This is a genomic window from Acidocella aminolytica 101 = DSM 11237, from assembly GCF_900129125.1.
GTDB classification, from domain to species: domain Bacteria; phylum Pseudomonadota; class Alphaproteobacteria; order Acetobacterales; family Acetobacteraceae; genus Acidocella; species Acidocella aminolytica.
The window spans coordinates 1-55,917 of the sequence record NZ_FQVJ01000008.1 but is presented as its reverse complement, the minus strand read 5'-3'; the positions used below and the strand labels follow the sequence as shown (position 1 = coordinate 55,917).

General features: G+C 61.5%; 57 protein-coding genes (1 of these 57 only partly in view). 23 read left to right on the top strand and 34 right to left on the bottom strand.

All coding sequences use genetic code 11. From position 1 onward, the window contains the following. Positions 1–179, top strand: partial view of a ribbon-helix-helix domain-containing protein gene (locus BUB54_RS06140; RefSeq protein WP_048877252.1) — the 3' portion only. It extends 91 nt beyond the left edge of the window; the window shows 179 of its 270 coding nt (coding positions 92–270); its start codon lies beyond the left edge, outside the window; the stop codon is at positions 177–179. On the opposite strand, the gene BUB54_RS06135 is transcribed toward BUB54_RS06140, so the two are convergent. Together BUB54_RS06135 and BUB54_RS06130 are read right to left on the bottom strand one after the other, a co-directional pair. Then, positions 160–579, bottom strand: a complete 420-nt coding sequence (locus BUB54_RS06135) for a type II toxin-antitoxin system VapC family toxin (protein WP_048877251.1) — start codon at positions 577–579, stop codon at positions 160–162. The two genes, BUB54_RS06140 and BUB54_RS06135, sit on opposite strands and share 20 nt — an antisense overlap. After that, entirely contained in the window at positions 579–824 is a 246-nt protein-coding gene (locus BUB54_RS06130; protein ID WP_048877283.1) for a FitA-like ribbon-helix-helix domain-containing protein, read from the bottom strand. Before BUB54_RS06130 ends, BUB54_RS06135 begins: the two co-directional genes overlap by 1 nt. 635 nt (positions 825–1,459) lie before the next feature. Here BUB54_RS06130 and BUB54_RS06125 point away from each other — a divergent pair. Continuing rightward, positions 1,460–2,062 (top strand): hypothetical protein, encoded by a 603-nt coding sequence (locus BUB54_RS06125; RefSeq protein WP_139284812.1) that lies wholly within the window; start codon positions 1,460–1,462, stop codon positions 2,060–2,062. Positions 2,063–2,383: 321 nt separating this feature from the next. Here BUB54_RS06125 and halB read toward each other — a convergent pair whose 3' ends face one another. Together halB and BUB54_RS06115 are read right to left on the bottom strand one after the other, a co-directional pair. After that, the gene (halB, locus tag BUB54_RS06120; protein WP_048877249.1) at positions 2,384–3,067 is read right to left on the bottom strand and encodes an anti-phage Hailong system nucleotidyltransferase HalB; all 684 of its coding nucleotides are present in this window, start codon (positions 3,065–3,067) and stop codon (positions 2,384–2,386) included. After that, the gene (locus tag BUB54_RS06115; RefSeq protein WP_048877248.1) at positions 3,064–4,005 is read right to left on the bottom strand and encodes a helix-turn-helix transcriptional regulator; all 942 of its coding nucleotides are present in this window, start codon (positions 4,003–4,005) and stop codon (positions 3,064–3,066) included. The genes halB and BUB54_RS06115 overlap by 4 nt, the downstream gene beginning before the upstream one ends. A gap of 141 nt (positions 4,006–4,146) precedes the next feature. Between BUB54_RS06115 and BUB54_RS06110 the strand changes: the two genes are divergently transcribed. The 3 genes from BUB54_RS06110 to BUB54_RS06100 are packed head-to-tail and all read left to right on the top strand — an operon-like array spanning position 4,147 to position 7,080. Further along, positions 4,147–5,400 carry a nucleotidyltransferase domain-containing protein gene (locus tag BUB54_RS06110; RefSeq protein WP_048877247.1) on the top strand — a complete coding sequence of 418 codons (1,254 nt, stop codon included), beginning with the start codon at positions 4,147–4,149 and terminating at the stop codon, positions 5,398–5,400. Further along, entirely contained in the window at positions 5,388–6,023 is a 636-nt protein-coding gene (locus BUB54_RS06105; RefSeq protein ID WP_048877246.1) for a hypothetical protein, read from the top strand. Before BUB54_RS06110 ends, BUB54_RS06105 begins: the two co-directional genes overlap by 13 nt. Positions 6,024–6,045: 22 nt before the next feature. Continuing rightward, positions 6,046–7,080, top strand: coding sequence for a CBASS cGAMP-activated phospholipase (locus BUB54_RS06100; RefSeq protein WP_048877245.1), 1,035 nt, complete (start codon positions 6,046–6,048; stop codon positions 7,078–7,080). A gap of 247 nt (positions 7,081–7,327) precedes the next feature. Here the strand turns inward: BUB54_RS06100 and BUB54_RS06095 are convergent, their stop codons facing one another. Together BUB54_RS06095 and BUB54_RS06090 are read right to left on the bottom strand one after the other, a co-directional pair. Further along, on the bottom strand, positions 7,328–8,002 hold the full coding sequence (locus BUB54_RS06095; protein WP_048877244.1) for an RES family NAD+ phosphorylase: 675 nt from the start codon (positions 8,000–8,002) through the stop codon (positions 7,328–7,330). Further along, positions 8,002–8,721 (bottom strand): hypothetical protein, encoded by a 720-nt coding sequence (locus BUB54_RS06090; protein WP_082075551.1) that lies wholly within the window; start codon positions 8,719–8,721, stop codon positions 8,002–8,004. Before BUB54_RS06090 ends, BUB54_RS06095 begins: the two co-directional genes overlap by 1 nt. Before the next feature lie 1,143 nt (positions 8,722–9,864). On the opposite strand from BUB54_RS06090, the gene BUB54_RS06080 reads away from it, so the two are divergent. Continuing rightward, the gene (locus BUB54_RS06080; RefSeq protein ID WP_048877281.1) at positions 9,865–10,488 is read left to right on the top strand and encodes a CPBP family intramembrane glutamic endopeptidase; all 624 of its coding nucleotides are present in this window, start codon (positions 9,865–9,867) and stop codon (positions 10,486–10,488) included. On the opposite strand, the gene hpnK is transcribed toward BUB54_RS06080, so the two are convergent. The 4 genes from hpnK to BUB54_RS06060 are packed head-to-tail and all read right to left on the bottom strand — an operon-like array spanning position 10,485 to position 12,761. Beyond that, positions 10,485–11,264 carry a hopanoid biosynthesis-associated protein HpnK gene (gene hpnK, locus BUB54_RS06075; RefSeq protein WP_048877242.1) on the bottom strand — a complete coding sequence of 260 codons (780 nt, stop codon included), beginning with the start codon at positions 11,262–11,264 and terminating at the stop codon, positions 10,485–10,487. The two genes, BUB54_RS06080 and hpnK, sit on opposite strands and share 4 nt — an antisense overlap. Positions 11,265–11,267: 3 nt before the next feature. Continuing rightward, positions 11,268–11,729: a DUF1178 family protein gene (locus tag BUB54_RS06070; RefSeq protein ID WP_048877241.1), complete on the bottom strand. Its 462-nt coding sequence runs from the start codon at positions 11,727–11,729 to the stop codon at positions 11,268–11,270. Next, positions 11,726–11,983: a glutaredoxin 3 gene (gene grxC, locus BUB54_RS06065; protein ID WP_048877240.1), complete on the bottom strand. Its 258-nt coding sequence runs from the start codon at positions 11,981–11,983 to the stop codon at positions 11,726–11,728. The genes BUB54_RS06070 and grxC overlap by 4 nt, the downstream gene beginning before the upstream one ends. 43 nt (positions 11,984–12,026) lie before the next feature. Beyond that, entirely contained in the window at positions 12,027–12,761 is a 735-nt protein-coding gene (locus tag BUB54_RS06060) for a ComF family protein (RefSeq protein WP_048877239.1), read from the bottom strand. Between BUB54_RS06060 and BUB54_RS06055 the strand changes: the two genes are divergently transcribed. After that, positions 12,762–13,538: a class I SAM-dependent DNA methyltransferase gene (locus tag BUB54_RS06055; RefSeq protein ID WP_048877238.1), complete on the top strand. Its 777-nt coding sequence runs from the start codon at positions 12,762–12,764 to the stop codon at positions 13,536–13,538. On the opposite strand, the gene BUB54_RS21775 is transcribed toward BUB54_RS06055, so the two are convergent. From BUB54_RS21775 to BUB54_RS06035, 5 genes are all read right to left on the bottom strand, one after another. After that, positions 13,533–13,709 carry a JAB domain-containing protein gene (locus BUB54_RS21775; RefSeq protein WP_342351558.1) on the bottom strand — a complete coding sequence of 59 codons (177 nt, stop codon included), beginning with the start codon at positions 13,707–13,709 and terminating at the stop codon, positions 13,533–13,535. The two genes, BUB54_RS06055 and BUB54_RS21775, sit on opposite strands and share 6 nt — an antisense overlap. Beyond that, positions 13,687–14,274: a JAB domain-containing protein gene (locus tag BUB54_RS21770; protein WP_264797898.1), complete on the bottom strand. Its 588-nt coding sequence runs from the start codon at positions 14,272–14,274 to the stop codon at positions 13,687–13,689. The genes BUB54_RS21775 and BUB54_RS21770 overlap by 23 nt, the downstream gene beginning before the upstream one ends. Before the next feature lie 86 nt (positions 14,275–14,360). After that, complete coding sequence (locus BUB54_RS06045) at positions 14,361–17,420, bottom strand: efflux RND transporter permease subunit (RefSeq protein WP_048877237.1); 3,060 nt, start codon at positions 17,418–17,420, stop codon at positions 14,361–14,363. A gap of 7 nt (positions 17,421–17,427) precedes the next feature. Further along, positions 17,428–18,573: an efflux RND transporter periplasmic adaptor subunit gene (locus BUB54_RS06040; protein WP_048877236.1), complete on the bottom strand. Its 1,146-nt coding sequence runs from the start codon at positions 18,571–18,573 to the stop codon at positions 17,428–17,430. A gap of 13 nt (positions 18,574–18,586) precedes the next feature. After that, entirely contained in the window at positions 18,587–20,083 is a 1,497-nt protein-coding gene (locus tag BUB54_RS06035; protein WP_048877235.1) for an efflux transporter outer membrane subunit, read from the bottom strand. 106 nt (positions 20,084–20,189) lie between these two features. On the opposite strand from BUB54_RS06035, the gene BUB54_RS06030 reads away from it, so the two are divergent. After that, positions 20,190–20,858 carry a TetR/AcrR family transcriptional regulator gene (locus tag BUB54_RS06030; RefSeq protein ID WP_082075549.1) on the top strand — a complete coding sequence of 223 codons (669 nt, stop codon included), beginning with the start codon at positions 20,190–20,192 and terminating at the stop codon, positions 20,856–20,858. Here the strand turns inward: BUB54_RS06030 and moaA are convergent. The 7 genes from moaA to BUB54_RS05995 form a co-directional block, all read right to left on the bottom strand. Continuing rightward, entirely contained in the window at positions 20,809–21,780 is a 972-nt protein-coding gene (gene moaA / locus BUB54_RS06025) for a GTP 3',8-cyclase MoaA (RefSeq protein ID WP_048877233.1), read from the bottom strand. The two genes, BUB54_RS06030 and moaA, sit on opposite strands and share 50 nt — an antisense overlap. 68 nt (positions 21,781–21,848) lie before the next feature. Continuing rightward, entirely contained in the window at positions 21,849–22,025 is a 177-nt protein-coding gene (locus BUB54_RS21410; RefSeq protein WP_241869280.1) for a DUF3553 domain-containing protein, read from the bottom strand. Beyond that, positions 22,012–22,659: an RluA family pseudouridine synthase gene (locus tag BUB54_RS06015; RefSeq protein WP_241869279.1), complete on the bottom strand. Its 648-nt coding sequence runs from the start codon at positions 22,657–22,659 to the stop codon at positions 22,012–22,014. The genes BUB54_RS21410 and BUB54_RS06015 overlap by 14 nt, the downstream gene beginning before the upstream one ends. Beyond that, the gene (locus tag BUB54_RS06010; RefSeq protein WP_175556472.1) at positions 22,652–23,248 is read right to left on the bottom strand and encodes a GNAT family N-acetyltransferase; all 597 of its coding nucleotides are present in this window, start codon (positions 23,246–23,248) and stop codon (positions 22,652–22,654) included. Before BUB54_RS06010 ends, BUB54_RS06015 begins: the two co-directional genes overlap by 8 nt. 77 nt (positions 23,249–23,325) lie before the next feature. Next, the gene (gene rpoD, locus BUB54_RS06005; RefSeq protein ID WP_048877232.1) at positions 23,326–25,242 is read right to left on the bottom strand and encodes an RNA polymerase sigma factor RpoD; all 1,917 of its coding nucleotides are present in this window, start codon (positions 25,240–25,242) and stop codon (positions 23,326–23,328) included. 79 nt (positions 25,243–25,321) lie between these two features. Further along, the gene (dnaG, locus tag BUB54_RS06000; RefSeq protein ID WP_048877231.1) at positions 25,322–27,136 is read right to left on the bottom strand and encodes a DNA primase; all 1,815 of its coding nucleotides are present in this window, start codon (positions 27,134–27,136) and stop codon (positions 25,322–25,324) included. Next, complete coding sequence (locus tag BUB54_RS05995; protein ID WP_175556471.1) at positions 27,137–27,595, bottom strand: GatB/YqeY domain-containing protein; 459 nt, start codon at positions 27,593–27,595, stop codon at positions 27,137–27,139. 84 nt (positions 27,596–27,679) lie between these two features. On the opposite strand from BUB54_RS05995, the gene carA reads away from it, so the two are divergent. From carA to BUB54_RS05975, 4 genes are all read left to right on the top strand, one after another. Next, positions 27,680–29,008, top strand: a complete 1,329-nt coding sequence (gene carA / locus BUB54_RS05990; protein WP_048877230.1) for a glutamine-hydrolyzing carbamoyl-phosphate synthase small subunit — start codon at positions 27,680–27,682, stop codon at positions 29,006–29,008. A gap of 85 nt (positions 29,009–29,093) precedes the next feature. Beyond that, positions 29,094–32,336: a carbamoyl-phosphate synthase large subunit gene (gene carB, locus BUB54_RS05985; RefSeq protein ID WP_048877229.1), complete on the top strand. Its 3,243-nt coding sequence runs from the start codon at positions 29,094–29,096 to the stop codon at positions 32,334–32,336. 89 nt (positions 32,337–32,425) lie between these two features. After that, a complete protein-coding gene (greA, locus tag BUB54_RS05980) occupies positions 32,426–32,899 on the top strand; it encodes a transcription elongation factor GreA (RefSeq protein ID WP_048877228.1) in 474 nt (157 codons plus the stop codon). A gap of 1 nt (position 32,900) precedes the next feature. Then, complete coding sequence (locus BUB54_RS05975; protein ID WP_048877227.1) at positions 32,901–34,097, top strand: threonine ammonia-lyase; 1,197 nt, start codon at positions 32,901–32,903, stop codon at positions 34,095–34,097. A 53-nt stretch (positions 34,098–34,150) separates the two neighbouring features. On the opposite strand, the gene BUB54_RS05970 is transcribed toward BUB54_RS05975, so the two are convergent. Further along, positions 34,151–35,197 (bottom strand): aldo/keto reductase, encoded by a 1,047-nt coding sequence (locus BUB54_RS05970; protein WP_048877226.1) that lies wholly within the window; start codon positions 35,195–35,197, stop codon positions 34,151–34,153. A 426-nt stretch (positions 35,198–35,623) separates the two neighbouring features. On the opposite strand from BUB54_RS05970, the gene BUB54_RS05965 reads away from it, so the two are divergent. Beyond that, positions 35,624–36,325, top strand: coding sequence for a phytanoyl-CoA dioxygenase family protein (locus tag BUB54_RS05965; protein ID WP_048877225.1), 702 nt, complete (start codon positions 35,624–35,626; stop codon positions 36,323–36,325). Here the strand turns inward: BUB54_RS05965 and BUB54_RS05960 are convergent. Together BUB54_RS05960 and cysS are read right to left on the bottom strand one after the other, a co-directional pair. After that, positions 36,322–37,089 (bottom strand): RNA methyltransferase, encoded by a 768-nt coding sequence (locus BUB54_RS05960; RefSeq protein ID WP_048877224.1) that lies wholly within the window; start codon positions 37,087–37,089, stop codon positions 36,322–36,324. The two genes, BUB54_RS05965 and BUB54_RS05960, sit on opposite strands and share 4 nt — an antisense overlap. A 1-nt stretch (position 37,090) precedes the next feature. Then, on the bottom strand, positions 37,091–38,440 hold the full coding sequence (cysS, locus tag BUB54_RS05955; RefSeq protein ID WP_048877223.1) for a cysteine--tRNA ligase: 1,350 nt from the start codon (positions 38,438–38,440) through the stop codon (positions 37,091–37,093). Between the two features lie 78 nt (positions 38,441–38,518). Here cysS and BUB54_RS05950 point away from each other — a divergent pair, with 78 nt between their 5' ends. Continuing rightward, positions 38,519–39,898: a dipeptidase gene (locus BUB54_RS05950; protein WP_048877276.1), complete on the top strand. Its 1,380-nt coding sequence runs from the start codon at positions 38,519–38,521 to the stop codon at positions 39,896–39,898. 19 nt (positions 39,899–39,917) lie between these two features. Here the strand turns inward: BUB54_RS05950 and BUB54_RS19905 are convergent, their stop codons facing one another. Further along, entirely contained in the window at positions 39,918–40,154 is a 237-nt protein-coding gene (locus tag BUB54_RS19905) for a YraN family protein (protein WP_082075546.1), read from the bottom strand. Positions 40,155–40,270: 116 nt separating this feature from the next. Beyond that, a complete protein-coding gene (locus tag BUB54_RS05940) occupies positions 40,271–41,317 on the bottom strand; it encodes an AI-2E family transporter (protein WP_048877222.1) in 1,047 nt (348 codons plus the stop codon). A gap of 195 nt (positions 41,318–41,512) precedes the next feature. On the opposite strand from BUB54_RS05940, the gene BUB54_RS05935 reads away from it, so the two are divergent. Genes BUB54_RS05935 through BUB54_RS05920 form a run of 4 tightly spaced genes read left to right on the top strand, consistent with a single transcriptional unit; the run spans position 41,513 to position 45,662 of the window. Next, the gene (locus tag BUB54_RS05935; RefSeq protein WP_048877275.1) at positions 41,513–42,391 is read left to right on the top strand and encodes a helix-turn-helix domain-containing protein; all 879 of its coding nucleotides are present in this window, start codon (positions 41,513–41,515) and stop codon (positions 42,389–42,391) included. After that, positions 42,391–43,224 (top strand): 3-mercaptopyruvate sulfurtransferase, encoded by an 834-nt coding sequence (sseA, locus tag BUB54_RS05930; protein WP_048877221.1) that lies wholly within the window; start codon positions 42,391–42,393, stop codon positions 43,222–43,224. The genes BUB54_RS05935 and sseA overlap by 1 nt, the downstream gene beginning before the upstream one ends. Continuing rightward, entirely contained in the window at positions 43,225–44,406 is a 1,182-nt protein-coding gene (gene metC / locus BUB54_RS05925) for a cystathionine beta-lyase (RefSeq protein ID WP_048877220.1), read from the top strand. After that, complete coding sequence (locus BUB54_RS05920; RefSeq protein ID WP_048877219.1) at positions 44,403–45,662, top strand: MgtC/SapB family protein; 1,260 nt, start codon at positions 44,403–44,405, stop codon at positions 45,660–45,662. Before metC ends, BUB54_RS05920 begins: the two co-directional genes overlap by 4 nt. 1 nt (position 45,663) lies before the next feature. On the opposite strand, the gene BUB54_RS05915 is transcribed toward BUB54_RS05920, so the two are convergent. Next, the gene (locus tag BUB54_RS05915) at positions 45,664–45,954 is read right to left on the bottom strand and encodes an antibiotic biosynthesis monooxygenase family protein (RefSeq protein ID WP_048877218.1); all 291 of its coding nucleotides are present in this window, start codon (positions 45,952–45,954) and stop codon (positions 45,664–45,666) included. Between the two features lie 4 nt (positions 45,955–45,958). Beyond that, entirely contained in the window at positions 45,959–46,804 is an 846-nt protein-coding gene (locus BUB54_RS05910; protein WP_048877217.1) for a fumarylacetoacetate hydrolase family protein, read from the bottom strand. Positions 46,805–46,930: 126 nt separating this feature from the next. On the opposite strand from BUB54_RS05910, the gene BUB54_RS05905 reads away from it, so the two are divergent. Further along, complete coding sequence (locus tag BUB54_RS05905; protein WP_048877216.1) at positions 46,931–47,248, top strand: YciI family protein; 318 nt, start codon at positions 46,931–46,933, stop codon at positions 47,246–47,248. Between the two features lie 289 nt (positions 47,249–47,537). Here BUB54_RS05905 and parA read toward each other — a convergent pair whose 3' ends face one another. Next, on the bottom strand, positions 47,538–48,167 hold the full coding sequence (gene parA / locus BUB54_RS05900) for a ParA family partition ATPase (protein WP_048877215.1): 630 nt from the start codon (positions 48,165–48,167) through the stop codon (positions 47,538–47,540). A 27-nt stretch (positions 48,168–48,194) separates the two neighbouring features. Between parA and BUB54_RS05895 the strand changes: the two genes are divergently transcribed. The 3 genes from BUB54_RS05895 to BUB54_RS05885 all read left to right on the top strand — a co-directional run bounded on the left by BUB54_RS05895 (position 48,195) and on the right by BUB54_RS05885 (position 52,535). Next, the gene (locus BUB54_RS05895; protein ID WP_052948263.1) at positions 48,195–49,541 is read left to right on the top strand and encodes an NAD(P)H-hydrate dehydratase; all 1,347 of its coding nucleotides are present in this window, start codon (positions 48,195–48,197) and stop codon (positions 49,539–49,541) included. A 110-nt stretch (positions 49,542–49,651) separates the two neighbouring features. Continuing rightward, the gene (locus BUB54_RS05890) at positions 49,652–50,104 is read left to right on the top strand and encodes an RcnB family protein (protein ID WP_158320057.1); all 453 of its coding nucleotides are present in this window, start codon (positions 49,652–49,654) and stop codon (positions 50,102–50,104) included. Positions 50,105–50,177: 73 nt separating this feature from the next. After that, the gene (locus BUB54_RS05885) at positions 50,178–52,535 is read left to right on the top strand and encodes a hypothetical protein (protein ID WP_048877213.1); all 2,358 of its coding nucleotides are present in this window, start codon (positions 50,178–50,180) and stop codon (positions 52,533–52,535) included. Here the strand turns inward: BUB54_RS05885 and BUB54_RS05880 are convergent. From BUB54_RS05880 to BUB54_RS05865, 4 genes are all read right to left on the bottom strand, one after another. Then, the gene (locus BUB54_RS05880) at positions 52,532–53,926 is read right to left on the bottom strand and encodes an MFS transporter (protein WP_048877212.1); all 1,395 of its coding nucleotides are present in this window, start codon (positions 53,924–53,926) and stop codon (positions 52,532–52,534) included. The two genes, BUB54_RS05885 and BUB54_RS05880, sit on opposite strands and share 4 nt — an antisense overlap. Positions 53,927–54,001: 75 nt before the next feature. Then, complete coding sequence (locus BUB54_RS05875) at positions 54,002–54,511, bottom strand: demethoxyubiquinone hydroxylase family protein (protein WP_048877211.1); 510 nt, start codon at positions 54,509–54,511, stop codon at positions 54,002–54,004. After that, entirely contained in the window at positions 54,508–54,975 is a 468-nt protein-coding gene (locus tag BUB54_RS05870) for a disulfide bond formation protein B (protein WP_048877273.1), read from the bottom strand. Before BUB54_RS05870 ends, BUB54_RS05875 begins: the two co-directional genes overlap by 4 nt. 38 nt (positions 54,976–55,013) lie before the next feature. Continuing rightward, positions 55,014–55,568 (bottom strand): DsbA family protein, encoded by a 555-nt coding sequence (locus BUB54_RS05865; RefSeq protein ID WP_048877210.1) that lies wholly within the window; start codon positions 55,566–55,568, stop codon positions 55,014–55,016. Between the two features lie 103 nt (positions 55,569–55,671). Between BUB54_RS05865 and BUB54_RS05860 the strand changes: the two genes are divergently transcribed. Further along, on the top strand, positions 55,672–55,917 hold a 246-nt coding region (locus tag BUB54_RS05860; protein ID WP_073211364.1), incomplete at its 3' end, for a transposase.

Sequence of the window (55,917 nt, the reverse complement as noted above, 5' to 3'; positions counted from 1 at the left end):
ATAAGGGGGATTTGTCCAAATTTATCGAGGATGCCGTCAAATGGCGCATCCTGGACCGAACCATGGCTGAGGTGCAGGACAAATTTTCTGATCTGGCGCCGGATGCGCTGAACAACCTGCTCGACGAAGCCGTTGCCGCTGCGCGTGGCCCCCGTCACCCTATTCTGTCCAGGGATTGATAACCTCGACCTCACAGCCCTCAAAATCGCTCACATTGCGGGTGGCAAGCTCTGCGCCGCGCGACTGGGCGATAGCCACGATCTGTGCATCGAATTGGGAAATCGGCTTCCCTTCTTGCCGGCGGCCGGCGGCGATGGCCGCGTATGCGACCGCCGCCGCGCTGTCAAAGGGCAGAATGCGTCCGGTGAAATCCTCGGCAAGCATCGCATCGACGGCCGCCATAAGGTCTGCCCGTCTCCGCCCCTCAGGGAGCAGCGTGGCGCCGTAACGCAACTCAGCCTCCGTGACGGCGGAAATGAACAAGCTGGCTGCGGGCTGTGCGGCAAGCCAGGACATGACGGCCGGTGCGGGCGCCGGGCGCATCAGTTCCGAGACGACGTTGGTGTCGAGGAGGATCATCAATCAAATACCGGCGGTTCACGCATCGGTTCACGCGGTGCCAGAGGCAGATCAACACCTCCCAGGGCGGCAAATCGGCCGCGAATGGCCTGGGCCAGATTGGCCGCGGGCTGGGGTTGCCGGTTGAGGGCAGAGCGCAAGATGTCCCGTGCCTCATCCTCCATCGACCGGCCGTGCACAGCCGCCTGAATACGCAAACGCGATTTCAGCCCCTCATCGAAGTTACGAATGGTGATACTCGCCACGGCCGTCGCCTCCAAAACGCAGCAATGATGACAATGCCATCATTGATAGCAAGAATTGGCGAAAATTTCTACCCCTTCTTGTGAATGGGAGGCGCGCAATCCATCCGGGCGCGGAGATTGAATGGCTTAATCTCCGCACAACCGGCACGGCATGGATTACCCGTCCGTGATGGGGGCGCCCGCTATTTAAGAGCGCTTACCGTAGCTCAGCCGCTATTTAAGCCAATCACCAATTGATTAAATAACGCAGCGCCAGCCATGGCGACGCGCGACCTCGCCGATCTCGTCGACAAAAACGCCCTGGTTCGCGTTGGCGAACGGCGGCATGCCCTTTACGCCTTGCCTACTCCACTCGTCCCGGTTGCATCGGTTGTGATCAACACAAATGGGGATGTCGCAAGACAACCATCGGCAGAATCGGGCCGTTAACTGCCTGTCTGGTCTGGAGTGGAAAATAAGATAAGCTGCCATTGGCGGCAGATGGTCGTGTCGGAGGACGACGGCTCTATTAAGCTGCAGGGATGTGGCAAGGCAAATCCCACGATCGTTATTTCACGTCGAAATAAGTCTGTAATAGTCAAAAGGCCGAAAGCAGGTATTATTTTGCCAGAAAACAAGCGCTCTGGGGTGCAGGCATGAACAATCCACCAGTTAACCGTCCCTGGGTTGGGAAGCGATACGACGAAGGTGTGAGTGGCCGAAAAATTGCGATCTGTGGTTACTCGCACTGGAGCAATCCTGACGAGGACATGGATAGTGAGGCCAGAGAATTTGAAGTGGAGAGAACCTGCCGAACCATAGAAACAGTTATTTCTGGAGAAGAAAGCTTTTCATTTTTTAGTCGGATCAAAGATTATTTTGGCTTTGAGCAGCACGTCGATTTTTGGCCGCGAGTTATTTTCTTCAACTTCGTTCCATCGAGCATTGGATTAGACGAAGAACGGTATAAAAAGGCGTCTAGCGAGCAAGAGGCACATGGTCGTCAGCGAGTGATCGACATACTGAATGAATACCGCCCCAATGACTTGGTTATTTTTACCAAAAAGGGCTGGAATGCCTTTCCTCCTACTCTGGAGGACGCGACCGAAATATACCCAAACCAGTGGCAAACCTATGAACTGTCGGATGGAACACTGGTCCGCGTTTTCCCCCTACGGCACCCACAGTTCGCAAATAAGTTAGAAATGACCCAGGCCATTGAAAAGATATTCTCATTTTCGGGGCAAAAAGAAGGTTGAAGGACAGAATCATACCTCGAAGCCCGAATAAGCGAGCGTAGGATGGGGGCGACTTAGCTGCACCCATATTACGAATTGTCGTTTTTGCTCCAGGAGACTCCAAAAGCTCCCATTCCACGCTTCCCCTCGTCGCCATTGGCGTTGAATAGCCCAAGAGCAGAACGGGCCGGGAACGGAATGTCGCGTTATGGGTAACAACCACTGACGAGCGGACATTGCTTCCGAAGGTGGCAATCTCGGCCATCGATCCGTCCAAGACATTCGGTGATTGAATGGGTGTGTAAATCTGACGAGCGCGTGGGCCGTCAAATCACCACATATTCAAGCATAATCGGAGTTTGCAAGGAGGTTTTTTAGAGTACTCTGCGCAACGTAATTATTAGTCATCGCAAACGCCTGATTGTAGTCATCTGGGGCTTCTGCCATGGGGACGGGATCAAGCTTTCCCCAACGCTCCAGGAAGTGGCGCAGGCAGCGTAGTGTGTCTGGTTCAGGAGGACGACTAGCCGACTTCTGCCTGATCAGGCCCTCGACCGCGATGTCCTGAGAGAACGCTGCCAGCGCTGCCGGAGAGAAGACCGGGCGTCGCTGTTCAGCGGCGCGCCCAATTAGAATAGTCCGCACGCACCACGCGATCCTGCGATTCACCAAGCCTTCATTTGGAAGGACATCACCGAAGCGGCTCAGCAAGTAACCGAGATCGGACGCTTGAGCGACGTCTCGGTCGTAGGAATCGCGCAATCGAAATGCCGCCTGTAAGCGGATGAATTCACCCGCGGGGTCGTAGATCGGCTTCGCCTCTGAGACCAAGTGGAAGACAAAGAGGTCGCCGTCAGCAGCTTGGCTGAGCAGCTTGTCCATCGGATAAAGTGACAACGACAGCTTGCTGACGGCGTGGTGCCTGGGCTGCGGCTCGCCGGTGACGAACAGAAGGTCGACATCTGACCCCGCATTATAATCTCCACGAGCACGGCTTCCGAACAGAATGACCGCCGAGATGGTCATGGCCGCGCCAACGGGCTGGGCTGGGTGGTCACGCGCGGACCGCGCGCTAGCGCCTCTTTCGACATCTGCCGGGCAGCCGCCCGCGCTTGCTCGACTTCAGTGCGGTTGTTGAGAATCAGTTGCTGCTTCTCCGGTGCGAGCTTGCCTTCCTCCACGTCGAGGTTGAACTCGCTCATGAGATAGAAGCTGAGGCTCAGCCGCGTCGGCACTTTTCGTTCGCCGTTGGTCATCTCGTATTCGCCAGCGACCGCCTTCTGGCGCTCCTCAGTGAGCGCTGGGTTCGGCACCAGGATAAGGTTGATGGTGTGGGCCCACTCGAAATCTAACTTTGGGTCGACGGGGCACGGCCTGGGGTCGAACACCCTCTGGATTCGATTTAGGCTGTAGTCTCTGAAATCGTTGTGCTCACGCGACCAGGAGCGGGCATACCAGCGGCCCTTGCTATGGGCTAGCGCATGGGGCGCGATCGTGCGGGCGGGCGCGGCTGAACCGGTCATCGAGTGGTACTCGACCTTAAGCTCCAACCGATTACGAATGGCGTCGAGCACCGCCAAAAGATGGCCTGGGTCAGTTTTCCGCGAACTCAGCCCGACGACTTCGGCGGGGGGCAGGGCGTCAAACCAGCTGTCCTCCTTGCGCATCCAGTCGCTCTCGATCGCGGCCAGCTGAAGCAGGAACCGATCGGTCGACTGCCCGATGAACCGGGGTTTGAAGTTAGCGGTCCGGACATAGGCCTTCAGGGCGGCGTCGTAGGATAGATTGTCCGGCGCCATGGACTCGTACTGCGCGATGTCGGCAGAAGCCTGCTGGCTCGAGATCCCGAACCCGTCGGCTAGCGCCTTCCGGTTGAAGCGCCCCTCCCAGAATAGCCTAAAGTCGATGAACTCCAGCCGGCGCCTTACCCCCCAGCGCAGGTGCTGCTCATTGTCGTCTGCCATCGATTCATCCAGTTAATAGACGCAACGCGTCTAGTTTATTGACGGAACCACCACAATCCCCTATGGTTTATCGACGTGTTCGGGGCGGCCGTCAAACGGCGCCGGCAGCAATCCCGAAATGCCGGCCTGAAGGACCCCTCCATGAACGCACTCACCCGCGATAGTTCCAATCACATTCTCGACGAAGGCGACGTTCTGCTGGCCGATGTCGCCGTCCGTATCCAGCTGCCGCCTTCGAGCTACGCTATCGCCGAAGGACGCTACAACACGCTGGCGAACTGGATCGAGCGCGACGGAAGCCCCCTGCAGGGGCTTGTCGGGCTGGTCTATGGCCAGGGCGGCGTGGCCACCGGCTCCGTCGTGGCAAACCGCGCATCGAACGACGAGTACGACGTCGACGCGATAATCGGCCTGAGTATCCAGCCCAACTCCGACCCGCAGCTGGTGCTCGACACGCTCTACGACAGCGTCCGCGGCGAGCCAGGATCTCGGTACTACAACGTCACCACGCGCTGCACCCGCTGCGTGCAAGTCGCCTACGCCGACAGCATGCACGTCGACCTCACCCCCGCCGTCCTACTGCAGGGCCGTCCGGACCGGGAGAGCATTATCTTCCACCACCGGGCCGAGACGCCGCACATCGCCGGGCGGCACATCATCGCCAACCCCTATGGCTTTGCCGATTGGTTCAAGGCCAATACGCCGCCGGAGCCCCTCTTCGGCCAGGTCTTCGGGGGGTACATCGTGATGGACCGTGCGCTAGAGAAGGCGCAGACAGAGCCGCTGCCCGACCAGCTCAAGCCGCACGAAACCTCGCGCGCCCTGCTGAGCCTCCAGCTGACCAAGCGCTTCCGCAACTTACGCTACAATGACCGCGACCACCGCTGCCCGCCCAGCGTCCTGCTATGCCGTCTGATCGCCGAGCATAAGGTGTTCAAGTCCGGCTTCGCGGTCGCTCTCTTGTCCCACGTCACCTACATCCGCGACGAGTTCAGGGCCGCGCAGCAAGCCAAACAGCTGTACTACGCGGTCAACCCAGTGTGCCCTACCGACGTCCTGACCGACCGCTGGCCTGGGTCGCTGGCTGACCAGGGCCTCTGGTGCCGCGACCTGAACCACTACGTCGACCAGTTGACGGTCTACGTCCACGGCTCGCCGACGCTGGCCCAACGTCAGGCGATCTTGGCGGATCTGTTCGGCGAGCAAGCCGCGCGGTCGGCGGTGCGGGACTTCGCGGACCGCATGGGCAAGGACAAGGAGGCCGGTCGCAGCCGGTACACGCCGGGGACTGGCCGCCTGGTAGTGCCGGCCGCGCCGGCCCTGCTGGCGCCGACCCGCGGCCGGACCGAGCCGCGCACCAACTACTTCGGCGGAGACGCCTGGTGGCGGACCTAAGCAACGCCCAGCAGGACGCGCTGATCCGGGCGAGATGGCCCGGCTTCAGGACCGTAATGGCCGGGAAACGGCTGGCAATCTGGCGGGGGGCGATCCAAGGGCTGTCCCACCGCTATGAGGTGAAGGTCGTCTATGCCCGGAACCGGCGCGGTGATCCCTTCCGCTATAACTACGCCTGGTTCCCCGAGGTGACCGTGCTCGACCCGCCGCTATGCGCGCGGGCCGATGACCCGCTCGATCCTATCCCCCACGTCTACAACGACCCAACCAGCGGTCAGCCGATCCTGTGCCTCTTCGACCCGCGAGACCACGGTTGGTCGCGCGATCAGGCTATCGCCGACACCATCCTGGTCTGGACCGCCAGCTGGTTGCGCTTCTACGAGGCCTGGCACGCGACGGGGGTGTGGACCGGCGGTAGCGCGCCGCATGGCCCCCAGGCCTTGCCTCAGTCAGACCGAGCCGACGACAATATCCTGCCGCCCTCGGGGACGCCATCTCGCAGGCGGCAGGTGCTGTTCACCACTGCCTCCGAGGAAGCGCTGCGGCTCGGACTGGCGGACCCCGATCTCGGCGCTTGGTCGCGACCGGCCAGGGCGTCATCACAACTCGCCGAGGCCGCATGAAGACGCCCACTGGAGAACCCGCGTGAACTATATCCCCCCCCGACGCTCGGACGGCACGATCCAGCAAGCACGGGTCAAGCAGCCCTGGCCTGAAGGGCGACCTTTTCGCATTCTGTCCATCGACGGGGGCGGGATCAAGGGCGTGTTCCCGGCGGCATACCTGGCTGAAATCGAGCGCCGTTTCCTTCAAGGTCGCTCGATCGCCGACCACTTCGATATGATCGCCGGCACCTCCACTGGCGGCATCATCGCCCTGGCGCTTGCACATGGGATGACGGCGCAGCAGGCGTTGCAGATCTACACCGAACGCGGCGAGAAGATATTTCCGACCCTCAAAGGATGGCGCAAGTGGCTCCGGCTCGCGCGGTGGTGGTCCAAGCCCAAACACAACCAGGAAGTCTTGAGGGCGGAGCTTCTGGCTGTGTTCGGCGACAAGGTCCTGGACGACGCGGCGAAGCGGTTGGTCATCCCGAGCTTCGAGGGCCTGCACGGTGAGCCCTTCATCTACAAGACCCCGCACCACCCCGACTACCAGAAGGACCGACACAAGAAGTTCGCCCACGTCGCCCTGCACACCACGGCGGCACCGTCCTACTACCCGGCGGTCGACGACGACGGCTACGTCATGCTCGACGGCGGCATCTGGGCGAACAACCCAGTCATGAATGCGCTCGTGGATGCGCTTGCCTGCTACGACGTCCCCCGCGAGAACATACGAATCCTCACTCTCGGCACGGGCGAGGCGACCTTCACCGTCGACAAGCACGCGCAGGTTGGCGGGGCGGGCCAGTGGGCGTTTATGCGGGCGTTCAAAGCGGCTGGCCGAGCCCAGTCCAAAAACGCACTCGGCCAAGCCTTCCTGATGGTCGGCAAGAACAACGTGTTGCGCATCGATCCTCCGGAGTCCGCTACCCCCATCGCGCTCGACGACACAGCCCGCGCCCTTCAGGAACTGCCGCTGGTCGCCCGGAGCCTAGTGGAAGGCTCTGGGCATCATGTGCAGGCGATGTTCCTGGGCGACAGCGCCGCCGCATTTATACGTTGCCCCCTGGCCTGACGGCGAGCGTTGGCTACCGCTCGGGACCTCAGAAGGGGCGGAGCCAGCAGCTACCTCGCCGTGCGGCAAACGTCCATTTTTTGGGGCGTTCCCGCGGTCTACTCAGAGTGCGAAGCGGTCACCAGCGATGCGCTGTGGCAATGTCGGCTTCGGCGAGCGTGGCTAACACGGCGAAGTGCCCTGGTTGGGCGTTCAGCTTAGCGATGAGTCAGTCAGCCGGCTGTGGCTATTGCCGCTGCCGCAATGATCAAACATCATCGTAGTCAATCGACAAGCTTTGAGCGAGTTCACGTATCTCGTCATGGCAGGGGGCGTCTGCGACCGACCGAGTGTCAACTGGCTTCAGGATGTCGGCTCCGACACGGTCACCAAACAGCAGGATCGCAAAGTCGGGACCGAACTGGACCGAGCTATAATAGACACCGTGCGCACTTGGACAGTTGGCATGGATGCGCTCCGCCCAGGCACGAGTCACTGGATAGGTGCTTCGTGGCCCGGCTAGGAGGGCATTGTGGTTGACACCGATCTTGCGCTGCCCGGCGTTGGTGAGATCGACAAGGTTCAGGGCCGCCGTAGTTACGACGACGCTATGCTGATAAGCCTTGAAGTCGGTGGGATATACGATGTGAAAGGTCGGTAGGCTGGTTTTCGGGTCGGTGAGCGGCACATCGGGGCAGCGCAAGATGATCTCGCAAGTGGCGCAGGCGAAGCTTTTTGCCGCATAGATAGTTGGGATGATCGCTCCCCCGGCATCGCTAATCGGCGAGAAGCGCGCGTCGCCAGCAGCTGTGGGATTGAACTGCGTTGCCTGATAGGCATCAGGATGAATGCGATGCAGTTCAGTGTCCTTAGGGAGCGTAATATAGCCTTCCCTCCCGACCCGCATCATGGACGGGTCGGGAATTGTCAGACTGAAGTGCATCAACCATGCTCTGCGGGTACGATCGCCCGCTGGAATGCGGCAATCACCCCCGCCTCCTCTTCACCAAGCCGCTCGGCAGGTGAGGCCCCGAAATCGAGATGTGGCCGCGTCAGCCAGTGCAACAGGCGAAAATCGCTCCATATGTCGGGCTTCAACGCGATCAGTTTTGCCATGGCGGGGAAGATGCGACGTCCCTCAATGTCGAACTGGAACAGCGGATACGCGGCACGGCCTTCGACCGTAAAGCGCAGGATTTCTCGCTTCTCCTCCTTACGTTTCATCGTGGCGGAGGGATTGCTCCCCGATAGACCCAGCAACTCGCATGCCTGGGTCTGGTCGACCATCGACGTGCCCGCGAGGATCTTCTCCTGAAGCCGCGCGCGGTTGAGTGCGGTCTGCAGCGCCGAGTCAGCACCTTTCGCCAGACTTTCGCGAAGCATGATGCGATAGGCGTCAACCAGCTTGTCAATCTCGCTGGAGAAGCGCTGGCTGAACACAGCGACGAAAGCCGCTTTCATGACCTCTTGCACGGCGTCGGGCATCTTGCCACGGATTTTTTTAGTTCCGACGGGCGCTCTGCTCGGTGCAGCTGCGGCTTCAACAATTGTACGCCACTTATCCACGTCAACAGGGTTGGCCTCGATGCTAACGTTTATATAGACTGAGTCGGCCGTCTGGGCGGCTGCAGCGATGTCGTCAGACGTGTAGAACGTGTGCATGCCATGCGGGCCACGAGGTTTCCGGCCAGTTTCCATCGGGGTTAAAGGTGTCGCAAGCATTGCGGTATCCTAGTTTTGATACGTACCTTTTAGCATATAGCGGATATAATGCCGAATTGCTAGTCTGGTTAATGGCTAAATTTAGGCTAATTGCGAGAGGCGCTGAATGACCAACCAGGGAGCTCAGTCGCCTCTAGATCGCAAAGCCTTATGGCCATTGGAGTGTCTGCTTCTGGGCGGGCTTTTGTAGCCTCTCAAAGTCCGGAAAGGGCGCAGAGCCGCCGAGGACTCTAGCGCAGAACGAGGCGCCAAGATGCGCCAAATCAATCCTTCAGCGCCCAAGCCCTCAGCGCGACTCGCCCCTGAAAGCCTGGCGCGCCCAAATCCTCGAAAACGATGGCTATTTCCTCTTTGGCGACACCCAAAACTGAAAATTCACAGCAAAAACAAGGCCTTGCCGAATCGGTCAAATGATGCCGAAAGCGTACAGAAGCCGTCAAAACTTACACATTATCTTACACACAAAAACAAATAAGGATATTTTTACGAATTATATCAACAAGTTATTTTATGACGCACCGGACTTAAAAAATATTGCTCGGCATTAGTGGCGGAATACGTGTACTCGCTGCGGTACGTCAACGAGGCCGGCAAGGGGGGCTACAATTATGTCGGGGAACGCAAGGCGCCGTACCGCTTCACCGACCTAGCGTTTCTGAACGCGGATTTTGGACCCATTCAGGAGATTGCCCGGCGCGTTGACCGCGACGCGAAAGCCTCGCATCGTCACATGCAGGCGCTACTGATTGCCGGCGCGTGGTCTTTCCCTATGATGCGGTGCACGTCGACTTTACCTTGTGAAAGGTGGCCTGATGAGCAAGAAATCTACCAGACGGCTTTCACAGATCATTCACAGGTTCATTTCGTTCAAAAACAATCACGGAAACAACAATGCCTTGCAAAGCTTCCAGTCCTCAAAAGCAGGATCGGCTTCTCCGGAAGAAAGGGGGTTCGATACGGACGGTGCGCCTAATGGCCAAGCAAGCCACCCAATTTTTTTCACAGATCGTTCACAGATTATTTTTGTTAAAAATAATCCAGCAAAAACAATGCGTTACAAAACTTCCAGTTCTCCAAGCGCTAATGCGCTCCGAAAAACCCGGCTCCGGCCGGGTTTTTTTATGGGCGGAATATCTGGCCCTGTTCGGGCTGGGGCCGCTGCTTATTCTTTTTCTTCGCCAACCGGGCATTTTGTTTCTGGTGTTGTGGGGCGGCGGGCTCGCCTGCTGGGCCGCCAGCCGTGCCGCCCCGCGCGGGGCCGCAACCGGAATCGGGCGCATCCTCAGCCGCTTCATGCTGTTCGGCACGATTCTCACTCTTACAGTCTGGGGGGTGACACCTGATCTCTTTCTTGCCTTACCGCTGCACCGCCCACGCCTATGGGCGCTGATCATGCTGCTTTACCCGCTGCTTTCCGTCTGGCCGCAGGAGATTATCTTCCGCCGCTTCCTGTTCCAGCGCTATGAACGCTTATTCGGAACCCGAATAACCAGCGCCTCGGCCATCGCGTTCGGCTATGCCCATATCATCTTCCTCAACCCCGTCGCCGTGCTACTGACTCTGGCGGGCGGGTGGCTGTTCGCCAGCACCTATGCCCGCACTTTTTCCCTGAAATGCACGGGACTGGAGCACGCGCTTTACGGTTGTTTGGTCTTTACCATCGGGCTCGGTCAATATTTTTATACTGGCGCCGCCTGGGGGCATTAGGGGGCATTCAGCAGCGCCTCGAACTCCACCACATGCTCGTAATCAGGCATCAGCTTCACCAAAGCCGCGTCGCGGCGGGTGGCGGGGTGAGTGTAAATTTCCGTGCGCCCGTCCGGCAACAAAGGCAGCAAGCGCTCGATTTTCTCGCGGGTCATGTGCCCCGACCATTTGAGGCCGAAAACCTGGTCCGGTACCTCCAGCCCGCGCGCCTGCCAGCGCAGCAGCTTCGTCCAGCCATAAAGGGCGCGATCTCCGGCACTGATTTTCTCGCCCAACGCCGCCATAATGGCGGGCGGTTCGGCGGGCACGCGCAAGCGCTTCAGCCCATAGCGCTTGCCGACCTCGATCATCATGCGCGCGATGGTGGGGTGCAGCAGGAAATGCTTATGTGCATCGGCATGGTGCAGTTCCAGCCCGGTGGCGGCAAACGCGGCGAATTGCGCCTCGATCTCCGTCCGCAGTTCCCGCCGCGCCGCCGGAGAAAAGAAATAGCGCACGCCAAGAGCGGCCTGGTTGGTGGAAAATCGTCCATCCAGCCCGGTAATATGCGGCAGGCGGGCATGGCCCAGCCGTGAATCGCCATCCACCAGCACCAGATGCAGCCCTACCTTCAAGCCTGGCAGCATTTTGGCGCGGCGCACGGCGTCCGCCGAGGCCGGGGCAGCGACCATCAGGCTCGCCTGGGTCAGGCGGCCTTCAAGATGAGAACGCTCCACGGCCTCGTTGACGGACTCTGTCAGACCGAAATCATCGGCGGAGAAAATAATCTCGCGCACGGATCAGCTATCGTTACGCGGCACCCAGGGGATGCGGGCAAAAGCGATGCCGTCATCGGCCAGGGCTTCGGCATCTTCATCGGAACTTTCGCCGTAAATGCCGCGCGGAGGAGCTTCGCCATGATGGATCCGACGCGCTTCCTCAGCGAAATCCGGGCCGACATAGTCGCAATTCTTCTCCACCTCTTCCCGGAGCTTCTGCAAGGCGGCCCGCACGGAGTCCGGGATGGCGCCGCCCGCCGCCTGGGGTACCGCCGGGGCGGCCTGAGAGGGCTCGGTTGCCACCACCAGTTCGCGCCCCTTGCGGGGAATGGCGGGGGCCATCAAAGCGCGGGAGACATCCATACTGCCGCAGGACGGGCATGCAACCAGCCCCGAGGCCACCTGGACCTCAAATCCCTCACTGTTTTTAAACCAGCCATCGAATTCATGGCCGGCCTCACAACGGAGCTGATAGTGGATCATGGTGTTAAAAGCGGCTCCAGCTTGCCGACGCGCTCCAGCGCCAGCAGGTCATCGCAACCGCCCACATGGTGCTGGCCGATAAAAATCTGCGGCACGGTGGTGCGCCCGCCAGACCGGCTGATGGCTTCCGTCCGCGCGGCCGTTCCGTGCGGCGCGCTGATCTCGTTGAATTTCAAGCCCTTTTGCTCAAGCAACGCCACGGCGCGCGCGCAATAAGGGCAATACGGCTGGGTGTAGATATCAATATCAGGCATTTCCCAACCAATTAGCCCAGAGACTGCCGAATGCAAGGTTAATCTATTGCAGACGCGGGTCAGCCACGCGAGCAACGGTGAGCACATCCACCCGCGCGGCGCCGCCCGCCCGCAGCGCCAGCGCGCATTGGTGCGCCGTGGCGCCGGTAGTCATAACATCGTCAATCACCAGCACGCGCTTGCCCTGCACATCCATGCCTTGTTTCATGACGATGGACCCGGCCAACTCATCCCGGCGTTCCTGTTCACCCAGCCCTTCCAGCGGGCGGGTGCGGCGCTGACGGTATAGCGCATCCAGCCCCAGGGGACGACCGGTGAGCCGCGCCAGGGCGATCGCCAAAACCGCCGCCTGGTTATAACGCCGCTGGCGCAGCCGCGCGGCATGGAGCGGCACCGGCACCAGCAAATTGGCGGCTTGCAGCATGTTTTCACCCGGGCGGCGCATGAGCCGCGCCAGCCCGGCTGAGGCTTCGCTCTGGTCGCCATATTTCAGCGGCAAAATCATACGCCGGGCGGTGTCGTCATAATGCAGGGCGGAGCGGGCGATGGTGAAAGCCGGACGGAAAGACTCGCAGGCCCGGCAAAGCTGGGATGCATCCCCACCAGGGGCGGAAATGTTCAACGGCACGCCGCAGCAGGCGCAAAACGGCGCGGTGACGAAATTGGCACGGCGAAAGCAGTTCACGCACAGCTGCCCCTCGGCCTCAACCGGCTCGGCACAGACGAGACAAGAGGGCGGGAGAACGCTATCCAGAACCCAGCGTAAAAGGGGCTTCATGTGCAGAAAATCTTCGATTTTGACGCGTTGGTGAAACACCGGAACAGGGCGGCGCGCCGGATCGACCCTGTTCTGCCGGTTCTGGAGGACCTGACGGACCGCCTGCTCGACCGGCTTGATGACACGACAAGGCGCTTTACCCGCGCCCTGGATTTTGGCGGACGCGGGGCGCTGGCCCCTGCCCTGATGGCGCGCGGAATGTTGGTGGACAGCGCGGATTTCTCCGCCTCCATGGCCGCGCGGGCGGGGGGACGGGCATTGCCATTGGCCGCCCCCGATGATTTTGGGCTAGCGCCCGAGGCATATGACCTCATCGTCGCCCCGCTCTCTTTGCATGGGCTGGATGATTTGCCGGGCGCGCTCATCCAACTCCGCCGCGCTCTGAAGTCCGAGGGGCTGCTGCTGGCCAGCCTTCCGGTTCTGGGCACGCTGCATGAGCTGCGGCTTGCCTTGCTGGAGGTTGAGGAACAGCTCACCGGCCGGGTGAGCCCGCGTGTGGCGCCCTTCCCTGAATTGCGTGACTGCGCGGGGCTACTGCAACGCGCCGGGTTCACGCATCCGGTGGCGGATATCGAGGAGCTGGATTTTCTGTACGCCAACCCGCTGGCGATGCTGCATGAGCTGCGCGACGCGGGCGAGACCAATGCGCTGCTAGGCCGCAGCCGCACCATTCCACCTCGCGCTTTGTTTCCTGCCGCCCTGGCCACCTTACCGCAGCGTGAGGGTCGCACGGAGGTGAAATTACGCATGGCGATGCTCACCGGCTGGGCCTCATAACAGCCCGGCTTTACGGAAGCTGAGCCACCGCCCGTTGCCGACGATGATATGGTCGTGCAGCACCACGGAGAGCGCGCTGGCGACTTTCTTGATCTCCTGCGTCATCACAATGTCGTCATCAGACTGGCAGGAGCCACCGCTGGGATGATTATGCACGAGAATCAACGCCATGGAGTTCAGCTCCAACGCGCGCTTGACCACCTCTCGCGGGTAAACCGGCGTGTGGCTCACCCGTGCCGGTGGCCTGAGGCACGTCGGCCAGTAGGCGGTTGCGGTTGTCGAGGTAAAGAACCCTGAACTGCTCCACTTTTTCACGCACCAGCACGGCCTGGAGATATTCCATCAGCCGGTCCCAGTTGCTCAGCACCGGGCGATACAGAACCTCCGCCTTGGGCAGACGCTGGCCGGCGGCCTGCACCAGCTTGAGGGCGGAGACACCGGCTTCTCTCAACCCTTCCACGCCCAAAAAGTCGGAGACCGGGGCGGAGATGGCGTTGGCGTAGGAGCCAAACCGCGCCAGTAAGGCCCGCGCAATGGGTTTGATGTCCCGGCGCGGCAAGGCCAGGAACAGTGTCATTTCAATGAGTTCGTGATCGGCCAGCGCGTCCGGCCCGCCGGGGAGAGAACGCCCCCTGAGCCGTGCCCTGTGCACATCCGCGCCAACCGATAACGGGGCGGGCCGGATTTCGGGCGACAGCGCCTCCAACATCGTCATTTTGGCGAATCCTTGCGGCATGCGCGGCTTCCTCATGAAGCCTCAAACTGCCACAACCTTAAATAATTACAACCGAAATTTATTCAATTTTAATTGTACGACACCCCTCACCCGGGCTGGTTAGTTTCGCTCTTATGCTCCCCTGAGAGCAGCATATATACAGCCGGTACCACGAACAAAGTAAATAACGTTCCGATGGACAGACCTGTGGCGATCACCATGCCCATAGCGAAGCGCGAGGCCGCCCCAGCGCCGCTGGCGAAGATCAATGGCAGCACCCCCACCACCATGGCGGCGGTGGTCATGAGAATGGGGCGCAACCGGATATTGGCCGCGTATTCAATTGCCTCGCGTTTGGCCATGCCGCGCATCCGGGCCTCGTTCGCCACCTCGGTCATCAGGATGCCGTGTTTGGAGACCAGTCCCATCAGCGTCACCAGCCCCACATCCGTGTAAATATTCAGGCTCAGCCCGCCGACGCCGATATAAATGAAGGTCAGCGCCCCCGCGATGGACATGGGCACCGAGACCAGAATGATCAGCGGGTCGCGGAAGGAGTTGAACAAGGCCGCCAGCGCCAGGAAAATGATGATGAGCGCGAAGGCGAAAGTGAAGATGAAAGCGCTGCTGGTCTGCACGAACTGGCGCATCTGCCCGCCATAATCGACCGCGAAGTCAGGCGGGAGAATTTGCTTGGCTAGCTTCTGGAGAGTGTTCAGGGCATCCGCCTCAGAGACACCAGGGGCGACCACCCCTTGCAGCGTGGCCGAATTCTGCTGCTGAAAATGGTTGATCGTCTCCGGGATCACCTTGTTCTCAAGCTTGGCGATGGAGGAAAGCGGCACGTTGATGCCGTTGGCGGAGAGCACGTAATAATTATTCAGGTCCGAGACATTCAGCCGGGCCTTGCGCTCAGTCTGCGGAATGACTTTGTAGGAGCGGCCCTCCAGATCGAAATAATTGACATAGCCGCCGCCCAGCGCCTCACCCAGCGCGGCCCCGATGCTTCTCATATTCAGCCCCAGCGCGGCGGCCTTGTCACGGTCGATCACCACTGTGGTTTCGGGCTGGTCGATCTTCAGGTCGCTTTGCAGGAAGATGAACTTGCCGCTCTTCAGCGCCGCTTCCAGCAATTCCTGAGAATAGGGGTATAGGACGTTGAAGCTGCTTGTTGTTTTGACAACGAACTGTACCGGCAAACCAGATGCGCCGGGGAGCGGTGGCAGCGGGAAGGCAGCAACCTGCTGCCCTGCATCCACCTTATAGGCGTCGTTCTGCATCAGGGTTTGCAACAAGGTGGCCGGACGGCGTTCGCCCCAGGGTTTGAGTACCGCGCCCAGAATATCCGTGCCGGGCACGTCGATCTGGAAGGTGTGCGCGACGTCCGGGTATTTCAGGATGGAGGCGTTGAGATGCGTGTCCCACATTGCTTTCTGCGCCGTTGTCGCATCCGGGGCGGAGGTGGCGCTGAACAGGACGATGCCTTGGTCCTCCACCGGGGCCAACTCGCTCTTTGATCCAGCCGCCAGGAAATAGATGCTTCCCAGCACAATCACCGCGAAGGTGAGCGTGACTTTCCGGGTTTCCAGGCTGGCATGGAGCAGCCGGGTATAGACGCGATGCACCTTGGCAAAGGTGGCGTCGATGAAATTGATGAGCTTGCCTTCCCAGTTCGGCTGGGCGCGGTCCACATGCTTGAGGAAACGCGAACTGAGCATCGGCGTAAGCGTCAGGGCCACGATGGCGGAGATGGTCACCGCCCCCGCTAGGGTGAGCGCGAATTCAGTAAACAGCGCGCCTGTTAGGCCGGACTGGAAGGCGATGGGCACATACACGGCGATCAGCACCACCGTCATCGCCACGATCGGCCCGCCCAGCTCGGCGGCGGCCTCCCGCGCGGCCCGGATGGGACTTTCGCCCAGATCTAGATGGCGGTTGACGTTTTCGACCACGATGATCGCGTCATCCACCACCAGCCCGATGGCCAGCACCAGCGCCAACAAGGTCAGCAGATTGATGGAGAACCCGAAGGCCGCCATCATCGCGAAGGCACCGATGAGTGAGAGCGGGATCGCCACCACCGGAATCAGCACCGAGCGCGGCGTGCCCAGGAAGGCGAACACCACCAACGTCACGATCAGCAGGGCTTCCACCAGGGAGTCCACCACCTCGCGGATGGAGGCGTTCACGAATACGGTGGAGTCATAGACGATTTGTCCGGTGAGCCCGGTGGGCAGATTGGCCTGGATCGCCGGCATCTTAGCTTTGACCCCGGAGATGACGCTGAGCAGATTGGCAGAGGGCGCGACCTTGATGCCGACATAAACGCCCGGCTTGTTATCGAAGGTCACATGCTGCTCGTAACTATCCGCGCCCAGCTTCACGGTGGCGACATCGCGCAGGCGGATGATGGTGTTGTTCTGTTGCTTGATGATGAGCTGGCGGAACTGCTCCGGCGTGTGCAGGCCGGTGGAGGCATCCAGCGTGACCTGGGTCATCGTGCCTTTGGTGTTACCCAGGGCGGAGATGAAATCATTGGCCGCCAGCGCGTTCCAGACATCGGTGGGGGTGAGGCCATAGGCCGCCAGCCGGTCCGGCTTCAGCCAGATGCGCATGGCGTAATCCTGCCCGCCCAAAATCTCCGCCGTCTGTACACCAGGCACGGCCTGAAGCTGCGGCTGCACCACGCGGGTGATGTAGTCGGTGATCTGGTTGGCGTTCAGCTCCGAACTGCGGAAGCCGATATAAAGCGCATCCACATCGCGCCCCACGGCGAGGGTGAGCACCGGCTGCTCCGCGCCGGATGGCAGCTTGTTGAGCACCGAGTTCACCTGGGCGGAAATCTCGGTCAGCGCCTGATCCGGGTTGTAGTTCAGGATCAGGTTAATGGTGATGGTGGAAACGCCAATCTGGCTCGTCGAGGTCATGTAGTCGATGCCATTGACCTGGGCGACGGCGTGTTCGATCGGCGTGGTGATGAACCCGGCGATGGTGGCCGGAGACGCGCCGGGATAGGTGGTGGAAACCGTGATGGTGGCGTTTTCAGTCTCCGGGAATTGCTGCACCGGCAGGGAGATGACGGCGCGCAACCCCAGCACCAGAATCAGCACCGACACAGCGATGGAAAGCACCGGCCGGGAAATAAACAGATCGGTGAAGCGCTTCATGCCCGCCTCACTCGTTCGGCGGGTTGGGATTGGGGTTATTGCTCGGCTGGATGCTGTTGTTCACTGCCACGGGGGAACCGTTATGCAGCTTCACCTGCCCGGCGGTGACAACCTCCTCACCCGGTTTCACGCCGGTGAGCACCTGCACCTGATCGCCGCGCGTAGCCCCCAGTGTCACGAACACTTGCTTGGCGGAGAGCGCCTCATGGCCCTCCGCGTCCTTGCCGTGCATGACCAGATAAACCGTGTCGCCGTAGGAATTATAGCTGATGGCGGTTTGCGGCAGGGTGACGGCCTCTTGAGGGGCGCCGGTTTCCACAGACACGGTGGTGAACATGCCGGGCCGTAATTGCAGGCTTGGATTATGCAGTATCGCCCGCACGGCGATGGAGCGGGTGGAGCTGTCCACCGTAGCGCCGATGGCGGTGATCTTGGCTTTGTAGATCTGCCCCGGGTCGGCATCCACCCCGACATCTACCACCTGCCCCACATGCAGCCGCGCGACCTCCTGCTGCGGCAGGTAGAAATCCACGAAGAGCGGGTCGAGCTGTTCCAGCGTCACGATGGCCGTGCCCGGCTGGAGATATTCACCCAGATCCACCTGACGGATGCCAAGCCGGCCCGAAAAAGGCGCGCGCACCACTTTCTCGGCCATCAGCGCCTTTTGCGCGGCCACCTGGGCATTGGCGGCGTCCAGATTGGCGCGGTCGGTATCCAGTTGCGCCTTGGAGACGGCATCCACCGCAAACTGCTTCTGATCACGGGTGTAGGTGATGGCATCCAGCCGGGCCTGTGCCTCCAGCTGAGCCAGCACGGCGGGGTCGTTATTCGGGCGCAGGGTGAGCAGCACGTCGCCTTTTTCCACGTCCTGGCCGGACTGGAAATTGATGGTATCGACAATGCCTGCGACCTCGGCTGAGAGCGAGGCGCCGTTAATGGCCGTGAGCGAACCGACGGATTTGACCAATGGCTGCCAGGGCGTTTCCTGCGCCTTGATGGTGGCGACGGTCTGCACCTGATTGGCGAAGCTCTTGAGGAATTTCTCGATGAAGAAAGAGCGAAGCATACCCCAGCCGAACAGCCCGGCGAAAATCACCAGGACAATGATCAGCATGATCACCATACGTTTCGCGGTCTTGCCTGACTGGCTCATTCTCCGCCATCCCTCATGGAATTACCCCGCAGCATTGCACCGCCACGTCCTGCCGGTGCCACCAGCCGCCACCCAGCGCCTGATAGAGTGCCGCCGTGTCTGAAAGCCGCGCGGCACGGGCCTTCACCTCCGCGATCAGCGCGGTCTGATACGTAACCTCCGCCGTCAGCACGGCGGAGAAAGGCTGGCCACCCAGCCGGTATTGTGCCTCTGTCACCTGGAGGCTGTGCACCGCCGCGCGGCTGGCCGCCTGCGCCGCCGCCAGGGTGGAAGCGTCATATTCCAGAGCGGAGAGCGCGTCCGCGACATTCTGGAAGGCTGAAATCACCGTGGATTGATATTGCTCACCCGATGCCTGCAAAGCCGCCAGGGCCGCCTTGCGCTGGGCCTCTAGCGTGCCGCCTTCAAAGAGCGGCTGGGTAGCGCTGGCCACAAGATTCCACAGCAGGGTTTGAGGTGTGAACAGGCTGCTGGTGGAAATCGCCTCACGCCCCAACTGAGCGGATAGTGTGATTTGCGGCAGCATGTTCGCGTCCGCCACGCCGACATTGGCCGAGGCTTCATGCAGCTGCGCGGCTGCTGCCTGGATATCCGGGCGCTGCGCGACGATGGCCGATGGCAGGCTGACCGGAATGTCCTTGGGGAGTGTAAGGTCTTTCAGCGTGAAGCTGCTGAGATGGAAATTGCCGGGGAACCGCCCGGCATAAGCGGCCAGTTGGTTCTGTGCCTGTGCCAGTTGCGCCTGCAAGGGCGGCAAGGTGGCTTCCTGCTGGGCCAGTGTGGCCTGCTGTTGCAAGACCTGCGCCTGCGCCACGCCCCCCAGGCGCACCTGCTCCTGGAGAATGGTCAGCAGCTTGCGTTCATCGGCAATGAGCTTGCGCGTGGCCTCTATCTGCCCGTTCAGCGATGCCTCGTTCACCGCCGCCGTGACGATATTGGAGGTCAGGGTGAGATAAGAGGCTTCTAGCTGCCAGCGCTGATAATCCGCCTGCGCGGCGATGTTCTCAATCTGCCGCCGCTCCCCGCCGAACACGTCCAACGCGTAAGAAATGGACAGAGAGGTGCTGTGCAGCGTGTAAGCGGGGATTGAGGTTTTGCCGGTTGAGCCGAAGGCGGCTATGCCGGCGGTGGAATTTTTGTCTCGCTGGATGCCCGCCGAGGCGGAGAGCGTGGGCAGCAGCCCGCCTTGCGCGGCGCGCACATTCTCGCGCGCCTCCAGCAGCGTGGCCTGGGCGGCCTTGAGGCTGGGATTGTTCCGCAATGCACCCGCAATCAACGCATCAAGCTGGGGAGAGCGATAGAGATGCCACCAATCCCCAGTGATGTCCGCGCCGATCTGGAAATGCTGGGCCACGCCATCAGCCTTGACGGTTGCACCGGGCAGTGGGTTGGGGGTGAGGCTGACCTTGGGTGGCGCTGGGCGATGATAGTTCGGCCCCACGGCGCAGCTCGACAGAGCCACGGCCAAAGCCATAAGAGACGCCCAGGAGCGGAAACCAACGGGTTTCATATAGCCAGCTAAAAGCCTTTGCGTTATACGTCAAGCTTCATATTTTATGCCGTAAACTCTTAATGAAAACTTTGCGGTTTCCACAGCCCGGCCTTATAAGCCTGTCATGAAACAAGAGGGTTCCCCCCACACGCCTCCGCCTCGCCTGGAGGAGTTGATTGCCGCCGCGGAGACCGTCTTTCTGGCCAAGGGTTATCACGACGCCACCATGGCGGACATTGCCCGGCAGGCTGGCATGTCCAAACGCACGGTTTATACGCTGGTCAATTCAAAGGCGGAATTATTTGCCGAGTTGCTGGCCCATCGGCAGTCCATGCTGCGCTTTCCTGAACCGGAACCGGGCTGGAGCCTGGCTGACACGTTGCAGGCGCATCTGACCAGCTTAGCGCAGTTTTTGTTCGACCCGACGCAGCTTGCCATCACCCGGCTGGTGATTACAGAATATGCCCACAGCCCGGATTTCAGCCGGGCGTTTCTCGTAAACCGCGTGCGCAAGGCCAAGGCGCATCTGGAACACTGCCTGCTGGACATGGCGTTGACGCATGGCGCCAACCGGACGGAAGCGCGGGAACTGGCCGCCATGCTGTTTGGCATGGCGCTGGGGGAGTTTCATTTCAGTGCGCTGTCCGGTTTCCGCGCCTCCCCCAGCGCCAAGGCGCTGGAAGAGCGGATTAAACGCGCGGTGACGATTTTTCTGGCCGGGCTGTGCGCCGATCCTGGGGACGCTACCCCCCCGTCACAGACATGTGGCGCGGCACCGCCACCCGGCCAATAACGAAATCATGCCCTTTGGGCTTGGCGGCAATGCCCCGGTGAATCGCGGCATCCAGTGCCGTGTCGTCCTGGCTGGCACGCAGGGGTTTACGTAGATCCACCGCGTCCTCCTGCCCCAGGCACATATAAAGCGTGCCGGTGCAGGTGAGCCGCACGCGGTTGCAGGATTCGCAGAAATTATGGCTGAGCGGGGTAATGAAGCCCAGCCGCCGTCCGGTTTCCCCGACCGTGACATAACGCGCCGGGCCGCCCGTGGCGTAGTCACTGGAATGCAACGTCCAGCGCCCGGCGAGGTCCGCCTGGACTTTGATCAGTGGCAGATGCGTTTCCTCCCGATGCGTTACCTCGCCCATCGGCATGGTTTCGATCAGGCAGAGATCCAACCCTTCGCGCCCGCACCAGCGCAGCATGGTATCGAACTCTTCATCATTCACGCCCTTTAGCGCGACCATGTTGATCTTAATCGCCAGCCCCGCCGCCTGCGCGGCCTCAATGCCCGCCAGAACCTGCGCCAGTCGCCCCCAGCGGGTGACGCGGGCGAATTTGGCGTCGTCCAGTGTGTCCAGGCTGACATTGATGCGTTTGACCCCCGCCGCCGCCAGCCCTTGGGCGTGCTTGGCAAGCTGGGAGCCGTTGGTGGTGAGGGTCAGCTCCTCCAGCCCATTGCCGAGATATTGGCTCAGCCCTTCGATCAGGCTCATCACATTGCGCCGCACCAGCGGCTCGCCGCCGGTCAGGCGCAGCTTTTTAACCCCCAGCCGAATGAAGGCGGCGCAAAGCCGTTCTATCTCCTCAAGCGAGAGCAGATCGGCTTTCGGCAGAAAGGTCATGTCCTCTGCCATGCAATAGACGCAACGGAAGTCGCACCGGTCTGTTACCGAAACGCGTAGATAAGAGATTGTGCGGCCAAAGGGGTCGATCATGACGCTCTATTTCGGACCGGGCCGGCGTTTTTGCAATCTTATAAATCCCGTGCACGTGGGGAGCGGGTTTAATCCGGTTCGGTGGGTTCCAGCATGACCACGCTGGTATCCAAGAGAATTTTTCCCGCATGCTCGAAATTCACCGTCACCCGGTGGCCGATGGCGCTTTGCACCTGCCCCAGCCCCCAATCCGGCCGTTGCGGATGGCGGACATATTGGCCGGGCTCGAATTCAGACCGTTCCAAGACAAGTTTCCACGAAAGCTGACATATGCGGCGGCGGCGGGGCGGTGGCGGCAACCGGCGGCGCAAGCGGCAGGGCCAGATGCCGGGCCAGGAGACACATAGGCCCCGGACCGCCGCCATAAACCGGATCCGCCAGCACCGGATGTCCCAGATGCGCGGCATGGGCGCGGATTTGGTGGGTGCGGCCGGTGAGCAGCTTGAATTCCACCAGCGCATTGCCCGCGTGCGCCCCCAGCACCCGCCAGAACGTGCGCGCCGGTGCGCCCTGGGCTGAAACCGCCATGCGCCAGCGCCGCCCCTCGGTGAGTTTGGCCAGAGGGGCGTTGATCTCGCCCGCCTCCGCCGACGGTATGCCGCGCAGAATGGCCCAATAGAGCTTTTCCGCCCCGCCCGCCGCCATCAGCGCCTGGGCCTCCAGCAGAAATGTTTTCCGGCGTGCAATCAGCAGGCAGCCCGCCGTATCCTGGTCCAGACGGTGCGCCAGCCAGGGGCCGGTTTTGCCCCGCCGCCAGGATGGGAAAAAATCTTCAACCGACGTCCCACCCGCACGGCCGGGATAAGCTGGCAGCCCGGCGGGTTTATTCACCACCAGGGCGCGATTGTCCTGAAAGAGAATCCCAGGCGGTTCAGCCACGGAGATGGTCGGGGATGGTGAAGCCCAGCCGCACGGGGATGTCCCATTCCTCCTGGCCACGGCGATACTCCGTGAAACCCGCCGCGATGTAGTTAGGCAAGGCGCGCGGATGGTCGGCATTGCAGGTGTTCACGCTCATGCCGCGCAGGGCGGTGGCGCCTTCAAACACCGTATCCACCGCGTGATCCAGAAACGGCTTGCCCAGCCCGTGCCCAATGAAGCGCTCCCTCAATCCGAAATAATTAAGGTTCACATATGGCCAATGCCCGGCATCAAGCTCATAAAACCCAGCCAGTTCGCCATCCACCCGCAGCATGTGCAGCGAGACGGTGCTGCTGGCGAGGTGCTTTTCCAGTAGATGGTCCGGCATCACCCGGCGCAGCCACCAGAGCCAGGGGTGGCCGATTTCATCGTAAAGCCCGCGGTAAGCGGCGAGGTTCAGGCTCTCCCGCGTAACGGTGACACCCGGCGGCAATGTGGCCGGCGCGCGCTGGGGGCGGCTCATCATGCGCAGGAACACGACCGTGACGATAGCCCGCTCAGTCGGCTCGCCAGGGGCAGGACGTGCGTAATCTAAGATCTCAGGCATTCCTCCCCCGGCCTTAAAGTGCAGATGCTTTGGCCGCGCCCCATTTGGCGGAAAGCGGACGCGCCCGGAACCGTTGATCAGTCATCCAGGAAGCTGCGCAGCTTGCGGCTGCGCGAGGGATGCTTCAGCTTGCGCAGCGCCTTCGCCTCGATCTGACGGATACGCTCACGCGTGACGTTGAATTGCTGCCCCACCTCTTCCAGCGTGTGATCGGTGTTCATGCCGATGCCAAAGCGCATGCGCAGCACGCGTTCCTCACGCGGGGTAAGGGAGGAAAGCACGCGGGTTGCGGCCTCGCGCAGATTGGCGTGTACCGCTGCATCTAGCGGGATAATCGCGGCCTTGTCCTCGATGAAATCGCCCAGATGGCTGTCTTCCTCGTCACCGATCGGCGTTTCGAGGGAGATGGGCTCCTTGGCGATTTTGAGCACTTTTCGCACTTTCTCCAGCGGCATACCCAGCTTTTCGGCCAGTTCCTCGGGCGTCGGCTCACGGCCGATTTCGTGCAGCATCTGGCGGGAGGTGCGCACCAGCTTGTTGATCGTCTCGATCATATGCACCGGAATACGGATGGTGCGGGCCTGATCAGCGATGGAGCGGGTGATGGCCTGACGGATCCACCAGGTCGCATAGGTGCTGAACTTGTAGCCACGGCGGTACTCGAACTTATCCACCGCCTTCATGAGGCCGATATTGCCTTCCTGAATGAGATCCAGGAATTGCAGGCCGCGATTGGTGTATTTCTTGGCGATAGAGATCACGAGACGCAGATTGGCCTCGATCATCTCTTTCTTGGCACGGGTGCTGTCGCGCTCGCCGCGCGAGACGGTCATGTAGACGCGGCGGAACTCTTCAATCGGCAGCCCGGCCTCGGAGGCCACGCGGCCGATTTGCGTGCGCAGCTCATTGGCCTGGGTTTCGTGCTTACGCACAAACTCCTTCCAGCCCTTGCCCGGCAGCTCGGCCATCTGGGCCAGCCAATTCGGGTCCATCTCGTTGCCGCGATAGTGAGCTAGGAAGTCATCACGGCTGACCTTGGTGCTTTCAGCCAGACGCAGAAGTTGGCCTTCCAGGCCGTTCAGGCGCTGGTTGAGCACTTTGAGCTGAGCGACCAACTCCTCGATGCGGTTATTATGCAGCCGCACCTGCTCAACCTTGGCCACCAACTCATCGCGCAGCTTTTCGTAGGCCTTCTCGTTGCGGGCATTCACATCCTCGCCAGCTGTCAGGGTCTCGATACGCTTGGTCTGCATCTTCGAGAGCTTGTCGTAGAGCTTCTCGATCTCGTCGAAATTCTGGAAGATTTCGGGCTTCAGCTTCTCTTCCAAAGCGGAGAGGGACATGCCAGCACCTTCGCCGTCCTCGTCCTCATCCAACTCCTCGTTATTCTCGTTTTCGTTCTCGAAGCTGTCATCGGTCGGCTCAGCGCCGTTCTGCATGGCTTCCAGGTCGATCACGTCGCGCAGCAGCACGCGGCCATTATTCAGGGCCTCGTGCCAAGCGATGATGGCGCGGAAGGTGAGCGGGCTTTCGCACAAGCCCCGGATCATCATGTCCCGCCCGGCCTCGATGCGCTTGGCGATGGCGATTTCGCCCTCGCGGGAGAGCAGTTCCACCGTGCCCATCTCGCGCAGATACATGCGCACCGGGTCGTCCGTGCGGCTGACGGAGGCTTCGGAGACATTGCCCGCCTGCTCTTCTTCCTCGTTGGCCTCTTCCTTGGGCGCGGCGGCGGTCTCAGCCTCCTCGTTCTCCTCGGACTCGACCACCTGGATGCCCATTTCATTGAGCATCGCCATGATGTCTTCGATCTGTTCCGAGGAATTCTGCTCGGCGGGCAGGACGGCGTTCAGCTCATCAAAGGTGATGTAGCCGCGCTCCTTGCCCTTGGCGATCAGACGCTTGACGGCGCCGGATTGCGTGTCCAGGACGTTCGCGTCGGCCTCGGCCTCGGGGGCGGCGGTTTCCGTTGTGGCGGTCGGCTTGGTGGCCATGGTCAGATCAGGTCTCCGGTGTAAGCGGCTCGTATATTTTACAAGTCAATAGGTAGGCAATAATCAGGCGAATTTTGAGTCAGAATTCTTCTACCCCTGCAGCGCCGGAGCGGGCGCGCTCCAAAAGCTGGTTGTAACGGATCAACCGGTCACAGGCGGCGCGGTCTTGCGGGTTGGCGAGCCAAAAAGCCTGGGCTTCGTCACGCTGCATGCGCAACATGTCGATGCTGAAATCCATCAATTCATACAAGCTCCACCAGTTCCGGACGGCCTCCGCCGGGCTCGCATCCTGGGCCAAGCGAAACTCGACATTCGCCTGCGTTTGCAATGCGCGCGCCTGCTCACCCAACCCGAGGCTGCCGAGATGGGTGAACAGCGAGGCGCTGTCAAGGGTTTTAGCTTGGGAAACGAAGCCATGCAGCGCTTCACGCAAAGGCTCGTCCACATCCGGCAGGGTGACGCGGGCAAAAGCCTCCTCAACTTCCGGGATCAGCGCCGGAAACGCCAGCAGGATAGCCAGCATCAACCGGGCGCGGCGAACCTGAGCGGCGGAGGGGTCCGGGGCGGAGCGCGGCGGCAAGAGCACGGGCGGCGGGCTGGGAGTAAAGCGGCCTTTGGCAAAGCCGCGCCCCGCCGCTGGGCGCTGCCGGCCGGCAAAAAAACTATCCATCAACGCGGTGCGGTATTCGCCCGCCAGCATCTTGTCCGGGATGGAGTTGGCGGCGTCCGTGAGGCGCTGGCGGAAGCGCGCACGGCCTTCAGGGGTGGCGAGGTCCTGCCCGGCCTTCAGCATGTCGAACAACACTGCCGAGAGCGGCTGGGCCTTGACCAGTTCCGCCTCGAACGCCTGCTTGCCGCCGCGCTTGATAAGGCTGTCCGGGTCGTCCTTGGGGGGCAGGCGCAGGAGCTTCAGGGATTTTTCAGGGGTGAGCTGGGTCAGCGCTAGCTCGGCGGTTTTCAACGCCGCGCGCTGGCCCGCCATATCGCCATCGAAGCAAATGACCGGTTCGGGCGTCAGCTTCCAGATTTCCTCCAGATGCTCCTCGGTCAAGGAGGTGCCGAGCGGGGCCACCGCGCCGCCGAACCCGGCCTGGGACAGGGCAATGACATCCATATAGCCCTCAACCACGATCATCCGCGCGCCCTTGCGTACAGCCTCGCGCGCCAGATTGAGGCCGTAAAGCGAGCGGCGTTTGGAAAAGAGCGCGGTTTCCGGGCCGTTGACATATTTGGGCTGACCATCGCCCATGATGCGCCCGCCGAAGGAGATCAACGCCCCGCGCCGGTCGCGGATGGGGAACATCACCCGGCCGAAAAACATATCCGCAGATCCGCGCTCACCCTGCTTCATCAGCCCGGCTTCAATCAATTGGTCCGGCATGATGTTGTGGCCCCGCAAGGCGGCGGCCAGCTGGCCCCTGCCCTCGCCCGACCAGCCAAGCTGGAACCTGCGGATGGTGTCGTCAGCCAGCCCGCGCCGGCGCAGATAGTCCAGCGCCGCGCGGCCCTCCTGCCCCCAGAGCCAGAGCTGGTACTCCTTCAAGGCGGCTTCCAGCACTTCGGACAGGCTGGCGCGGCGGGCTTCGGCCTGGGCGGCCTGGGGGCTGGGTTTGGGCACGTCCAGCCCGGCCTGGGCGGCCAGGTCTTCCACCGCCTCCATGAAGGAGGCGCCGGTGGTTTTCATCACGAAGGTGATAACATCCCCATGCTCGCCGCAGCCGAAGCAATGGTAATGGTCGTCATATACATAAAAAGACGGCGTCTTTTCACCATGAAAGGGGCAGCAGCCCTTCCAGTCGCGGCTGGAACGGGACAGCTTCACGCTCCGCCCGATCACTGCGGCGATCGGGGTGCGTGCCCTCAACTCATCGAGAAAATTCGCCGGAAGCGCCATTTAGCCAGCCAAAGCCGCTTTCACCGCGGCGGAGGCCACGCTCATATCCAGCGCCGCGCCGTGCTTGGCCTTCAGTGCGCCGATGACCTTGCCCATTTCCTTCGCGCTGGTGGCGCCGGTGGCGGCGATGGCGTCCTGAATCGCGGCCTCAAGCGCCGCGCCTTCCAGCGTCTGGGGCAGAAATTCGGAGATCACGGCAATCTCGTGCTCCTCCTTCGCTGCCAGCTCCTCGCGCCCGCCCTGGAGGTACAATGCCACGGAATCCCGACGAGATTTGATCATGGACCGCAGCATGGCCAGAATTTCCTCATCTGGGATCTGATCCACGCCTTTCGGGCGGGCGGCAATGTCTGTGTCCTTCAGCTTGGCCTGGATCATGCGCAGGGTCGAGGTGCGCTCCGCATTGCGGGCGAGCATCGATTCCTTCACGGCGGCAGTCAGTTTTTCACGTAGGCTCACTATCAACTCTCCATTCCGGAAAAAATTTCCGCCTCCCATATAGTTTGATTGAGGCCGGAGTAAAATTCCGCTAAAGAAGATACCATGCACACGCCCATCGAAGAAATCCTGCGCCGCCTCGGCGGCAACGAGGCCGCCGCTCAACTGACCGGCGTCTCCCCCGAAGCCGTCCGCAAATGGCGCAGCGCCGGGTCTATCCCGCCGCGCCATTGGCCAGCCATTATGGCCGCAACCGGCTTGGCATGGGAAGATTTTTCAGGCGTAGCCGAAAGCGCAGAGGTGCCGCCGGGGGCGACCGCCGCCCTGGTGCTGGCGGATGGCAGCGTGTTCTGGGGCCGGGGCTTTGGCGCTTTTGCCACCACCAAGCCGTCTGAGCTGTGCTTCTCCACCGGCATGACCGGTTATCAGGAGACGCTGACCGATCCCTCCTTCGCTGGGCAGATTGTCACCTTCACCTTCCCGCATATTGGGAATGTGGGCACGAACAAGGAAGATATGGAGGCCCCGCAGATTTTCGCGCGCGGGCTGGTGACGAAAGAGGATTTCACCGCCCCTTCCAACTACCGCGCCACGAATGACCTGGGCAGTTGGCTGAAGAACATGAACATTCCTGGCATTTCAGGCGTAGATACACGGGCGCTGACCCTGCGCATCCGTGATCTTGGCGCGCCGAATGCGGTGCTGAGCTTCCCCGAGGACGGCAAGTTCGACCTGAAGGCGCTGGCCAAGCAGGCCGCCGACTGGGCCGGGCTGGAAGGGCTGGATCTGGCCAAGGATGTCTCCTGCACTCAGCCGTACAACTGGACGGATGGCACCTGGAGCTGGGAAAACGGCTTTGCGGAAACCAATGGCGGCAAGCGTGTAGTCGCGGTGGATTTCGGGGCCAAGCGCAATATTCTCCGCTCGCTGGCCTCCGCCGGCTGCCATGTGACGGTGGTGCCCGCCACCTCCAGCGCCGAGGATATTCTGCGCCACAAACCCGATGGCGTGTTTCTCTCCAACGGCCCCGGCGACCCGGCGGCGACGGCTACTTACGCCGTGCCCGCCATCCAAGGCGTGATGGCGGCGGGCGTGCCGATTTTCGGCATCTGCCTCGGCCACCAACTTTTAGCGACGGCCCTGGGCGGCAAGACCTATAAGCTGGAACGCGGACACCGCGGCGCCAACCAGCCGGTGAAGGATCTGACCACCGGCAAGGTGGAAATCACCTCGCAAAATCACGGATTCGCGGTGGATGAGAAATCCCTGCCGAAAGGCGTGGAGGTGACGCATGTCTCGCTGTTCGATGGCTCGAACGAAGGCATCCAGGCGAAGGAGAAAAAAGTGTTCTCCGTGCAGTACCACCCGGAAGCCTCCCCAGGACCGAGCGACAGCGCTTATTTGTTCAAGCGTTTTGTCGAGCTGATGGGCTGAGGCCCGCTTATTTATTTGGGTCCGGGGCCAACAGGCCCCGGTTTGTGCGGGGCAGCGCCCTGCGAAACAATTTCAGGACATCACCATGCCCAAACGCACAGACATCAAATCCATCATGATCATCGGCGCCGGGCCGATTGTCATCGGCCAGGCGTGCGAGTTCGACTATTCCGGCGCGCAGGCCTGCAAGGCGCTGCGTGAGGAAGGCTACCGCGTCATTCTGGTGAACTCCAACCCAGCGACGATCATGACCGATCCGTCGCTGGCGGATGCTACCTATATAGAGCCGATTACCCCGGAGATGGTTGAAAAGATCATCGTCAAAGAGAAGCCGGATGCGCTGCTGCCGACCATGGGCGGGCAGACCGCGCTGAACACGGCAATGAGCCTCGCCAAGTCCGGTGTGCTGGAAAGGCTGGGCGTAGAGCTGATCGGTGCGAATGCCGAGGTGATTGACCGCGCCGAGGACCGTTTGAAATTCCGCGACGCGATGGCGGAGATTGGCGTGTATGGCCCGCGTTCGGCCATTGCCCATAACCGCGAGGAAGCCACGGCGGCGCTGGAACAGGTGGGCCTGCCTGCCGTGATCCGCCCTAGCTTCACGCTTGGCGGCACGGGTGGCGGCATTGCCTATAACCGTGAGGAATTCTTCGAAATCTGCATGGGCGGCATTGAGGCTTCGCCGACCAATGAGGTGCTGGTCGAAGAATCCGTGCTCGGTTGGAAGGAATATGAGATGGAGGTTGTCCGCGACAAGGCGGATAACTGCATCATCATCTGCGCCATCGAGAATATTGATCCGATGGGCGTGCATACAGGCGATTCCGTGACCGTCGCCCCGGCGCTGACGCTCACCGACAAAGAATACCAGATCATGCGCGATGCCAGCATCGCCTGCCTGCGCCGCATTGGCGTGGAAACCGGCGGCTCCAACGTGCAGTTCGGCATTAACCCGGAAGATGGCCGCATGGTGGTCATCGAGATGAACCCGCGCGTCTCACGCTCCTCGGCGCTAGCCTCCAAGGCCACGGGCTTCCCCATCGCCAAGGTGGCGGCGAAGCTGGCCGTGGGTTACACGCTGGATGAGCTGCAGAACGATATCACCAAGGCGACACCTGCCTCTTTCGAGCCGGTGATTGATTACGTCGTCATCAAGATCCCCCGTTTCACCTTCGAGAAATTCCCCGGAACCCCGGCTTTGCTCTCCACCTCCATGAAATCCGTGGGTGAGGCCATGGCGATTGGCCGGAATTTCCAGGAGGCTTTGCAGAAAGGCCTGCGCTCCCTGGAGACTGGGCTGTCCGGGCTGGACGAAATGCCCGCCCCCGGAGATGGCGGGATCGACGCGTTCCGCGCCGCGCTCTCCACCCCGCGCCCAGACCGGCTGCTGATGGCGGCCCAGGCGTTGCGCGCCGGGCTTTCGGTTGAGGACGTACATTCCGCCTGCAAGTTTGACCCCTGGTTCCTACGCCAGATGCAGGGCATCATCCAGGCCGAGAACGAGGTAAAGGCCAACGGTCTGCCGCGCGATGCGTTCGGCTTCCGCCGCCTCAAGGCCATGGGCTTTACCGATAAGCGCCTCGCCCAACTCTCCGGCCAGAAGGACAGCGCGGTGACGGCCGCGCGGCTGAAGCTGGATGTAACCCCGGCCTATAAGCGAATCGACACCTGCGCGGGTGAGTTCGCTTCCGCAACCTCTTATATGTACTCGACCTATGAGGGCTCTTACGGCACCCCGCTGGACGAGGCGGAGGTTTCGGACAAGCGAAAGGTGGTGATCCTGGGCGGCGGGCCAAACCGCATCGGCCAGGGGATCGAGTTTGATTATTGCTGCGTCCATGCCGCCTATGCGCTGCGCGAGGCCGGGTATGAGACAATCATGGTCAACTGTAACCCGGAGACCGTCTCTACCGATTACGATACCTCCGACCGGCTGTATTTCGAGCCGCTCTTCGCGGAGGACGTGATCTCCCTTCTGCGGAAGGAGCAGGAGAAGGGCACGCTGCTAGGCTGCATTGTGCAATATGGCGGGCAGACGCCACTGAAGCTGTCTTTGGCACTGGAAGCGGCAGGCATCCCCATCCTCGGCACCTCAGCGGATGCGATCGATCTGGCGGAGGACCGCGAGCGGTTCCAGGACCTGCTGAAGAAGCTCAGCCTGCGCCAGCCGGATAACGGCATCGCCCGCTCCACCGAGCAGGCGGAGGCGATCGCCGAGCGGATTGGCTATCCCGTGATCATCCGCCCCTCTTACGTGCTGGGCGGCCGGGCCATGGAAATTGTGTATGACCGCACCGGGCTCGAGCGCTATATGCGCGAGGCCGTGCGTGTCTCCGGCGACAACCCGGTGCTGATCGACCGCTATCTGAACGAGGCGCTGGAAGTCGATGTGGACTGTATCTGCGACGGCACGGACGTGTATGTGGCGGGCGTGATGGAACATATCGAAGAAGCAGGCATCCATTCCGGTGACAGCGCCTGCTCCCTGCCGCCTTACTCGCTCTCTCCGGCCATTGTCGCAGAGTTGCGGGCCGAGACAGTGGCAATGGCCAAGGCGCTTGGCGTGGTGGGGCTGATGAATGTGCAGTACGCCATCCAAAACGACACGATCTATGTGCTGGAAGTGAACCCCCGTGCTTCACGCACCGTGCCCTTCGTGGCGAAGGCAACCGGCGTACCGGTAGCCAAGATTGGCGCGCTGGTGATGGCGGGTGAGAAGTTGGCCAGCTTCAACCTCGATGATTCCGTGCCGCCGCGTCACGTGGCGGTGAAGGAAGCCGTGTTCCCCTTCGGCCGGTTCCCGAATGTGGACACGCTGCTCGGGCCCGAGATGAAATCCACCGGCGAGGTGATGGGACTGGATACCAACTTCGCCCGTGCCTTCGCCAAAGCGCAGATGGGGGCTGGCGTGCATCTGCCGCTGAACGGCACGGCCTTCGTCTCGGTAAAGGATGCTGACAAGCCCGCCATCCTGCCCGTGGCACGGCGGCTGACGGAGTTAGGCTTTACCATCCTGGCCACCGGCGGTACCGCCAAGTTCCTGACCGAGGCCGGTATTGAAGTGAAGCGCATCAATAAGGTCCTGGAAGGCCGCCCCCATTGCGTGGATGCCATCCGCTCCAACGATGTGCAACTGATCATCAATACCGCGTCTGGCGCGCAGTCCGTCGCCGACTCGTTTGATATCCGGCGCTCGGCCCTGACCCATGGCGTGCCCAACTTCACCACTATCGCGGGGGCAAGGGCGGCGGCACATGCCATTTCGGCCCTGATGTCCCGCACTCTTGAAGTTGCGCCGCTTCAGTCGTACTTTCACCAATCTTTCTGACCCCTCCGGCGGCGTGTCCGCGCCGGCGGCGGTGTTTTGCGTAACTTTTAACCCCATCGGGGGCCATAGCGCGCCCTTGAGGAGATGCAGTGCAGAAATTTCCCATGACCGCGGCTGGTCTCGCGGCGCTCGAAGAAGAATTGCGGAATCTCAAGTCTCTTGAGCGTCCGGCGATCATTCGTGCCATCGCCGAGGCGCGCGCCCATGGCGACCTCTCAGAGAACGCCGAATATCATGCCGCGCGCGAACGCCAGTCCTTCATTGAAGGCCGGATTTCAGAGCTGGAAGAAATTGTATCCGCCGTTGAGGTGATCGACCCCACCGCGCTTTCCGGTGAAACAGTGAAGTTCGGCGCGACCGTGCTGCTGGTGGATGAAGATACCGACCAGGAAGCCACCTACCAGATTGTCGGGCTGTATGAGGCGGATATCAAGCAGAGCAAGCTCTCCGTGACTTCGCCGCTGGCCAAGGCGCTGATTTCCAAGCGTGTGGGGGACACTGTGTCCGTTCCCGCGCCGGGCGGTGACCGGTCTTACGAAATCCTGAAAATCAGCTTCGTGTGAGATGATCACTTACGATGATGTCCTGGCCGCGTCCAAGCGGATCCAGGGCGCGGTGCTGCGCTCCCCGTTTCTGCGGATGGAGGGGCTCTCCCGCCTTACCGGGGCCGAGCTTTATGTGAAGCTCGACCACCTTCAATCCACTGGCGCTTTTAAGGAGCGCGGGGCGGCCAACCGAATCGCGTTGCTGACGGATGCCGAGCGCAAGCGCGGCGTGGTGGCGATGTCGGCCGGAAACCACGCCCAGGCAGTGGCCCGCCACGCCATGCTGGCGGGGATTAAGGCCACCATCGTCATGCCCCGCCACACTCCGGCCACCAAGGTGACCCGCACGGCAAGCTGGGGCGCGCATGTGGTGCTGCATGGCGACACGCTGGCCGAAGCCGCCGCCGAGGCCAGCCGGCTGGAGAAAGACGAGGGGCTGTTTTTCATCCACCCCTATGACGACCCGGCGGTAATGGCGGGCCAGGGCACCATGGCGTTGGAAATGTTCCAGGACGTGCCGGACCTGGACGCGCTTGTAGTTGCCACGGGTGGCGGCGGGCTAATTGCGGGCAGCGCCGTGGTAGCGCGGCATCTGCGGCCTGAATGCAAGGTTTATGGTGTGGAGGTGGAGCATTACGCCGCCTTCGCCCAGGCTCTCTCAGGCCAGGAGATTAAAGTAGGCGGGCCGACCATCGCGGAGGGTATTGCAGTGCGCGATATTGGCCAACGCCCGCTTGCCGTGATGAAGGCGCTGGATGTGCCGATGCTGGTTGTCACTGAGCACGCGGTGGAAAGCGCCATCGACGCGTTTGTGGAAAACGCCAAGCAGGTCACGGAAGGTGCTGGTGCTGCCAGTCTTGCCGCCGTGCTGAGCTTCCCCGAGCATTTCCGGGGCAAAAAGGTGGGAATTTCCATCTGCGGCGCGAATATCGACCCACGTATTCTGGCCAACACGCTGATGCGCTGCTTGCTGCGCGATGGCCGTATGCTGCGACTGGTGCTGGAAATGCCGGACCGGCCGGGGATGCTGGCTGAGGTCTCCAAACGCATTGGCGAACTTGGCGGGAATATTCTGGAAGTCTCGCATCACCGCCTGTTCTCCAGCCCCTCGGTACAGGATGCGCAGCTTGAGGTGATGATCGAAGCGCGTGATGTAGCGCATGGGGAGGCAATTGAGGCTTCGCTGGCGGAAGTGTTCGTGCTGCGGCGGCTTTAAAAAAAGCTTTAAAAATGGTGGCTCCTTTAAAAAGAGCCACCATTTGAAACATCTTACTCTTTCTCAAATGGCCCAGGCACGCGGTTGCGCGATTGTCGCGTGAGCATCCAGCCCGGATATTCCGCCGGCAATTCACTCACCTCATCCAGCTTTGCGATGTCCTCTGGCGAGAGCAGCAGTTCCGCCGCGGCCAGATTATCATCGAGCTGCGCGGTGTTCTTGGCGCCGATGATCACACTGGTGACATGCGGTTTCGCCAGTAGCCAAGCTAGTGCAACCCGCGCCACGGACACACCATGCGCCGCCCCCACCTCACGCATCGCGGTGATGCAGGCATCCGCGCGTTCGAGATTCACCGGCGGGAAATCGAAGGTCAGGCGCCGTGAATCATTCGCTTTTTCGCCCCCCGGGCCGTATTTGCCGGAGAGATACCCACCCGCCAGCGGCGACCAGACCATCAGTCCGAGCTTTTCCTCATTCATCAACGGCACCAGCTCACGTTCTAGGTCACGCCCGGCGATGGAGTAATAAGCCTGCAACGTCTCGAACCGCGCATAGCCCTTGGCCTCGGACAGGCCTAGCGCCTTGGCGATTTTCCACGCCGCCCAGTTGGACACGCCGACATACCGCACCAGCCCTTGGCTTACGAGGTCATCCAGCGCGCGCAGCGTTTCGTCGATGGGGGTGATCGTATCGTTGCCGTGGATCTGGTAGAGGTCAATATGGTCGGTCTGCAACCGCTCCAGGCTCGCTTTCACGCCATCCATGATATGCCCTCGTGAGGCGCCGCGGTCATTCGGGCCGGGGCCGACCTCGCCGTAAACCTTGGTGGCCAGCACCACGTCCTTGCGCTTCACGCCCAGATTTTTGAGCGCCTGCCCCACCAGCCGCTCGGACTGTCCCATGGAATAGACATCCGCCGTGTCTATGAAATTCACCCCGGCCTCCAGTGCGCGGGCGATAATGGCATCCACCTCCGCCTGACGAAGCTGGCCAATGGCCTTCCAGAAGCCCGCATCCTCATTGCCACCAAAGGTCATGGTGCCAAGGCAAATTTCAGACACATAAAGGCCTGTGCGGCCAAGCTGCTTGTATTTCATGCTGATTGTCTCCTGAACGGCAGAGATATGGGAAGGCGTTGACGGGCTGGCAAGCCGGGAAATGCTTTTAGCGTTCCCTATGCTTTTTCGATCTGTTATCAATTCATCCTCCCCCTTGAAACAGACGTCAAAGAGGTTGGCTTTCTGAATAAAGCCGCCAAGCTAAGCGAGAATCAGCTGATATCCGCAAAAGCTTCCTTTGAACTAAATGGCTTTTTGGTCCTGCCCCGTTTCTTTAGCGATGATTTAATCGACACCGCCCAAAAAACAGTGGACTAGGTGAAATCCGCAAGCCCGCTGAACGTGGTTGTAGATGATCTGGAGACTGGAGCGCACTCGGTTCTTGGCCTGCTACCGCCAGATATTGTCCATAGCAACCGCACCAAGATCAATGATTCGTATATGTAACAAACAGCAATCCGCGCTTTGACGCTGGATAAAAAGCTGGTCACAATTCTGCGGACGCTTCTGGAATTTGCCCCTGCCCTTTGCAACAGCCTTTATTTCGCGAAAGACAGCGCGCAGGGGCTGCATATCGATTCATTATACATGACGCAGCGCGCCCAAAAACATCTCATTGCCGCATGGGGTGCGCTTGAAGATACGCATGAAGATGCCGGGCAGCTAGAATATTTTCCAGCAAGTCAATTGATTGAGCCTATGAAATTTAAAGATGGAAGCTACCATGCGAGCGACGACGAAAAGCCCACATGGGAATGCTACATCGACCTGGATATTACCTGGCGGCAGCTCACCGGCAGAAAATCCTCAGCTCAAAAAGGCGTTGTTTTTATTTGGCATGCGAACCTCCTCCACGACGGCAGTCAGATTAAAAACAAGGCGCTAACCAGAAAGCCCTGCGTTTTCCAGCTTTTCCTGAACCTGACGCAAAAGAATCGGGACAGAAAATGGTCGCTCAATCCTTCGCCTTTTGGCTCGACCATCCACCGCAGACATCGCCGGAGGATATTGCCAGCCAGCTTCCCTTCTCTGAGAAACCCTATCTGGCCCGCTACCCGAATATTGCCGCTGCTGTACAGAACGGGAATTTTCCCAATGGGAAAGCCCATTATGATCATTTCGGGAAAAAAGAAGGCCGTCTGCCCGCCTGTGATGGCCTGCCTTTAGCGTGGCCCGCGCACCAATTCCGTAATCACCCCGTGCAGTGTGTTCAGCTCCTGGCGCGTTACTTCGCCGCGTTGGAAGAAATGCCGGAGATTACGTACCATGCCGGGGCGCTTCTGCTCATTGCGTAAAAATCCGCTTTCATCACAGGCTCGGATGAGATGCACCATGAAATTATCCAGCTCACCTTTTGTAGCGGGGGCGGTTTCGTTCACCTGCAATTCACGCGGCGGCTGCTCCGGGTTGCGGGCCAGCCACCATTCATACCCCATCACCATCACCGCCTGGGCGAGGTTGAGGGACATGAAGTCCGGGTTTAGGTCGTAACGGATCAGGCTGTCCGCATGGGCGATGTCGTCATTATCCAGCCCCGTGCGCTCTGGCCCGAAGAGAATGCCGATTTTCAAACCTCTTGCCCCTGCCGCGACAATTTCATTCGCCCCGCCGCGCGCGGTGAGCACGGGCTTGATGATATGGCGCGGACGCGGACAAGTGGCAAACACCCGGTGCAGATCCGCCACCGCCGCCGCCACGGTTTCAAAAACCCCGGCATTATCCAGGATGCGATGCGCACCGGAGCCGGTGATCCAGGCACGTGGCAGCGGCCAGCCATCGCGCGGGGCGACGATACGTAAATGAAACAACCCACCATTACCCATGGCCCTCGCCACCGCGCCGATATTCTCGGCCATTTGCGGACGCACCAGAATCACCACCGGCGAAGGATCAATCGGGGTCAGTTCCGCCCCGCCATTGCGCCCGGTCATCTCAGGCCTTCCTGAGTTTGTAGGTACCGCCTAGGCCATCCTCGATGATGACACCATGATCTTTCAGTAGCAGATCGCGGATGCGGTCGGATTCCGCGAAATCCTTTGCCTTGCGCGCGGCCACGCGGCTTTCAGCCAACGCTTTCACCGCGTCATCAATCCCGCCCGCAAACCACACCTCCGGCGTCATGTTCAACAGCCCCAACACGTCGCCCGCCGCGCGCATCTCCGCCGCCGCCTGGGCATCGCCCGCAATGGCCTGATCCGCCAGCGCGTGCAGCCCGGCCAGGGCACCGGGGGTGTTCAGGTCATCCAGCAACGGGTCCATCACCTCCTCCGGTACGGTCTTGGCGGGCTCCACGCCATGATGCAACTCCAGCGCGCGGTAGAAACGGTCCAACTCCTTACGCGCTTCCATCAGCCCGGCATCGGAGAAATCCAGCGTCTGCCGGTAATGGGCGCGCATCAGCATCAGCCGCACCGCCTCGCCGGGGGCTTTTTCAAGAACCTCGTGCAGCACTAGAAAATTGCCGAGCGACTTGCTCATCTTCTCGCCATTCACCAGCAACATGCGGTTATGCACCCACACATTGGCAAAATGCGAGCCGGGGAAGGCGCAGCAGCTTTGGGCAATCTCGTTCTCATGGTGCGGGAAGATCAAATCATCACCGCCGCCGTGAATGTCGAAATTTTCGCCCAGATGGCGCCAGGACATCGCCGAGCATTCAATATGCCAGCCCGGCCGCCCGCGCCCCCAGGGGCTCTCCCAGCCCGGCAGGTCTGGCGTGGAAGGTTTCCAGAGCACGAAATCCCCGGCTTCCCGCTTATACGGCGCAACATCCACGCGCGCGCCGGCAATCAGCTCATCGAGCGTGCGGCCGGAGAATTTGCCGTACTCCGGGTCGGAGGACACGGAGAACAGCACGTGCCCTTCGGCCTCATAAGCATGGCCGTTCAGGATCAGCTTATTGATGATCTCGATGATCTCAGGGATGTGCGCCGTGGCGCGCGGCTCGATATCGGGCGGCAGGGTGTAGAGTGCGCCCATATCCTCATGATACCAGCGGATCGGCCCTGCGGTGACCTCCTCAATGGAGACCCCGCGCTCCTTGGCGCGGACGTTAATTTTGTCGTCCACGTCCGTAATGTTCCGCACATATGTGACTTTCGGGTATAGTCGACGCAGCAGGCGGATCAATACGTCGAAAATCACCACATTGCGCGCATTGCCGATATGGGCGCGATCATACACGGTGGGGCCGCACAGATAGGCCCGCACATTGGCCGGATCGAGCGGAACGAAGGGCGCCTTGGCGCGGGTGCGGGTATTGTACAGCGTCAGATGGGTCATGATGCGGTTCTTTTGGCCTGTTTTACCGTCAAATCAAGCTGCATTGATTTTTTCCGGGTCGGAGGCTCTGATGGCGGTATGGATAAGATACTGGCCGCCATCGATTCCGCCCTGCCCTCCTCTCTTGAGCGGCTTTTCTCCTTTTTGCGCATCCCCAGCATCAGCGCCCAGCCCGCCCATGCGGCGGATTGCCGCCGCGCCGCTGAATGGTCCCGCGACACGCTGACGGAGATGGGCTTCGCAGCACGGCTTTCAGAGACCAAGGGGCATCCCGGCGTTATCGCGCAGAATTTTTCCGCCGGGCCGGAGGCACCGCATGTGCTGTTCTACGGCCATTACGACGTGCAGCCCGCCGACCCGCTGGAGCTGTGGCACTCGGACCCGTTCGACCCGCAACTGGTGGAAGGCCCGCGCGGCAAGCGCATCGTCGCGCGGGGGGCGGTGGACGATAAAGGCCAGGTGATCAGCTTCATGGAGGCAGTGCGCGCGCATCTGGCGGTCAACGGCAGGTTGCCGGTGCGCCTGACCATCCTGCTGGAAGGCGAGGAGGAAAATGGCAGCCCCTCGCTCGCCGAGTTGCTGACCAACGAGCGCGATAACCTGCGAGCCGATTTCGTGCTGGTGGCCGACACGAATATGTGGAATTTCGAAACCCCGGCCATCACCGCGAGCCTGCGCGGGCTGGCTGCCATTGACGTGCGGCTGCATGGCCCCTCCCGCGATTTGCATTCCGGCCTGTTTGGCGGGATCGCGCTGAACCCGATCTTCGCGCTTACCCATATTATCGGCCAAATGAAGGACGATCAGGGCCGCATTACCATCCCCGGCTTTTATGACGGAATCACGCCCGTTTCGCGGGAGCAAGAGGCGGCATGGGCCGGGCTGGGGTTCGATGCAGGGGCGTTTCTTGGCGATGTCGGCCTGCACCACCCGGCGGGTGAGCAGGACCAGATCCCCCTCGTCCAGCTTTGGGCCAGGCCAACGGCTGAACTGAACGGCATTTATGGCGGCTATCAGGGCGATGGCAGCAAAACCGTGATCCCCGCCCACGCCACGGCCAAGCTCACCTTCCGCCTCGTCGCGGGGCAGAACCCAGTAAAAATCCTGGATGCGTTTGAGCGGTTCGTGATCGAGCGCCTGCCGCCAGATGCCCGCGCGGAATTCACCCGCGGCGGTGCCGCACCGGGCTATGGTCTGGCGCCAGATGCGCCTTTTCTGCGCGCGGCGCAGGCGGCCTTGTTGGCGGAATTTGGCAAGGACGCCGCCTTGGTCGGCTCCGGCGCGTCCATTCCCGTTGTGGAAGCTTTCAAGACCATTCTGGGGCTGGATACGCTGCTGGCCGGGTTCGGGCTGGATGATGATTGCATCCATTCCCCGAACGAGAAGTTCGAGCTGGCCTGCTTCCATCGCGGCACCCGCGCCCATGCCCGGCTGCTCTCGGCCTTTGCCCGGGCTTAGGTCAGCCGGATCACGTCGTCTATGATTTCGATGCCGCCCGGCATCGCCAAGGCGGCATCGAAGCGTGTCTCTGGCCGCGCCCAGCCTTCAGCGCGGCCAGCACCAACTCCGCCGCCTGCACAAACCGCGCCTGTTGCCGGGGGAGAGAGATGGCATAAGCCGCCTCGGCCACGCCGGCACGCACCTTGAGCTCAACAAACAGCAGGGTCTTCGCATCAGCCGCGACGATATCAATTTCGCCGCCGCCGGTTTTCAGAGCAGCATGGCGAGGATTTCAAAGCCGCGCTGCCGGAGAACCGCCGCGACATCATCCTCTGCCAGCCGTCCGCGCTGCTCCACCGCGCGCTTTTTGACTTTGCTCATCCCGCGCCGCTAAGGTTGCCGCCAGGTTCCGCGGGGCTGGCCCGCAAATTCCTCCGCCACGGCAATGCCGAGCGCCAGCAACACAGGCCCCAGAAAAATGCCCAGCGCCCCAAAGGCCAGCGCCCCGCCCAGCACGCCGATCAACGTAACGGAGTAAGGCAGGGACGCCCCGCGAGAAATCAGCCAGGGCCGCAGCACGGAGTCCGCGCCGCCCACCACCACGAAGCAATAAATCGCCAGCAAAATACCAATGACCAGATGGCTGGAGGCAATCAGATACAAGCAGAGCGGTACATACACCACCACCGCCCCCGCCGGCACAATGGACACCAGCCCCGCGATCACCGCCAGGATCAACGCGTGCGGTGCCTTGGCCAGCATAAACCCAACGGCATAGAGAATGCCCTGAAACGCCGCCGTGCCTAAAATGCCGATCACCACCCCGCGCACCGTCGCCGCGACGAGGTTGAACAGTTCCTCCAGCGTGGCCGGGTTGATCACCCGCGCCAGCACCAGCCGGATACGCTCGACCATTTGCGCGCCGGATAAAAAGAACAGAAAGGCAAACAGCAGTGCCACCACGGTTTCCACCAGCCCGTGGCTTATATGCACCAGCAGCCTGATGCCCGTATGCGCGACCGAGCCGATAACCGGCTGGGCGGAGTTCACGAGCCCGCCCAGATCATCCGCCGAATTGTTCCAGAAATCCGTCAGCAATCCGCCGACAACAGGGATTTTCTGCAAAAAGCCCGGCGCGGGCGGCAAGCCGTTGCGGATAACATCCGTGACCCAGCCTTGGCTGTTGCGTGCCTCCGTCGCAGCGACAAGCCCCAGATGCACCAACGGCACCAGCAGCAACACCGCCAGAATGAGCGTAATGGCCAAGGCCGCCACCGTGGGCCGGAGATGCACGCAGGCCCGCACGTAAAGCGGCCAGAGACAAAAGACCAAAATAGCGGCCCACAGCATTGCTGGGAGAAACGGCAGCAAGATAACAGCGCAGCCAAGCCCCAATGCCAGGGCCAGCGCGGTCAGGAAAAGCCGGTCAGGTCTCATGTGATCTCTGTGCCGGGCTTGCTGAAAACCCGCAAGCCCGCATGAGGCGCAACAAATCTCATGACATCAAAGCATTCGCACAAAACATAACATTTATGTCATGTTAACATTTTCCGAACCGCAAGGTTGATTTCTGAGACAAACTTCATGAAATATGTCCTTGGTCAGGAAATGTCGCAGCGAGGTAAGGAATTGATGCGTTTCAACGAAATTGGCCAGCAATTACGGGCTTACCGCATGGAATCCGGCCTGAAGGCAGAGGAAATCTCCGCCCGGCTTGGCGTCTCCCGGGCCGCGCTGTACCGCTATGAAAAAGGCGAGGTCATCAAACTTGATACCGTTAACCGCCTGGCTGAGCTGCTAAAAATTTCGCCGCTTACCCTGCTGGGCATCGGCGTTGAGTATTATTCCAAGCCCGTCGGCTATGCGGAACGGTTGCGCCAGATCGAGGAAAGCTCCGACCAGATCCTCCAGGTTTTCGGTCCCGTCTGCTATCTCATCACCTCCGAGCATTTTGATGTGATTTTAGCGCAAATGCTGGAGGAACACGCGGAATCACTGGGGGCGGACAAACATGCCGCCCGCGTTGCGGCTGAACAACTTGTAGGTGTAATGATCTCCCGCAAGCAGATGTATCAGACGCGCAAGCCGTCCATCATCGGTATCCTGACCATCCCCGCTATCCAGAAATTCCTGGCCGATGGCATCGCCTCCGCCGCCAACGTATCCGAGCCGCTGCGCCTTGCAGCGCGGGAGGCCGCCTTGCGGGAGGTCGAGCTGATCGCCAATCTGATGGAAAGCGAACCCATTGGCTTGCAGCTGGGCCTGATGGCGCAAGGTGAGCCCAACGGCCCCTTCACGCTGCTGCGCTCGCGCGAACGCGCCACGCTGGCCATCAACCCGTTCCCGGCGGATTCACCGCCGAACATCCAGTCCGGCGTGGCCATGATCACCGGCGCGGAAGATGCCGTCGCCGCGCATCAGCGTGTCGCGGAGCTGGCTTGGCGAGAGGCCACAAAAGGGGCCACCGCGGCGCAGCAGGTGCGCGCGCTCATCGCAGCCGCGCGCGGCTGATGGAACCGTTAATTCAGCCCGCCACGCTGCGGGCCATGCTGGGCCAGCCGGGCATTGCCGTGCTGGACGCCAGCTATTTCCTGCCCAATGAGGACCAGGACGCCACCGCGAACTTCGCCGCCGCCCACATCCCCGGCGCGCGGTTTTTTGACGTGGACAAGATCGCGGACCAGACCTCCGGCCTGCCGCACATGCTGCCCACGCCCGAGGCGTTCGCCGCCGCCATCGCCGCCATGGGCATTAGCAATGAAACGCAGGTGATTGTTTACGACCAACGCGGCATTTTCTCCGCCCCCCGCGTATGGTGGATGTTCCGCGTCTTTGGCCATGACAAGGTGCAGGTGCTGGATGGCGGCCTGCCCGCCTGGATGGCTGCGGGTGGTGCCACGCAAGCCGGTGAGCCGGAGGCCGCAACGCCCGCGCGCTTCACCCCACACTTCAAGCCGGAAATGGTGCGCTCGATCAAGGATATGCGCGCCAATCTGCAAAGCCAGGCGGCCTTGATGCTCGATGCAAGGGCTTCCACGCGGTTCTATGCCCAGATGGCCGAGCCGCGCCCCGGGATGAGAAGCGGCCATATTCCCGGTGCCATCTCCCTGCCCTTCGGTGCCTTGCTGGAAAATGGCTGCTATCTGCCGCCAGCGCGGCTGCGCGATGTTTTTTCCGCCACGGGAATCAATGGCAGCAAGCCGCTCATCGCCTCTTGCGGATCAGGCGTGACCGCCTGCGTGCTGGCGCTGGGGCTGGTGCAGGCTGGTTTACCGGAAGCGGCGATTTACGATGGCTCCTGGGCCGAATGGGGGGCGCGGGACGACACGCCAATCGAGGTATAGATGGTTCGTAAAATCGAGACGGCGCTGGTTCAGGCTGGGCGGGCGCCGGTTAAGCAATATGGCTTCGTCAACCCGCCACTGAAGCGCGGCTCCACGGTGCTACACGCCAATGTGGCGGCGAAAAAGGCCGTGGGCCAACGCGCCGCGCTGGAGCCGGTGGAGAATTACGGCGTGATGGGCAGCGAAACCCATTTCGCCCTTGAAGCCGCGATTGCAGAAATTGAAGGCGGCTCCCATGCGCAGGTCACCGGCAGCGGGCTCTCCGCCATTACCGTGCCGCTGCTGGCTTATCTGAACACGGGCGAGCATCTGCTGGTACCTGATTCGGTTTACGGGCCAACCCGCACTTTCTGCGACACCATGCTTGTGCGCTTTGGCATTGAGGCGACCTACTATGACCCGATGATCGCGCCCGGGGATCTGGCCGCGTTATTCCGCCCCAACACCAAGGTACTGTTCACGGAGAGCCCAGGCAGCCATACATTCGAGGTGCAGGATATTCCGGCTCTGGCGCACGTGGCGCACGCCCATGGCGCCAAAGTGTTTCTGGACAACACCTGGGGGATTCTGCACTTTGCCCCGTTCCGGCATGGGGTGGATGTCTCCATTCATGCCCTCACGAAATATCCGGGCGGCCATTCGGACATTATCCTGGGCGCCGTGGTGGTGAATTCCGAGGAGGATTGGCGCTGGCTGCGGCTGGGCTCCCTGCAAATGGGCAATTACGCCAGCCCGGATGATTGCTGGCTGGCCCTGCGCGGCTTGCGCACAATGCATGTGCGGCTGAAGGCGGCCGAAGCGGCGGGGCTGCAAATCGCCAACTGGTTCGCCGCCCGGCCCGAGGTGGCGCGGGTACTGCACCCGGCTCTGCCCACCTGCCCCGGCCACGAGTTTTTCAAACGCGACTTCACCGGCGCCTGCGGGCTGTTCGGCGTGGTGTTCCAGCCACGCTACAGCGCCGAGGACGTGGTGAGGATGATTGATGCGCTTGCCATGTTTGGCATCGGTGCGAGTTGGGGCGGGTTTGAAAGCCTGGTGCTGCCCACCACCGGCACCATCCGCCGAACCGCCGGCACCGGCAGGTTCGAGGGCGAGGCCGCGCGCTTCCAAATCGGGCTGGAGAATATCGACGACCTGATCGTAGATCTGGACCAGGGCCTAGCCGCGCTGCGCGGCGCATGATCGCGCTGCCGCATCTGCTGACCGGCTTTCTGGCCACGGCGGGGCTGGCGTTCATCATCGGGCTGGAGCTGCACGCCTACCGCCGCCGGGGGGAAGGCGCGCTGCTGCCCGAGGCGCAGGGCTTTGGCACCACCCGCACCGTTACGCTCATCTCCGCCCTGGGGTTTGTGCTCTGGGTTATCGCACCGGTGGTGCCGTTCTGCGTCGGATTCGGCGTACTGGGGCTGGCGCTGATGCTGGAATACCGCAAGCGGGTGAAAGCTGGCGATACCTCTCTGGTGCCCACAATCATCGGGCTGATCGCCTTCGCGCTGGGGCCGTTGCTGCTCACCGTGCCGCTAGCGGTGGTCGCGGCGTTGACGGTGCTGATTCTCGTGGCGCTAGGCGAGCAGGTCAAAATCCGCCGCTTCTCAGACGCCTTCCCCACCCAGGAAGGTGTCACACTGGCGAAGTTCCTGGTGTTGGCCGGGTTGATCTACCCGCTACTGCCCAACAAGAACGTGCCTTATCTGCCAGGCATCAGCTGGACAAAAATCTGGGCCGCCGTGCTGGTCATCTCGGCCATCTCTTATCTGGGCTATCTGGCGCACCGTTATGTGTTCCCGCGCGCGGACACGCTGCTCACCGGCGTTCTGGGCGGGCTGTATTCCTCCACCGCCGCCACTGTGGTGCTGGCCCGCGCCGCCAAGGCAGATCCGCAAAACGCCGCCTTTGCCCCGGCGGCGGTGATTATCGCCACCACCATGATGTATGCGCGGCTGCTGGTTTTGATCGCGCTGCTCGGCCATGTGGATGCGGCGATGGCGCTGGCTTTGCCGTTTGGCGGGCTGTTTCTGGCGTCCTTGGCGGCGGCCGGCGTGCTGACCTGGCGCTCACGCGGGGAGCAGACGCAGGCTCATTCCCCGGTCAGCGCCAACCCGCTGGACCTGCCGGTGGCGTTTCTTTTTGCCGCGTTGTTTGTGTTTTTCGCCGCCATCACGCAGCTCGTCACCACCAAGTTCGGCGTGGCCGGGCTGCATGTGCTGAGCTTTTTGGTTGGGTTTTCGGATATCGACCCATTCATCCTCTCTTTGCTCGCGGGTAAATTCGCGGTCAGCCAAGAGGCGGTCACGGCGGCGATTCTGATTGCCAGCGCCAGCAACAATCTTCTGAAGGCGGGCTATGCGCTGGCTTTTTCCCGGAACAGGATGATGCTGCCCGCCGCCGGTTGGCTGTGCCTCACGGCGGCGGTTTCGTTTATCGTAGCGTTCGCCTAATTTAGATCACCGTCTCGCCATGCCAGACAACCGGCGGGACGGCAAAGCAATGACCGACATTCGCCCGCCACTCCTGAAAAGCCGGCGATTCACGGAATGTGACCATATGCGCCTCCACACTTTCCCACTGCACCATCAGCAGAAACTTCATTGGGTCCTCGACTGAGCGTTGCACGCCCATGCCAAAGCAGCCTTCCGCTGCCAGAAATAGCGGGCGGCTCTTGGCGGCGCCGTCGATGAAGGCTTGCTCCATACCCGCTTTCACCTCAATTTGCGCGAATTCCGTAACCATGACCTTACCCCCCTACCGTTTTGGCTTGCTGTTCGCCCAGCCCTTCAATGCCCAGCCGCACCGTCTGGCCCGCGCGCAGGAAGATGGGCGCAGGTTTCTTGCCCATCCCAACCCCCGCCGGTGTGCCGGTGGCGATGATGTCACCCGGGTGCAACGTGATAAACTGCGAAACGTAAGACACCAGCGTCTTGACGCTGAAGATCATGTTGGCGGTGGTGCCATCCTGCATCATCTCCCCGTCCACCTCGCAAAACAGTCTGAGCGCCTGCGGATCCGGCACCTCGTCCTTGGTGACAAGATACGGGCCAACAGGGCCGAAATGGTCGCAGCCTTTGCCTTTGTCCCACTGGCCGCCGCGCTCGGTCTGATATTCGCGCTCGCTCACATCATTCACGACCGCGTAGCCCGCGACGTAATCCATCGCCTCATCCTCTGAAACGCGGGAGGCCTTGGCGCCGATGACCACGCCCAGTTCCACCTCCCAATCCGTCTTGCGCGAGCCGGGGGGGATGATGATGTCATCATGCGGGCCGCAAAAGGCCGACAGCGATTTCAGGAATAAAATCGGCTCTTTCGGCGTCTTGCCGCCCGTCTCGGCCGCATGGTCGGCATAGTTGAGCCCGATGCAGACAAAATTCAGCGGACGCGGAATGCACGGCCCCACCCGGTGCTCAACCTTCAGCACGGGCAGCTTAGCGGGGTCCAGCTTCTGCAGATGCGCCAGCCATTCCAGGCTGACCGGCTCACTGCCGATATGCGGCAGCACATCCTCCAGCGTGCGGATTCCGCCTGCGGAATCAAGCATGCCCCACTTTTCCTGACTGTCATCCCCATAGCGCAGTAGCTTCATTCTTCCTCTCCTTGTCTTCCGCCTTCAGCGTTCAGCACAAAGCTGGGTGGCGAACATGCGGCGTGTCAAACCCCCGGTTTCATACTACCGGTGGGTATAAAGTATGAGGAGAGGGTCTCAAACCACATGCCACTCTACATTCTGCATGCCAAAGACAAACCTGGTTCCCTGCAGCTCCGGCTCGACCATTATGCCGCCCACCGCATGTTTCTGGAGGAACAGGACGAGGCAGGAACCGTCTCCGTGCTGATGTCCGGCCCGCTGCAAACCGATGACGGTGAGCAAATGACCGGCTCGCTGCTATTGCTGGAAGCCCCCAGCCGCGACGTGATCGAACGTTTTATTGCCGAGGACCCGTTCACCCGTGAAGGTGTGTGGGGAGAGGTGAATGTCTCCCGTTTCTACCGCCGCCGCTCACCTGGGCGTGAGCCGTTGCCACGTTGAACGCGGCTTCCCATCAACCTGGAAATTAAAAAGGCCGGTCCTTATGGACCGGCCTTTTGCATCTTGAGATGCAACGTTTCTTGGCTCCCTAAACTTGGCGGGTGACATTTAATGCCACGCTCCTCAAAACGTCCTGTTCTGGAGCATTTTGAAGGCGATTTATACGCCATGAGCAGGTTTGTGGCGGAAAAGAGTCAGACTTGCAAGTCTAGCAATGCTGTTTTCTGCATGATGACGGCATTAACTAGAATTTTTTTTCATCCCTTCCTCACAAATCCATCACCGTTCTTTAGAATCCCAGCGCCAGCAGCGCCCGCACGGCGGCACGCACCTCCTCCGCCGCCTGGGTGTTGGGGCCGGCCTCTGTCACGCCCAGCCCATCGGCAAAAGCGTTGGCATAACCTGCGCGGTTCGCCAGCGCGGCGGGCAGCAGGGTGAGTTGCCGCGCGACAATTTCAGCTTCCAGCCGCTTGCGTAACCGCGAGGAGGCGGCCGCGCGATTGAATAATAATGCAGCCGGGCTGCGTTCCTCCGCCGCCAACTTCAAGGTGCCTTCCGCCGCCCACAGATCCGGCGGCGCGGGATTCAACGGCACCAGCACCAGATCCGCGCCGCGAATCGCCCGCCTGGCATCGCTGTCGATCACCGGCGGGGTGTCCACAATCACGTAATCATACTCGGCCTTTAGCTTCTCCAGCTCATTGGCCAGCCGCCAGCCTGACACGCTGAACACCTCCACCCCAGGTTTGGCCTTGGCCGCCGCCCCGCGTAACCGCCCCCAGGCGCTCAGACTCGCTTGAGGGTCTGTATCCAGCAGCGCCACGCGCCCCTCCTCAGCCAGTGCTGTGCCGAACTGGGCAGCGATCATGGTCTTGCCCGCGCCACCTTTTTGCTGTGCAACCGCGATAATCTTTCCCATCAACAGCCTCCTGCTAGGATGCAGTAAATGGCATATTCCTTTGAACGGCCAGAGTCTTTTACCGGCGCGCTGCTAACTCCAGTGCAAATGGCCCAGGCGGATGCTCTGGCGGGCGACACAGCAAGGCTGATGGAAGCCGCAGGACGCGCCATTGCACGCAGTATTATGCGGCGCTGCAAGAAAGTGCCGGTGCTGGTGCTGGCTGGGCCGGGCAATAATGGCGGCGATGGCCGAGTCGCCGCGCGTTATCTGGCTTGGGAGGGCTGGCCCGTACGGGTGCGGGACTTTCGCACAGCGGACCCGGCCGAGGTCGCGCGAGCCGGTCTGGTCGTCGATGCGATTTTCGGCGCCGGGCTGTCACGCGACCTTGATGAACACACTATCTCCCTGCTGCGGGCCGCGAAAAACCTTGTGGCGGTGGACGTGCCCTCCGGCCTCGACGGCGCCTCCGGACAGGTCCGCGGCTTTGCGCCGCAAGCCGCCTTCACCGTGACCTTCGTGCGCAAAAAACCGGGCCATCTGTTGTTTCCGGGCCGGGCTTTATGCGGGGAAGTCTTGCTGCGCGATATCGGGATGCCGGTATCGATCATCGGCCGGGTGGGGCCGGATATCTGGGAAAATAGTCCGTCTTTATTCACACTGCCGCCGCGTGACACCGGCGGGCACAAATATACCAGCGGCGAGGTCACCATCCTCTCCGGCACTCTGCCCGGCGCAGCACGGCTGGCGGCCATGGCGGCCCGGCGAGCGGGGGCGGGGATGGTCAGCCTCGCGGCGGCGGATGCCTCCCCGTTGCCGGAAGCCGGCATCATCCTGCGGCACGACCCGCTGGACAGACTGCTTGAAGATCCCAGGCGGCTGCATTGGGTGGTGGGGCCTGGGCTGGGCGTGGCGGCGGCGGGCGTGGCTCTGGCGCGGCTGCTACAAACACCGGGCCTTGCCATCCTCGCGGATGCAGACGCGCTCACCGCCTGCGCGGGAACGCCAAAAAAACTGCGCGGTGTTTGTGTCATCACCCCGCATGAAGGCGAGTTCACCCGGCTATTCGGCACAATCGGCCCGGACAAAATCGCCGCCGCCCGCCGCGCCGCCGCGCTAACCGGCGCGGTGACGGTGCTAAAAGGACCGGACACCGTTATTGCCGCGCCGGAAGGCACCGCCGTCATCAACGCCAACGCCCCGCCCTGGCTGGCCACGGGCGGCACGGGGGATGTGCTCTCCGGGCTGATCGCCGCTCTGCTGACGCGCGGCATGGCGCCCTTCCCCGCCGCCTGCGCGGGGGTGTGGCTGCATGGCGCTGCGGCGCAAGAGGCCGGGCCAGGCATGTTGGCGGAAGATTTACCCTCGATTCTCGGCCATATTACCCAGGGATGAGCCTTAATTCCGCCAAAAAGGAGAAAAGTTTTATCACAACTTCACTGTTTCCGGCCCTGGAAGCGCCCAGATCGGCGTCAATGTTCCTGTTATCGAAAGGAGACGCATTCATGCGCTTGACGAAATATCTTCTCGCCGGTGTGGCGACACTGACTCTGGCGTCGAGCCCTGCCTTGGCACAACCTGGCCAGGGACCGGACCAGCATGGCGGCCAGCCGGGTGGCGGCCAAACGTTTCATGACCAGCACGGCCAAGGTGGACAGCCTTCGGATGGCGGCCCCGATAGTGGCTACCATCAGGATGGCTATCATCAGGACAATTATCATCACGATGACGGCCATCATGATGAAGGTCATCACGGCCCCAGCGGGCCGCACGGCCAATGGGCGCGCGGCGACTATTATAACGGCCCGCGCGTGATCGTGCCGCATGGGGACTGGGACCATTATCATCTACGCCCGCCGCCGCCCGGCTATGAATGGGTCAATACCGGCGACCAATTTGTCATGATCGCCATTACCAGTGGCATCATTGCCGGTATTCTCGCCGGTTCCGTGCATTAATGTTCTGGCCCCGCTCGCATTTCGGGGGCGGGGCCAGATTTCATGACAGCACAAATTGCATTATAGTGCCGTCATGAACGAAATACGGCCTCTCGGGCAGACCGCGGGAAATTTGGAAACGCTGGCGGAAGTTGAGCGGAAACTGCTCTGGCTCTCCGCCTGGATTATCCATCACGCTAATAATATCCGTCCGAATCCAACCGGCGAGAAGGTCGGCGGGCATCAGGCCTCATGCGCTTCCGTCACCTCAATCATGACGGCGCTGTATTTCGACGCGCTGCGCCAGCAAGACCGCGTGGCCGTTAAACCGCATGCTTCACCGGTGCTGCATGCCATCAATTATCTGCTGGGCCGGCAAAGCCTGGAGAAACTGCAAAGCTTCCGGCAGTTTGGCGGCGCGCAGGCTTATCCTTCCCGCGCCATGGACGGCACCGAAATCGATTTCTCCACCGGCTCTGTTGGGCTTGGCGTAGCCATCACCAGCTTTTCAGCGCTGATCCAGGATTATGTGAAAGCACATGAGATGCTGCCCCCCGGCGCCGCGCATGCGCGAAACGTGGCCGTAGCGGGCGATGCGGAGCTGGATGAGGGCAATATTTACGAAGCCCTGCTGGAAGGTTGGAAGCACGATGTCCGCGATGTCTGGTGGGTGGTGGATTGCAACCGCCAGAGTCTCGATTCCGTAATGCCCGATCGGCTGTTCGGCCGGTTTGAGGGGCTGTTCCGCGACATGGGCTGGCGTGTCGTCACGTTGCGTTATGGGCGGCAGTTACAAGACGTGTTCGTCCGCCCCGGCGGTGCCAGCCTGCGTGCCTGGCTGGATGAATGCCCGAACTCGGTTTACTCCGCCCTCACCTTCCAGGGCGGCGCGGCATGGCGTGAGGCGCTGCTGAACGATATGGGCCGCAGCCGTGGCGTGCGCGCGCTGATCGACCCGCTAAGCGATGCGGATCTCGCCACGCTGATGACCAATCTGGCCGGGCATGACCTTGCCACCCTCACCGCCAGCTTCGCCCATGCGGCGCAGTCCGACCAGCCGACCTTGTTTCTTGCCCATACCATTAAAGGCAATGGCCTGCCGCTCGCCGGGCATAAAGACAACCATGCTGGCCTGCTGACGCCTGAGCAAATGGACGAGTTCCGCACCACCATGCAGATCCGCCCCGGCCATGAGTGGGACCGGCTGGAAGGGCTGCAAACCCCGCAGCGCGTGGAACGCCTGCTGCGGGACGCGCCGTTCGCCACGCCCCTCACCCCGCAAGGACGGCGGATGGACGCGCCTATCGTGCCCGTACCCGCCACCCTGCCCGGCCCGCGCACCGCCGGGCGGCGCATGAGCACCCAGGCCGGGTTTGGGGAAATTTTGTCTGAAATCGGCCGCGCCCAGGGGGAGAGCAAGGCGCTGTCCCAGGCCATCGTCACCTCAAGCCCGGATGTGGCGACATCCACCAACCTCACCTCCTGGATCAACCGCCGCTCCATGTTCGCCCGCAAGGCGCAAGAGGACGTGTTCCGCAAGAGCAAGGTCGCCTCCATGGTGCGCAAGGACATGCACCCCGGAGGCCAGCATATTGAACTTGGCATTGCCGAGCAAAGCCTGTTCCTGCTGTTGGGCGCGGCTGGGTTGGCGCATGACCTGTATGGCGCGCGACTGCTGCCGATCGGCACGGTGTATGACCCATTCGTGAATCGCGGCCATGACGCGCTGTATTATGCGTGTTACCAGGATGCGCGTTTTCTGCTGGTCTCCACCCCTTCCGGCATTACGCTGGCGGCTGAAGGCGGGCAGCATCAGGCCGCCAACACGCCGCTGCTGGGCATTGTGCAGGACAAGCTGATCGCCTTTGAACCAGCTTATTGCGATGAGCTGCGGATCATGCTGCGCCATGCCTTCGAATATATGCAGAAGCCGGAAGGCTCCGCCGTCTGGCTACGGCTTTCCAATTTCGCCCTGCCGCAGCCTACGCGCACGCTGAACCCCGACCATGTTCTCGCCGGCGCGCATTGGATTACGCCTCCCGCCCCCGGCGCGGGGCTGGCCATCGCTTATCAAGGCCCAATGGCGGCGGAAGCCGAAAAAGCCTTCGAGATCGTGCGCGAGGATGTGCCCGGCGTCGGACTGCTGGCCATCACCAGCCCCAACCGGCTTTATGCGGGCTGGCGGGCCGCCCAGCGCCAACGCCGCCAGGGCATTAAAGCGCAATCGCATATTGAGGAAACTCTAAGCCCCCTCGCTCCCGGCGCGGCGCTGGTCACGGTTCTGGATGGCCACCCGGCCGCCCATAGCTGGCTGGGGGCGGTGCGCGGCCAGCGTGTAATGGCGCTGGGGCCGGACCATTTCGGGCAGTCCGGCTCGGTGGCTGAGCTGTACCGGGAGTATGAAATGGATTGCGACGCGATCCTGGATGCCTGCGCCGAGGCGCTGGCTTAACCTTCCATCCCCCGCCCGCCTTTGGCGAACAGACGCATCGCGCTGGCAATCGCCCCCAAAAACGCGGCGAGTGAAGCGAACGCCAAGCAGGTTCTGGTTGGCGCGGGGTGGGCCAGCCCGAGCGTAATGGCCACCAGCATACCGCCAATGGTCTGCCCCAACAGGCGAACCACCGAGATCATGCCGCTTGCCCCGGCTAGGCGCGGCTTTGGCGCATTCATCAACATCGCCTTGTTGTTCGGCGGCTGCACCAGGGAGAACCCTAGAGCCGCGAGGGAAATGCGCCAGACAATGTCGATATCCGTGGGCGCAGCGGGCAGAAGCCGCAGCAGCAAAAAGCCGAGGCTGAGAATCAGCATTCCCAGCGTGGAGAGAATCGCCGCAGGGTAACGATCCGCTAGCCGCCCCACAAACGGAGCCGTCAGCACGATGCTCAACGGCCAGGAGGTGATGACAAGGCCGGTTTCCACCGGGCCGCGATGCAGCACATCCGTCAGATTGAACGGCATTGAGATGATAAAGAAATTCGAGGCCAGAAACGCCAGGAAGCCGGTAGCAAAGGCCGCTGCGAACCCGCCCCTCGCCAGCAGATCCACCGGCAGCAGCGGATGCGCGCGGGTAAGTTGCAGGCGCACCAGCGCCGCCATGGCCACAATGCCGACGGCCAACAGCCCAAACCCCAGCGTCCCGCCTGGGCCCTCAGCGAAATGGTCGCCGCCAATCACAATACCGCCCAGCCCCAGCCCCAGCAGCACGGTGCTCGTCATGTCGAACTTCACATCCGCGCGCGGGGTTTTCGGCAAGGCGGTCAAGGCGAAGTAAAACGCCGCCAGACCGAAGGGCAGATTGATCAGGAACAGCCATTTCCAGTTGGCCACCGCCAGCACCGCTGCCCCCACGGACGGCCCCAGCGCCACGCCCAGCGCGATCACCAGCCCGTTCAGAGCAATGCCGCGCCCCAATAGCTCAGACGGATAGATATGCCGCACCAGCGCGGCATTAACCCCCAGAATACACGCCCCACCCAACCCTTGCAGGGCACGAGCCATGGTAAGCTCCCCCAAGGTCTGCGACATGGCGCACAGCAAGGAGGCAAACACAAACATCACCAGCCCAATAAGGCACATGCGTGCATGGCCGAATTTTTCGCCCAGCCGCGCCACCGGCAGCAAAGAAGTTACACTGGCAAGCTGATAAGCGTTGATGACCCAGATGGAAGCGGAGGCGGTGGCATGCACATCCCGGGCAATCTCCGGCATGGCGATGTTGACCACCGCATAATCCAGCACCGAGAGCAGCACCGCCATGGCCACGGCAAACATGGCCCGCAACCGCGCCGGGCGGGGCAAACCGTCTTGAATCGGCTCTGCGAGGGCCAGGGTTGCGGACATGCCCGCTCCCTAAGCCGCAACGCTAAAAAAGGACAGCTTTTTTGACCGAGAGGCAGCCATGCGCCCTCGCCAAGATCAAACGGCTTCGCTGATCCTGATGGCAGCCTTGCACCCGGCTTTAATCAGGCCGGAGAGCAGGCGGTAAGCGGGGGCTTGCTCGGCGCCGTTTTCGAGGCCGATATCACGGTGCTCCAGCTCCTCCAGCCGGAAACGCTCAATCGTCTCCTTCAAGTCGCTTTCGTCCTCGTTCAGCGCATCGCGCTGGCTGGCATAATGCTCGTCGATGGTTTCCTCCACCGCCACGGTGCAGGCCATCGCGGCTTTTTCGCCCATCGCGGCGGTAATGGCGCCTAGCGCGAACCCGGCGACATGCCAAAACGGCAGCATGGCGGTGGGGCGGGAGCGACGCTCGGCGATCAGCGTCTCGAAGGTTTGTTTATGAACCGTCTCCTGCTCCAGCATGTGGCGCAGCAAATCGCCCTTCGGGCCGCGCCCCAATACCGCGAGCTGCCCGGCATAAATCCGCTCAGCCCCATATTCGCCCGCATGATCCACCCTGACGAAACGCTTGATCTTCTCGCTCATGCACCCCTCCTTGGCCGTGACGCCATGAAGAAAAACAAAACCGTAAGTAAAATGGCGGCGCAAAAATCCATTTGCGTCATGGATAGCGGCAACCAGGAAATCAGATGCACCGGCCGTTCGCAAGAGACAGAAGGTGTCATCGGCAAGGGCGCGCCGGGGGTGAGAATGCCGTTACATTCCGGCAGCGGGGATTTCCACCAATGGAACTCCACACCCACATGAATGCCCGCGATCACCACATCGCCCAGCATCGCCACTCCGGCCAGCGCCACCAGCACGCGCCCCAGACCGCCGCCGAACAGCACCGCCAGCAGCCCCAGTACAATGACGATTCGGTAGGGCCAACGCTCCCACAGGCACAGTTCGCACGGCACCAGATGCAGCCCGTATTGGGCAAAATACGCCACGCCGAGCGCGGCCGCAGCCAGAAGGGCCGCGATCAGGCCCGCCAATCGGAAATTCATACCCTGGCTTTTGCTCCCTTTTCCCACCGCCGCCAAGCTTAGACCGGCAACTTGGCGATCCAGTCCTCAACCGCGTCACCGCTGCTCAGTTTCGGCTCGATCAACCCGTTCACCATGAAGGTGGGGGAGACGTGAATCCCGTTCTGGCGGGCATATTTGGCGTGCCACTTTACCTCGGTCTGCAGTTCCGGCACGGAAAAGGCCGCCGCCAGCTTCAGCCCGGCATAAGCCTCGATCCGGGCGATAATCTGTGCCGGGGTGGTGTCCATATTCGGCCCAGCAGAATGTTTCTCGAACTCAAACTCCTCGCGGTGGTCGGCTACGGCCTTCATCACCTTCTTCGCGGCCTCCTTGCCATCCGGCAGGCAGGACGCCGCGAGAATCGCGCGCACGATCACGCCGGAGAACATATGCCAGGGCTGGGATTGCAGGCGCAATTTCACCGTAATCCGGTCCGGTCCGGCTTTTTCCAGCAACTCGTCCAGCTTGTTGAAGCTTTTGACCGAGAAGGGGCAGGTCGGCTCCAGAAACATTTCGAAAACAGCCGGGCCATGTCCCCAGACCAAGGGCGCGGCGCTGAAAGGTTTGGTCATGTGCAACCTCCTGGCGAGTTTAGAAAAAAAGCCGCCTCACAGGGCGGCTCAGACTGCTGACAAACCCCTGGCGCAAGCCGGGGGTTTTTGATTCATTGTTGTGATGCTGAAGAAACCATCCTCGCCGCAGACGGCGCTTGAGATTGTTACATTGGACAGCCTGGTCCCGGCGGACCACCTGCTGCGCAAGATCGACGCTGTGATTGATTTTACGTTCATCCATGATCTGGTGGCCGGGCTCTACTGCCCGGATAATGGGCGGCCGCCGCTGGATCCGACCTTAATGTTCAAGGCGCTGTTCCTTGGCTACCTGTTTGGCATTCGCTCGGAGCGGCAACTGGTGCGCGAG

Bases quoted from the DNA above. Each gene is read 5' to 3' on its own strand.
- BUB54_RS06010 (WP_175556472.1), bottom strand. From the start codon at position 23,248: ATGCCTGAGATCTTAGATTACGCACGTCCTGCCCCTGGCGAGCCGACT.
- BUB54_RS06095 (WP_048877244.1), bottom strand. From the start codon at position 8,002: ATGCACTTCAGTCTGACAATTCCCGACCCGTCCATGATGCGGGTCGGG.
- BUB54_RS05885 (WP_048877213.1), top strand. From the start codon at position 50,178: ATGAACGAAATACGGCCTCTCGGGCAGACCGCGGGAAATTTGGAAACG.
- rpoD (WP_048877232.1), bottom strand. From the start codon at position 25,242: ATGGCCACCAAGCCGACCGCCACAACGGAAACCGCCGCCCCCGAGGCC.
- BUB54_RS06110 (WP_048877247.1), top strand. From the start codon at position 4,147: ATGAACGCACTCACCCGCGATAGTTCCAATCACATTCTCGACGAAGGC.
- BUB54_RS05875 (WP_048877211.1), bottom strand. From the start codon at position 54,511: ATGAGCGAGAAGATCAAGCGTTTCGTCAGGGTGGATCATGCGGGCGAA.
- BUB54_RS06035 (WP_048877235.1), bottom strand. From the start codon at position 20,083: ATGAAACCCGTTGGTTTCCGCTCCTGGGCGTCTCTTATGGCTTTGGCC.
- BUB54_RS05905 (WP_048877216.1), top strand. From the start codon at position 46,931: ATGCCACTCTACATTCTGCATGCCAAAGACAAACCTGGTTCCCTGCAG.
- BUB54_RS06060 (WP_048877239.1), bottom strand. From the start codon at position 12,761: ATGAAGCCCCTTTTACGCTGGGTTCTGGATAGCGTTCTCCCGCCCTCT.
- grxC (WP_048877240.1), bottom strand. From the start codon at position 11,983: ATGCCTGATATTGATATCTACACCCAGCCGTATTGCCCTTATTGCGCG.
- halB (WP_048877249.1), bottom strand. From the start codon at position 3,067: ATGACCATCTCGGCGGTCATTCTGTTCGGAAGCCGTGCTCGTGGAGAT.
- BUB54_RS06045 (WP_048877237.1), bottom strand. From the start codon at position 17,420: ATGAAGCGCTTCACCGATCTGTTTATTTCCCGGCCGGTGCTTTCCATC.
- BUB54_RS06135 (WP_048877251.1), bottom strand. From the start codon at position 579: ATGATCCTCCTCGACACCAACGTCGTCTCGGAACTGATGCGCCCGGCG.
- carB (WP_048877229.1), top strand. From the start codon at position 29,094: ATGCCCAAACGCACAGACATCAAATCCATCATGATCATCGGCGCCGGG.
- BUB54_RS05960 (WP_048877224.1), bottom strand. From the start codon at position 37,089: ATGACCGGGCGCAATGGCGGGGCGGAACTGACCCCGATTGATCCTTCG.
- BUB54_RS05895 (WP_052948263.1), top strand. From the start codon at position 48,195: ATGGCATATTCCTTTGAACGGCCAGAGTCTTTTACCGGCGCGCTGCTA.
- BUB54_RS05935 (WP_048877275.1), top strand. From the start codon at position 41,513: ATGCGTTTCAACGAAATTGGCCAGCAATTACGGGCTTACCGCATGGAA.
- BUB54_RS06040 (WP_048877236.1), bottom strand. From the start codon at position 18,573: ATGAGCCAGTCAGGCAAGACCGCGAAACGTATGGTGATCATGCTGATC.
- BUB54_RS21775 (WP_342351558.1), bottom strand. From the start codon at position 13,709: ATGGCGTTGATTCTCGTGCATAATCATCCCAGCGGTGGCTCCTGCCAG.
- BUB54_RS05970 (WP_048877226.1), bottom strand. From the start codon at position 35,197: ATGAAATACAAGCAGCTTGGCCGCACAGGCCTTTATGTGTCTGAAATT.
- moaA (WP_048877233.1), bottom strand. From the start codon at position 21,780: ATGATCGACCCCTTTGGCCGCACAATCTCTTATCTACGCGTTTCGGTA.
- BUB54_RS06115 (WP_048877248.1), bottom strand. From the start codon at position 4,005: ATGGCAGACGACAATGAGCAGCACCTGCGCTGGGGGGTAAGGCGCCGG.
- BUB54_RS05915 (WP_048877218.1), bottom strand. From the start codon at position 45,954: ATGGTTACGGAATTCGCGCAAATTGAGGTGAAAGCGGGTATGGAGCAA.
- BUB54_RS05870 (WP_048877273.1), bottom strand. From the start codon at position 54,975: ATGAATTTCCGATTGGCGGGCCTGATCGCGGCCCTTCTGGCTGCGGCC.
- cysS (WP_048877223.1), bottom strand. From the start codon at position 38,440: ATGACCCATCTGACGCTGTACAATACCCGCACCCGCGCCAAGGCGCCC.
- BUB54_RS21770 (WP_264797898.1), bottom strand. From the start codon at position 14,274: ATGCCGCAAGGATTCGCCAAAATGACGATGTTGGAGGCGCTGTCGCCC.
- BUB54_RS05920 (WP_048877219.1), top strand. From the start codon at position 44,403: ATGATCGCGCTGCCGCATCTGCTGACCGGCTTTCTGGCCACGGCGGGG.
- sseA (WP_048877221.1), top strand. From the start codon at position 42,391: ATGGAACCGTTAATTCAGCCCGCCACGCTGCGGGCCATGCTGGGCCAG.
- metC (WP_048877220.1), top strand. From the start codon at position 43,225: ATGGTTCGTAAAATCGAGACGGCGCTGGTTCAGGCTGGGCGGGCGCCG.
- carA (WP_048877230.1), top strand. From the start codon at position 27,680: ATGCACACGCCCATCGAAGAAATCCTGCGCCGCCTCGGCGGCAACGAG.
- BUB54_RS05890 (WP_158320057.1), top strand. From the start codon at position 49,652: ATGCGCTTGACGAAATATCTTCTCGCCGGTGTGGCGACACTGACTCTG.
- BUB54_RS05865 (WP_048877210.1), bottom strand. From the start codon at position 55,568: ATGACCAAACCTTTCAGCGCCGCGCCCTTGGTCTGGGGACATGGCCCG.
- parA (WP_048877215.1), bottom strand. From the start codon at position 48,167: ATGGGAAAGATTATCGCGGTTGCACAGCAAAAAGGTGGCGCGGGCAAG.
- BUB54_RS06080 (WP_048877281.1), top strand. From the start codon at position 9,865: ATGCGCTCCGAAAAACCCGGCTCCGGCCGGGTTTTTTTATGGGCGGAA.
- BUB54_RS05950 (WP_048877276.1), top strand. From the start codon at position 38,519: ATGGATAAGATACTGGCCGCCATCGATTCCGCCCTGCCCTCCTCTCTT.
- dnaG (WP_048877231.1), bottom strand. From the start codon at position 27,136: ATGGCGCTTCCGGCGAATTTTCTCGATGAGTTGAGGGCACGCACCCCG.
- BUB54_RS06090 (WP_082075551.1), bottom strand. From the start codon at position 8,721: ATGCACACGTTCTACACGTCTGACGACATCGCTGCAGCCGCCCAGACG.
- BUB54_RS06125 (WP_139284812.1), top strand. From the start codon at position 1,460: ATGAACAATCCACCAGTTAACCGTCCCTGGGTTGGGAAGCGATACGAC.
- BUB54_RS05880 (WP_048877212.1), bottom strand. From the start codon at position 53,926: ATGTCCGCAACCCTGGCCCTCGCAGAGCCGATTCAAGACGGTTTGCCC.
- BUB54_RS05940 (WP_048877222.1), bottom strand. From the start codon at position 41,317: ATGAGACCTGACCGGCTTTTCCTGACCGCGCTGGCCCTGGCATTGGGG.
- BUB54_RS05975 (WP_048877227.1), top strand. From the start codon at position 32,901: ATGATCACTTACGATGATGTCCTGGCCGCGTCCAAGCGGATCCAGGGC.
- BUB54_RS06070 (WP_048877241.1), bottom strand. From the start codon at position 11,729: ATGATCCACTATCAGCTCCGTTGTGAGGCCGGCCATGAATTCGATGGC.
- BUB54_RS06030 (WP_082075549.1), top strand. From the start codon at position 20,190: ATGAAACAAGAGGGTTCCCCCCACACGCCTCCGCCTCGCCTGGAGGAG.
- BUB54_RS05910 (WP_048877217.1), bottom strand. From the start codon at position 46,804: ATGAAGCTACTGCGCTATGGGGATGACAGTCAGGAAAAGTGGGGCATG.